Origin of the sequence: Acinetobacter sp. UBA6720 (genome assembly GCF_002454215.1) — a bacterium.
GTDB lineage: Bacteria > Pseudomonadota > Gammaproteobacteria > Pseudomonadales > Moraxellaceae > Acinetobacter.
In genome coordinates this window covers 99,973-151,913 of the sequence record NZ_DKIK01000089.1, presented here as the reverse complement: position 1 = coordinate 151,913, position 51,941 = coordinate 99,973, and the positions used below count along the sequence as shown (strand labels likewise).

47 protein-coding genes are annotated in these 51,941 nt (G+C 40.1%); 30 read left to right on the top strand and 17 right to left on the bottom strand.

Features of this window, described 5'->3' with window-relative positions:
• A partial coding sequence (gene catC / locus B4F08_RS08425; RefSeq protein WP_291374118.1) for a muconolactone Delta-isomerase occupies positions 1-233 on the bottom strand: 233 nt, incomplete at its 3' end.
• A gap of 29 nt (positions 234-262) precedes the next feature.
• On the bottom strand, positions 263-1,372 hold the full coding sequence (locus B4F08_RS08420) for a muconate/chloromuconate family cycloisomerase (protein ID WP_291374117.1): 1,110 nt from the start codon (positions 1,370-1,372) through the stop codon (positions 263-265).
• A 115-nt stretch (positions 1,373-1,487) separates the two neighbouring features.
• On the opposite strand from B4F08_RS08420, the gene B4F08_RS08415 reads away from it, so the two are divergent.
• From B4F08_RS08415 to B4F08_RS08405, 3 genes are all read left to right on the top strand, one after another.
• A complete protein-coding gene (locus B4F08_RS08415) occupies positions 1,488-2,402 on the top strand; it encodes a LysR family transcriptional regulator (RefSeq protein ID WP_086210932.1) in 915 nt (304 codons plus the stop codon).
• 281 nt (positions 2,403-2,683) lie between these two features.
• Positions 2,684-4,051 (top strand): MFS transporter, encoded by a 1,368-nt coding sequence (locus B4F08_RS08410; protein WP_291374116.1) that lies wholly within the window; start codon positions 2,684-2,686, stop codon positions 4,049-4,051.
• Positions 4,052-4,289: 238 nt separating this feature from the next.
• The gene (locus B4F08_RS08405) at positions 4,290-5,567 is read left to right on the top strand and encodes a DcaP family trimeric outer membrane transporter (RefSeq protein WP_291374115.1); all 1,278 of its coding nucleotides are present in this window, start codon (positions 4,290-4,292) and stop codon (positions 5,565-5,567) included.
• Positions 5,568-5,646: 79 nt separating this feature from the next.
• On the opposite strand, the gene B4F08_RS08400 is transcribed toward B4F08_RS08405, so the two are convergent.
• Entirely contained in the window at positions 5,647-6,999 is a 1,353-nt protein-coding gene (locus tag B4F08_RS08400; RefSeq protein ID WP_086210929.1) for an 8-oxoguanine deaminase, read from the bottom strand.
• 76 nt (positions 7,000-7,075) lie between these two features.
• Positions 7,076-7,999 (bottom strand): LysR family transcriptional regulator, encoded by a 924-nt coding sequence (locus B4F08_RS08395; protein ID WP_086210942.1) that lies wholly within the window; start codon positions 7,997-7,999, stop codon positions 7,076-7,078.
• 306 nt (positions 8,000-8,305) lie between these two features.
• On the opposite strand from B4F08_RS08395, the gene B4F08_RS08390 reads away from it, so the two are divergent.
• From B4F08_RS08390 to B4F08_RS08345, 10 genes are all read left to right on the top strand, one after another.
• Entirely contained in the window at positions 8,306-9,361 is a 1,056-nt protein-coding gene (locus tag B4F08_RS08390; protein WP_119063939.1) for an aromatic ring-hydroxylating oxygenase subunit alpha, read from the top strand.
• A gap of 24 nt (positions 9,362-9,385) precedes the next feature.
• A complete protein-coding gene (locus B4F08_RS08385) occupies positions 9,386-9,871 on the top strand; it encodes a nucleoside deaminase (protein WP_086210927.1) in 486 nt (161 codons plus the stop codon).
• Between the two features lie 138 nt (positions 9,872-10,009).
• Positions 10,010-11,059 (top strand): BMP family ABC transporter substrate-binding protein, encoded by a 1,050-nt coding sequence (locus tag B4F08_RS08380; RefSeq protein WP_228147033.1) that lies wholly within the window; start codon positions 10,010-10,012, stop codon positions 11,057-11,059.
• 76 nt (positions 11,060-11,135) lie between these two features.
• Entirely contained in the window at positions 11,136-12,116 is a 981-nt protein-coding gene (locus B4F08_RS08375) for an isopenicillin N synthase family dioxygenase (protein ID WP_086210925.1), read from the top strand.
• A 340-nt stretch (positions 12,117-12,456) separates the two neighbouring features.
• The gene (locus B4F08_RS08370) at positions 12,457-13,479 is read left to right on the top strand and encodes a BMP family ABC transporter substrate-binding protein (protein ID WP_291374128.1); all 1,023 of its coding nucleotides are present in this window, start codon (positions 12,457-12,459) and stop codon (positions 13,477-13,479) included.
• 124 nt (positions 13,480-13,603) lie between these two features.
• The gene (locus tag B4F08_RS08365) at positions 13,604-15,166 is read left to right on the top strand and encodes an ABC transporter ATP-binding protein (protein ID WP_291374127.1); all 1,563 of its coding nucleotides are present in this window, start codon (positions 13,604-13,606) and stop codon (positions 15,164-15,166) included.
• Between the two features lie 23 nt (positions 15,167-15,189).
• A complete protein-coding gene (locus B4F08_RS08360) occupies positions 15,190-16,290 on the top strand; it encodes an ABC transporter permease (RefSeq protein ID WP_119063943.1) in 1,101 nt (366 codons plus the stop codon).
• 21 nt (positions 16,291-16,311) lie between these two features.
• Positions 16,312-17,232: an ABC transporter permease gene (locus B4F08_RS08355; RefSeq protein WP_086210922.1), complete on the top strand. Its 921-nt coding sequence runs from the start codon at positions 16,312-16,314 to the stop codon at positions 17,230-17,232.
• Positions 17,233-17,253: 21 nt separating this feature from the next.
• On the top strand, positions 17,254-18,627 hold the full coding sequence (locus B4F08_RS08350) for an amidohydrolase family protein (RefSeq protein ID WP_086210921.1): 1,374 nt from the start codon (positions 17,254-17,256) through the stop codon (positions 18,625-18,627).
• A 107-nt stretch (positions 18,628-18,734) separates the two neighbouring features.
• Positions 18,735-19,622, top strand: a complete 888-nt coding sequence (locus B4F08_RS08345) for a DMT family transporter (RefSeq protein ID WP_291374114.1) — start codon at positions 18,735-18,737, stop codon at positions 19,620-19,622.
• 203 nt (positions 19,623-19,825) lie between these two features.
• Here the strand turns inward: B4F08_RS08345 and B4F08_RS08340 are convergent, their stop codons facing one another.
• Positions 19,826-19,984 (bottom strand): hypothetical protein, encoded by a 159-nt coding sequence (locus B4F08_RS08340; RefSeq protein ID WP_162900279.1) that lies wholly within the window; start codon positions 19,982-19,984, stop codon positions 19,826-19,828.
• 311 nt (positions 19,985-20,295) lie between these two features.
• Here B4F08_RS08340 and B4F08_RS08335 point away from each other — a divergent pair, with 311 nt between their 5' ends.
• From B4F08_RS08335 to B4F08_RS08305, 7 genes are all read left to right on the top strand, one after another.
• Positions 20,296-21,132 carry an SDR family NAD(P)-dependent oxidoreductase gene (locus B4F08_RS08335; protein WP_291374126.1) on the top strand — a complete coding sequence of 279 codons (837 nt, stop codon included), beginning with the start codon at positions 20,296-20,298 and terminating at the stop codon, positions 21,130-21,132.
• 131 nt (positions 21,133-21,263) lie between these two features.
• Positions 21,264-22,172, top strand: a complete 909-nt coding sequence (locus B4F08_RS08330) for a cation diffusion facilitator family transporter (RefSeq protein ID WP_119063947.1) — start codon at positions 21,264-21,266, stop codon at positions 22,170-22,172.
• Positions 22,173-22,237: 65 nt separating this feature from the next.
• On the top strand, positions 22,238-22,657 hold the full coding sequence (locus B4F08_RS08325) for a cation efflux protein, CzcI-like (protein ID WP_087527476.1): 420 nt from the start codon (positions 22,238-22,240) through the stop codon (positions 22,655-22,657).
• A 47-nt stretch (positions 22,658-22,704) separates the two neighbouring features.
• The gene (locus B4F08_RS08320) at positions 22,705-24,027 is read left to right on the top strand and encodes a TolC family protein (RefSeq protein ID WP_291374113.1); all 1,323 of its coding nucleotides are present in this window, start codon (positions 22,705-22,707) and stop codon (positions 24,025-24,027) included.
• 1 nt (position 24,028) lies between these two features.
• Positions 24,029-25,264 carry an efflux RND transporter periplasmic adaptor subunit gene (locus B4F08_RS08315; protein WP_291374112.1) on the top strand — a complete coding sequence of 412 codons (1,236 nt, stop codon included), beginning with the start codon at positions 24,029-24,031 and terminating at the stop codon, positions 25,262-25,264.
• Positions 25,254-28,400, top strand: a complete 3,147-nt coding sequence (locus B4F08_RS08310) for an efflux RND transporter permease subunit (RefSeq protein ID WP_291374111.1) — start codon at positions 25,254-25,256, stop codon at positions 28,398-28,400. Before B4F08_RS08315 ends, B4F08_RS08310 begins: the two co-directional genes overlap by 11 nt.
• A gap of 207 nt (positions 28,401-28,607) precedes the next feature.
• Positions 28,608-28,721 carry a hypothetical protein gene (locus B4F08_RS08305; protein ID WP_291374110.1) on the top strand — a complete coding sequence of 38 codons (114 nt, stop codon included), beginning with the start codon at positions 28,608-28,610 and terminating at the stop codon, positions 28,719-28,721.
• Between the two features lie 220 nt (positions 28,722-28,941).
• Here the strand turns inward: B4F08_RS08305 and B4F08_RS08300 are convergent, their stop codons facing one another.
• A complete protein-coding gene (locus B4F08_RS08300) occupies positions 28,942-30,195 on the bottom strand; it encodes a saccharopine dehydrogenase family protein (protein ID WP_414632467.1) in 1,254 nt (417 codons plus the stop codon).
• Positions 30,196-30,762: 567 nt separating this feature from the next.
• Between B4F08_RS08300 and B4F08_RS08295 the strand changes: the two genes are divergently transcribed.
• Both B4F08_RS08295 and B4F08_RS08290 read left to right on the top strand, forming a co-directional pair.
• Positions 30,763-32,004, top strand: coding sequence for an NADH:flavin oxidoreductase/NADH oxidase family protein (locus B4F08_RS08295; protein WP_291374125.1), 1,242 nt, complete (start codon positions 30,763-30,765; stop codon positions 32,002-32,004).
• 205 nt (positions 32,005-32,209) lie between these two features.
• Complete coding sequence (locus B4F08_RS08290) at positions 32,210-32,629, top strand: MerR family transcriptional regulator (RefSeq protein WP_151706873.1); 420 nt, start codon at positions 32,210-32,212, stop codon at positions 32,627-32,629.
• Positions 32,630-32,681: 52 nt separating this feature from the next.
• Here the strand turns inward: B4F08_RS08290 and B4F08_RS08285 are convergent, their stop codons facing one another.
• A complete protein-coding gene (locus B4F08_RS08285; RefSeq protein ID WP_291374108.1) occupies positions 32,682-33,581 on the bottom strand; it encodes a LysR family transcriptional regulator in 900 nt (299 codons plus the stop codon).
• A 182-nt stretch (positions 33,582-33,763) separates the two neighbouring features.
• Here B4F08_RS08285 and B4F08_RS08280 point away from each other — a divergent pair, with 182 nt between their 5' ends.
• The 3 genes from B4F08_RS08280 (at position 33,764) to B4F08_RS08270 (ending at position 35,458) form a co-directional block, all read left to right on the top strand.
• Positions 33,764-34,321 (top strand): NAD(P)H-dependent oxidoreductase, encoded by a 558-nt coding sequence (locus tag B4F08_RS08280; protein ID WP_291374107.1) that lies wholly within the window; start codon positions 33,764-33,766, stop codon positions 34,319-34,321.
• Positions 34,322-34,414: 93 nt separating this feature from the next.
• Positions 34,415-34,699 carry a YciI family protein gene (locus tag B4F08_RS08275; protein ID WP_291374106.1) on the top strand — a complete coding sequence of 95 codons (285 nt, stop codon included), beginning with the start codon at positions 34,415-34,417 and terminating at the stop codon, positions 34,697-34,699.
• 18 nt (positions 34,700-34,717) lie between these two features.
• Positions 34,718-35,458 (top strand): SDR family NAD(P)-dependent oxidoreductase, encoded by a 741-nt coding sequence (locus B4F08_RS08270; RefSeq protein WP_291374105.1) that lies wholly within the window; start codon positions 34,718-34,720, stop codon positions 35,456-35,458.
• Positions 35,459-35,543: 85 nt separating this feature from the next.
• Here the strand turns inward: B4F08_RS08270 and B4F08_RS08265 are convergent, their stop codons facing one another.
• Positions 35,544-37,637 (bottom strand): TonB-dependent siderophore receptor, encoded by a 2,094-nt coding sequence (locus tag B4F08_RS08265; protein ID WP_291374104.1) that lies wholly within the window; start codon positions 37,635-37,637, stop codon positions 35,544-35,546.
• 420 nt (positions 37,638-38,057) lie between these two features.
• Between B4F08_RS08265 and B4F08_RS08260 the strand changes: the two genes are divergently transcribed.
• Positions 38,058-40,187: a TonB-dependent siderophore receptor gene (locus B4F08_RS08260; RefSeq protein ID WP_291374103.1), complete on the top strand. Its 2,130-nt coding sequence runs from the start codon at positions 38,058-38,060 to the stop codon at positions 40,185-40,187.
• A gap of 117 nt (positions 40,188-40,304) precedes the next feature.
• Here B4F08_RS08260 and B4F08_RS08255 read toward each other — a convergent pair whose 3' ends face one another.
• The 3 genes from B4F08_RS08255 to B4F08_RS08245 are packed head-to-tail and all read right to left on the bottom strand — an operon-like array spanning position 40,305 to position 42,077.
• On the bottom strand, positions 40,305-41,024 hold the full coding sequence (locus B4F08_RS08255) for an alpha/beta fold hydrolase (RefSeq protein WP_291374102.1): 720 nt from the start codon (positions 41,022-41,024) through the stop codon (positions 40,305-40,307).
• Between the two features lie 34 nt (positions 41,025-41,058).
• Entirely contained in the window at positions 41,059-41,370 is a 312-nt protein-coding gene (locus B4F08_RS08250; RefSeq protein ID WP_110975074.1) for an AzlD family protein, read from the bottom strand.
• The gene (locus tag B4F08_RS08245; protein WP_086210497.1) at positions 41,367-42,077 is read right to left on the bottom strand and encodes an AzlC family ABC transporter permease; all 711 of its coding nucleotides are present in this window, start codon (positions 42,075-42,077) and stop codon (positions 41,367-41,369) included. The genes B4F08_RS08250 and B4F08_RS08245 overlap by 4 nt, the downstream gene beginning before the upstream one ends.
• A gap of 182 nt (positions 42,078-42,259) precedes the next feature.
• Here B4F08_RS08245 and B4F08_RS08240 point away from each other — a divergent pair, with 182 nt between their 5' ends.
• Both B4F08_RS08240 and B4F08_RS08235 read left to right on the top strand, forming a co-directional pair.
• Entirely contained in the window at positions 42,260-43,129 is an 870-nt protein-coding gene (locus B4F08_RS08240) for a LysR family transcriptional regulator (RefSeq protein ID WP_291374101.1), read from the top strand.
• 495 nt (positions 43,130-43,624) lie between these two features.
• Positions 43,625-44,113, top strand: coding sequence for a hypothetical protein (locus B4F08_RS08235; RefSeq protein ID WP_291374100.1), 489 nt, complete (start codon positions 43,625-43,627; stop codon positions 44,111-44,113).
• A 271-nt stretch (positions 44,114-44,384) separates the two neighbouring features.
• Here B4F08_RS08235 and B4F08_RS08230 read toward each other — a convergent pair whose 3' ends face one another.
• From B4F08_RS08230 to B4F08_RS08210, 5 genes are all read right to left on the bottom strand, one after another.
• Positions 44,385-44,819, bottom strand: coding sequence for a DUF2147 domain-containing protein (locus B4F08_RS08230; RefSeq protein ID WP_291374099.1), 435 nt, complete (start codon positions 44,817-44,819; stop codon positions 44,385-44,387).
• Between the two features lie 229 nt (positions 44,820-45,048).
• Positions 45,049-45,615, bottom strand: a complete 567-nt coding sequence (locus B4F08_RS08225; protein WP_291374098.1) for a carboxymuconolactone decarboxylase family protein — start codon at positions 45,613-45,615, stop codon at positions 45,049-45,051.
• A 10-nt stretch (positions 45,616-45,625) separates the two neighbouring features.
• Positions 45,626-46,816, bottom strand: a complete 1,191-nt coding sequence (locus B4F08_RS08220; RefSeq protein WP_291374097.1) for an OmpP1/FadL family transporter — start codon at positions 46,814-46,816, stop codon at positions 45,626-45,628.
• Positions 46,817-46,904: 88 nt separating this feature from the next.
• Positions 46,905-47,948: a helix-turn-helix transcriptional regulator gene (locus tag B4F08_RS08215; RefSeq protein WP_291374096.1), complete on the bottom strand. Its 1,044-nt coding sequence runs from the start codon at positions 47,946-47,948 to the stop codon at positions 46,905-46,907.
• A 2-nt stretch (positions 47,949-47,950) separates the two neighbouring features.
• A complete protein-coding gene (locus B4F08_RS08210; RefSeq protein WP_291374095.1) occupies positions 47,951-48,847 on the bottom strand; it encodes a bile acid:sodium symporter family protein in 897 nt (298 codons plus the stop codon).
• Between the two features lie 417 nt (positions 48,848-49,264).
• Between B4F08_RS08210 and B4F08_RS08205 the strand changes: the two genes are divergently transcribed.
• Positions 49,265-50,125 (top strand): patatin-like phospholipase family protein, encoded by an 861-nt coding sequence (locus B4F08_RS08205; protein WP_291374094.1) that lies wholly within the window; start codon positions 49,265-49,267, stop codon positions 50,123-50,125.
• A 100-nt stretch (positions 50,126-50,225) separates the two neighbouring features.
• Here B4F08_RS08205 and B4F08_RS08200 read toward each other — a convergent pair whose 3' ends face one another.
• A complete protein-coding gene (locus tag B4F08_RS08200) occupies positions 50,226-50,846 on the bottom strand; it encodes a TetR/AcrR family transcriptional regulator (protein ID WP_291374093.1) in 621 nt (206 codons plus the stop codon).
• 195 nt (positions 50,847-51,041) lie between these two features.
• On the opposite strand from B4F08_RS08200, the gene B4F08_RS08195 reads away from it, so the two are divergent.
• A partial coding sequence (locus tag B4F08_RS08195) for a M24 family metallopeptidase (protein WP_291374092.1) occupies positions 51,042-51,941 on the top strand: 900 nt, incomplete at its 3' end.

Genomic DNA, 51,941 nt, shown 5'->3' with positions numbered 1-51,941 from the left:
TTCATATACGGGTACAGGGGTAAACCTTGCAAAATGTTGTGTAGCTCTTCATTGCTATCTACATCAAAAATACTGATGTTTGAGTACTGACCTGTAATACGCCAAATATGTCGCCATTTGCCCTGAGCTTGTAGCTCTTGCGAATATGCTTTTTCGACTGCTTTAATTTCACTGGCAGTTTCAGCAGGCATATCCAGTGGAATGTTTACATCCATACGTACGTGAAAAAGCATGTGTAACTCCTAAACGGTTAAGACGTCGCTTAAGCGCGGCGCAGCTGATCAATCTTGTTTTCATCCAACTCAATACCGAGTCCTTTGCCTTGGGGTAGATGTAAGGCGAAGTCAGTGTATTGAAGTGGGATTTTTAAAATATCTTGGGTTAACAACAGTGGGCCGAATAACTCGGTGCCATAAGCTAAATTTTCAAAGGTCGAGAACAAATGTGCCGAAGCAATCGTGCCGACCGCACCTTCAAGCATGGTGCCGCCATATAGGTCAATTCCTGCTAAGTTGGCAATCTTCGCGACTTCATGACCTTCGATTAGTCCACCAGACTGCGCCACTTTGACTGCAAAAACAGAGGCCGCATTAGTTTTGGCTAAACGGTAGGCTGAGCTCGGCCCCATGAGCGATTCATCCGCCATGATGGCAAGATCAAAACGTCGTGTTAAACGCTGCATCGCATCAATGTTGTCGATTGCACAGGGCTGTTCAATCAGGTCAACACCACCATTTTGTAGCAGTTGAATGCCTTTAATCGCATCTAGCTCAGACCATGCACGGTTCACATCGACACGAATGGAAATGTCTGAACCCAGTGCTTGTTTAATCGCAAGAACATGTTCAACATCTTCTTCTACACGGCGTGAACCGATTTTAAGTTTGAAAATATTATGGCGTTTCGCCTCAATCATTTTTTGAGCTTCAGCAATATCTTTTTCAGTATCACCAGATGCCAACACCCAAAGTACAGGTAAGCTGTCACGCAAACGACCACCCAACACTTCAGAAAGGGGTAAATCTAAACGTTGTGCTTGGATGTCGAGTAGAGCCGTTTGAATTGCACATTTGGCAAAACGGTTACCATTAATATTCTTTTTCAAAGCACGCATGGTTTGTGCGATGTTTTGAGCTTTAAGGGACTTTAATAAAGGGGCAAAATAAGTTTCAATATTGGTCTTAATACTTTCAGGGCTTTCTTCACCGTAGCCCAGTCCGCCAATCGTTGTTGCTTCACCCCAGCCGACAAAGCCATCTTCAGTGCTGATTTTCACCAATACAAGCGTTTGCGTTTGCATAGTCGCTACCGCCATTTTGTGTGGGCGAATAGTGGGGATTTCGACGAGTAAGGTTTCTATAGATTTATACATCTTAACTCTGCGCAGCCTTGCGTTGTGTACCTGATGTGATATACCTTAAAAGAATAAATATGAACTGTCGAAGATCAAATTAGCATTTTAATATATCTTAAAGGTATCAAAGGTCATGGAATTGAGACACCTCCGCTACTACGTAGCTGTTGTAGAAGAGCAGAGTTTTACCAAAGCTGCTGAAAAATTATTCATTGCACAGCCTCCTTTAAGCCGCCAGATTCAAAATCTAGAGGCTGAATTGGGAGTGCAATTATTTGAACGTGGCAGCCGTCCACTCAAGACCACAGAAGCAGGGCAATTCTTCTATCAACATGCGGTTAAACTTTTGTCTAATGCCGAAGAAGTAAAAACCATGACTCAGCGGGTGGGTTTGGTGGAAAAAACGGTAACGATGGGCTTTGTGGGTTCTTTGTTATATGGGTTATTGCCTAAAATTGTGTATTTATTTCGCCAGCAACAGCCGCATTTAAAAATAGAATTGATTGAAATGAGTACCAAAGACCAAATTCAAGCCTTAAAAGAAGGGCGTATTGATGTTGGTTTTGGACGTTTACGCATTTCCGATCCTGCTGTGCGTCGGGTTTTACTGCGTGAAGAACCGTTAATGTTAGCGGCACATTCTAGTCACCCTTTAACGGCACACAAGCAGGGTGTGTACCTGTCTGACTTGGTTGATGAAAATTTATTTCTTTATCCAAGTCATCCCAAGCCAAATTTTTCGACTCAGGTACAAAGTCTATTTTCAGAATATGGGCTCGAACCGAAACATTTAAAAGAGGTTCGTGAAATACAGTTAGCACTGGGTTTGGTCGCCGCTGGAGAAGGGATTTGTGTAGTTCCAGAAAGTGCAAGAACCATTCAACTCCCGCATTTGAACTACATTCCAATCTTAGATGATGCGGCAAGAAGCCCAATTTTTCTTGCGATTCGCTCTATGGATGAAAGTGAAGATATTCGCTCGCTATTTGATTGTATTTATCAGGTTTATGACCTCGAAGCGATCAAATATGACCGTGCTTTTATTTAAAATTTGAGTTTCAAATTTAACTGTTAAAACTATGCATATATTTAAAAATATGTGATTTAAGCCATCTAAGAGGTGGCTTTTTTTATGGCATTTTGTCGGCCAAAGAAGATTATTTCTAACCGATTTCATGCTCAATCATTTATATATGTATTTAATTATAAACAATAAAATTAGTAACCGACCTTAAAGGTATAAATATAGAGTTATTCGGTTTTGGACAAGAAAGTCACTTTTACTGCAATGTGCACAGCAACAGAACATTCGCAAGCAGGAGGCTTAAAGTGAATACAAATCCAGTTAATATCAACACGGTGGTCGATGAAGCCAAATTTACGCCCTTTCATTGGAGTGTGCTCATTTGGTGTCTACTGATTATTATTTTTGATGGTTACGATTTAGTCATCTACGGTGTGGCATTGCCACTTCTGATGCAAGAGTGGGGACTCAGTGCAGTACAAGCAGGCTTACTTGCGAGTACAGCCTTGTTTGGCATGATGTTCGGTGCAATGAGCTTTGGTACGTTGTCTGACAAATTGGGCCGTAAAAAGACCATTATGATTTGTGTGGCTATTTTTAGTGGTTTCACTTTTCTAGGCGCATTTGCAAGCAATCCTATTGAGTTTGGTATCTTACGTTTTCTTGCAGGGCTCGGCATTGGGGGAGTGATGCCAAACGTGGTCGCACTCATGACTGAATATGCCCCAAAGCGCATTCGTAGCACACTTGTTGCGGTTATGTTCAGTGGTTATGCCATTGGCGGGATGACCTCAGCTTTATTGGGTGCATGGTTGGTAACAGACTATGGTTGGAAAATCATGTTCTATATCGCCATCATTCCATTTCTGGCTTTACCGATTCTTTGGAAGTTTTTACCTGAATCTTTAATGTTCCTGACTAAAAAAGGCGAAACTGAAAAAGTCCGTGAAATTGTGCGAAAGATTGCACCTGAACAAGACATTCAACCAGAGACCACTTTTAAATTGAATGATGCGGTTGCAGGTGATGATGCACCATTAAAAGCATTGTTCCAACAAGGTCGAACCTTTAGCACCATGATGTTTTGGGTGGCATTCTTTATGTGCCTGCTCATGGTCTATGCGCTTGGAAGCTGGTTACCAAAACTCATGATTCAAGCAGGCTATTCGCTTGGTGCAAGTATGATTTTCTTATTTGCTTTAAATATTGGCGGTATGGTTGGCGCGATTGGCGGTGGTGCTTTGGCAGACCGTTTCCACTTAAAACCAGTTTTAACGACGATGTTCACTGTAGGTGCTATTGCACTGATTCTACTTGGCTTCAATAGCCCGCAAATGGTGCTGTATACCTTGATTGCGATTGCAGGTGCAGCGACTATTGGCTCACAAATTTTACTCTATACCTTTGTTGCACAGTTCTACCCAACAGCAGTGCGTTCTACAGGTATGGGCTGGGCTTCAGGCATAGGACGGATTGGCGCAATTGTCGGACCTGTACTGACAGGTGCACTGTTAACTTTTGAATTGCCACATCAAATGAATTTTCTCGTGATTGCGATACCTGGTGTGATTGCGGCTTTAGCAGTATTTATGGTGAATTTAAAAGTATCTGTTGATGGTGAAAAAGCTAAATCAAAACAAGTGTTTGATGCAGTTAAATCCACGGCCAATTAAATAATATTGAACCCATGAGTCTAGTGCATTAGTAGTAGGCTCATGTTAAAAACTGAACGAACTGTTAGAATCAATATGCTTTTTTATAAGTTGTTTTTAACGCAGTTTTAATGCGATAAAAGATTAATTTTAAAGTATTAAAAAAATTGCATTGCGTTGAATAACAGCAGTGAAAAAGAGATCCAAAATATTAAGAGTAAAAGTCAGGACAGACTTATATACACAGGACCCGTGTTAAATGAAACAATTTAAGAAGAATGCTTTAGTTGTCACACTATCTATGTTCAGTAGCGCTGCATTACATGCGCAAAGCAATACTACGACAGAAGTTGAACAACTGAGAAATGAAGTAAATGCGTTAAGACAAATGCTTCAACAGTACACTCAGCAACAACAGCAGCAAGCTGTTCAACTGAGTGCTGTTGAGCGACAAGTGTCAACAGCGCCTAAGACGGTTGAAAAAACGGGTTTGGGTTTAACCAAAGGTGGGGCAGAGTTCAATTTATACGGTAATGTTCGTATGGACGCATCGTATCAGGCTGAAGGTGGTGCTCGTGATATGCCCTATAATCAGATCAATAGTGTGCCTTTAGAGGGTAATGCTGAAAATAGCGATCGTTTAAGATCAACACTTTCAGCAACACGATTAGGTTTGGATTTTAAGGCACCCATGGCCGATCAGAACTTAAACGCTAAAATTGAGGTTGACTTTTTAGGCGGTACAAACCTTGATAATTTACGTATTCGTCATGCGTATTTAAATTATGGGAACTGGTTAATTGGTCAAACCTGGTCAAACTTTGCAACCCCAGACTATATCCCTGAAACGATTGATGCTTTGGCTTATGTGGGTGCTTCAATTAAACGTACCCCTCAAGTGCGTTATACTCATAAATTCACGCCAAATACCAACTTAGTTGCAGCCGTGGAAGATCCGAAAGATAGTAGCATTAGCCAACGTATGCCTGCATTTACCGGACGACTGAACCATAAGTTTAATGATGCATTATCAGTCAGTGGACGTGCAATGGCGCATGAAAAACGCATTCAAAATGAAGAAAAGTGGGCGTATGGCGTAGGTGTTGGTGCCAAATTTGACATCTCTCCGGTCACTTCGGTAAAAGCCGATTATTATCATGTCAAAGGCGATAGCAGCTTTGTATCCTTTACCAACTCGGGTGTTGTTTCAACGGGTACAAGTATTGAACAAAGTGAGTTTGACTCAATTACTGTCGGTTTAACGCAGAAGTTTAATGACAAGTTACGCGGCACGTTAGCTTATGGTTATATGACTTTTGATAAAAATCAGGACTATCTTGATGCTGTCGCTGATGATACCAAAATCAATAAAAACTTATGGCAGGCATGGGGGAATTTATTCTATAGCCCTGTTCAGCCTGTTAGTCTTGGGATTGAGTATGTCTACGGTGAACGTGAGGCGTTTGCACCTACGGCAAATGGCAGTAAGAAAGGTGAAGACAACCGTGTGAACTTGGTTGCGATTTATAACTTTTAGTCTTTGACGTGAAACTTCGCGCATAAGAACTGAAGGAATAATCCTTCAGTTCTTATTTTTTTATTCAATGTTTCGGTTTTTAAGCGGCCAATAACTGTTTAGCTGCAATACGATGTTCAGCTTGTAAGCGTTCTAAATCTACCGAGACTAGGTTTTGATTTTTTACGATCCATTGACCTTTGATCATTACATGTTCTGCTCGATCAGCGCCACAAAGTAATAGTGCAGCAAGTGGATCATGTGCACCTGAAAAACGAAGTTCATCTAGACTATAAAAAGCAAGATCTGCCTGATAGCCAACAGCAATTTGCCCTAAATGCTGTTCACGCCCCAACAGTTGTGCTGACCCTTTTGTTGCCCAGCCAAGAGCTAGCTCAGGCGTGATGGTTTCGGCACCGTATTTTAAACGCTGTAAATACATAGCTTGACGCGTCTCAAGTATCAAATTAGAAGCATCGCCAGAAGCAGAACCATCCACACCAAGTCCAATAGGAACACCTGCTTGTATGAGATCAAAGGTTGGGCAAATACCTGAAGCTAGACGCATATTAGAATGCGGACAATGACAAATTCCGACATGGGCTTGTCCTAAGCGTGTAATTTCCTCGGCATTAAAATGGATACCGTGAGCCAGCCATGTTCTGCTATTGAGCCAGCCTACGCTTTCTAAATAATCAACGGTTCGCATACCAAACATATGCATGCAAAAGTTTTCTTCGTCAAGGGTTTCTGCTAAATGGGTATGTAGACGAACGTCGTAAAAATCCGCCAGTTTAGCGCTTTCGCGCATAATATCTTGTGTCACAGAAAAAGGAGAGCAAGGCGCAAGAGCAATATTCACCATGGCGTCTTCACTACGCTGATGATAGCGCTGAACCAGACGCTCAGAGTCTTTTAAAATAGTATCTATTTCTTGAACAGTATGTTGTGGTGGTAAACCACCTGCATCTGAACCTAAGCTCATTGAACCGCGAGTGAGCATAACTCGTAAACCAATTTGTTGTGCAGCTTGTACTTGAATATCAATCGCGTCAGTTAATTGTTCTGGAAATAAATAATGGTGGTCGGCTGCGAAGGTACAACCTGAAAGCACGAGTTCTGCCAAAGCTACTTGTGTCGCTAAATGCAGTTGCTCTGGATTAAGCTTGGCCCAAACTGGATAAAGGGTTTTCAGCCAAGGAAAAAGTGGCGCATTTACAACAGGAGCCCAAGCCCGAGTTAGAGTTTGATAAAAATGATGATGGCTATTAATAAGCCCTGGCGTAATGACAAGATTTTTGGCATCAAATATTTCTTCAAAGGGTTGAGTAGGGCTGGCTCCTAGAGCAATCAGCTCAGTGATTTTCCCATCTGAAATCAGTAGTCCCCCGCGCGCATCAAATGCATTTGCAGTATAAATAGCCATTGGGTTTTTAATCCATATTGAAGCCATAGATCAACCTAAATATTTTATTTGATAGAACTACAGCAACTTTTATACCAAGCTTATAATTTATCAACACAAAAAATTAGAGCAGCGTCATACTGTTTTTGACTTTCTCCATTTGCTCAACTAAATGCTTAATCATGACCTGAGAAATGCGTGAAATTTGTCTTTTAGGCGCAACACAAAGTGCAATAGTGAGAGGATATAGACCCTTTTCATGGATTGGGCTAAAAATTAGCTTTTCATTTTGGATGAGGGGATATGCATCAATATACGACAGTAAGCCAATGCCCAAATTACGTTTTAATAGTGATGTCAACATATGGATATCATTGCACTCTGTTTTCTGCGATGGCGTAAATTTATGGTGCTTATACAATGCGTTGGCATAGTCATGAATAATGAGTGGTGCGCACGGAATTAAATGCTTAAAGCTAACTGTATCTGAAAAATTGATTTTTGGGGCTTTAGCTAATGGATGTTGTTTGGACATGACAAATCCGAGTGGGATTTCGATAAATGCCAAAACATCTAGATGATGATGTTCTTTGGGATTCAGCAAAATACCAAAATCAATTTCAGCATTGGCAATCATTTTTGCAACTTGATCACTGTCTTGGATTTGAATATTAAAATTGATCCAAGGATATTGCTGGTAAATATACTCAATAGAGTCAAGCACAAAACCATCACTTAATGCTGAAATTAATCCTAACTCAATATTCCCTCGTGACAAGCCCTGAATTTCATCAAACCTGACTCGTGTCATTTGGAATTCTTTTTGCCACTTTAAAAGGTCAGCATATAACATTTCACCTGCAAGTGTGAGTTTTAGGCCATTGGGCAAACGTTCAAATAATGGTACTCCTAGCTCTTCTTCAGCAAGAGCAATTTGGCGATGGACTGCAGACACTGAAATATAAAGTTGATCTGCGGCTTTTCTTAGACTTCCTGTTCTGGCAACAGCAATGAAATAGTCTGAAAAACGTGAAAATGGAGTGCTAATCGTCAAATGGATATACCCCAAGTATGTTTAAAAGCAAGGTAGAAAATGATTGAGCATTTTCCTAGACCGGAACAATGATAAGAATTAAGCGATTTCCATGCCAAAAACTGCAAAATCTCAGAGTTATGCGCTATGTGCAAACAAAAGGTGTTCTTATTTTTAGAATGAAATGTACGAAACATTCTAATAGACAGAATGTTATAAAAATCTTTATTTTTTAATCAAATACAACGGTTTTATCAACGAGGAAAAAATAGCTTGTTGATAGATAAATTGATGAAATAAAGAACCTTTTGTGAGTTAAATATGAATGCAATTCCAGTGCTTAATCTCTTTAGTCAACCGCATGGCAGCGACTTTGATCCAACGGATTGGAATATTTTAGCGCAGCATTGGTATCCAGTAGCGCGCATTCAGGATGTTACAGATAAACCGCAACAAGTCATTCTTTTAGACGTCAAGATGGCGTTGTATAAAACGGAAAGTGGCAGTATTCATTTAGTTCGAGATATCTGTCCACATCGAGGTGTACCTTTGACTAAAGGCTGGGTTAAAGGCGAAGACTTGGTCTGTCCATATCATGGCTTACACTACAATACTGATGGCAAGTGCGTCAAAATTCCTGCGCAACCTGAATTAACCCAAATTTCAGACCGTTTTTCTCTAACTAAATTTCCTGTGGTTCTAAGGTATGGTCTGATCTGGACCAGTTTATTTGGTCGCAATGAAACAGATGCGAATTTCCCAAATTTAGATACATGGGATCATGGTGAACATCAAGCAATTTTACCGCCATATGTAGATATCGGTGGTTCAAGTGGACGTCAACTTGAAGGTTTTATTGATGTCGCTCATTTTGCTTGGGTACACAGTGCTTCCTTTGCTGATGCCGATAATCCTGTGGTGCAAAAGTATTCAACAGTAAGAACAGACTATGGTTTACATACGGAATATGTCAGTGATGTCAGCAATTACCCACATGGCATGCAGCATTTAGCACCTGAAGGATTTTTATGGAAGCGGGTATTTGATGTTTATCCACCATTTTCAGCGATCCTGACCATATATTTCCCAGAAAACGGGGTGTTGAAAATTTTAAACGCCTGTTGCCCAGTCTCGCACAATAAAACCCGTTTATTTGTACCACTGACCCGTAACTTTGATACCACTGGAGACTTAGAAGCTGTTTACGCCTTTAATGCACAAATTTTTGCTGAAGATCAAGACATGGTTGAAAGCCAAAAACCAGAAGAGCTACCACTTGATATTGGTATGGAGGCGCACTTTGAAGCAGACCGTTCTTCGACCACATATCGTCGTATTCTGGCGGAGTGGGGTTTAAGTAAGCGTTATATCGTTTAGTTTTTAGAAATGGAGTAGATCATTGTGAATCAGCCGAGCCATGAACAGATTATTCGATTTTTAAAGCTTTCAAATGATGTTGGAAGGCGTGCAATCAGTTTAGGGCACCACCCATTTGGTGCAGTATTGGTTGCACCTGACCATGAGACTGTCCTGTTAACTCAGTGCAATATTGACACTGTAAATCATGCAGAGTCGACCTTAGCACGTGTGGCTGCAACCAATTATCCACCAGAATATTTATGGAACTGCACACTATATACAGCTGTAGAGCCATGTTGCATGTGCTCAGGTACGATTTACTGGGCAAATATTGGACGCGTGGTTTATGCCATGACAGAGGAAAAACTTTTAGTGTGTACAGGTAATCATAATGAGAACCCAACCATGAATGTTTCTTCACAATATATATTTTCTCATGGGCAAAAAAATATTGATTTAATTGGTCCAATTCTTGAACTTGAAAAAGAAACAGTAGATCTGCAAATGAGTTTTTGGGCCAATAGATAATATTATTATTTATTTAAATTTGGTTTATTGTCGATTTTTTATAATGCAATCATTTGGAGTTGATAATAATTTTTACTTGGTTAAATAATCTATGGTGGAACAAAAATGCATTTAAAACGAAGATTATTAAAAAGTGTTATGTTGTTTTGTGTCAGTGCTGGGACATGGATGAGTCATACCGTGTATGCACAGGATAAAGCCGCTTTTGTTTATTTAGGGCCGACCAGTGATCATGGCTGGTCATATTCACATGACCAAGGACGGATCAAAGCAGAAAAAATATTGGCAGGTAAATTTAAGACGTCTTATATTGAAAATGTACCCGAAACAGCCGATGCAGAACGGGTGATTCGTAATCTTGCACAACAAGGAAATAAAGTCATATTCGGAACGTCTTTTGGTTATATGAATGCTATGGAGAAAGTTGCGAGGCAATTTCCTAATACTGTATTTATGCATGCAACTGGCTATAAGCAAGCTAAAAACTTAGGTGTGTATGAGCTTAGAACTTATGAAGGGGCCTATTTGTTGGGCGTGCTAGCGGGACAGAAAACCAAGACTAATATCATTGGAGTTGTTGCGTCATTTCCTATTCCAGAAGTTGTTAGAAACATCAATGCATACACACTGGGTGCACAAAGTGTAAACCCAAAGGTGAGCACCAAAGTGATTTGGGCAAATACATGGTTTAATCCAGGAAAAGAGCGTGATGCTGCAATGGCACTCATTGCACAAAAAGCAGATGTGCTCATGCAAAACACAGACTCTCCTGCTGTGGTGCAAGCTGCACAGCAAAAAGGGGTGTATGCATTTGGTTGGAACTCAGACATGAGCAAATTTGGACCAAAAGCTCATTTGGCAGCAGCTGTATTACACTGGGAAAAAATTTATGAGCCAGTGATGAAACAAGTTCAGAATAAAACTTGGAAATCAACTGTTTATAAGTATGGTGTGAAACAAAATGCAGTGAATATTGAAAATTTTGGAGTAGCAGTTTCTACCGCTGAAAAAAATAAAGCGCTAGCAGTTCGAGACTCACTCAAAACAGGGGCAATTCACCCATTTTCAGGACCGTTGTATAAACAGGATGGCAGTTTAATTATAGCCAAAGGCAAAACGCTGACAGATGTAGAACTCAGCAAGATGAACTATTACGTCAGGGGTGTAGACGGCTCACTACCTAAATAAATAGTCATGACTAAATCGAAAAATAACCGCCTAGAGCTGTATGGCACACTCTGGGCTTTACACATGAGGGTTAAATATGAGTATTCCTGTTATAGATCTTCACTATGCTTTCCACCCAAATGCCAATCAGTTAGATGACATTGTGCGATCAATCCGAACTGCTGCAATGAGCTCAGGCTTTTTCTATGTGAAAAATCACTCGATAGATTTGGCTTTGGTGCAACGGCAGTTTGAACTTGCAAAGGAGCTTTTTGATTTACCTCAAAGTGTCAAAAAAAAGTATGACCAGAATAATAGTCCAAGTCATAGAGGTTTTGAGGAAATTGCAGCGCAAAAGCTCGACTTTACTGCTAAGGCCGACATTAAAGAAGGATTTTATTGTGGTAAGAACTATGCTCCAGATCATCCTTTTGTGGTCGCAAAATATCAAAATTATGGCTTAAATCAATGGCCGCATACGGAAGTGCCTGAAACTGAGGCGTTCTGCCAAGCATATATTGATGCCATGATGGGGCTCTCTGAGAGAATTATGCAGCTTTTGGCTTTATCATTAAATTTGCCAGAGCATTATTTTGATGAATGCTGTATAGATCCAATGGTAACACTAAGAATGCTACGCTATCCCGCTCATCCGAAAGATGCCGCTGCTGATACTTTTGGTGCAGGTGCGCACACAGATTGGGGTTCAATCACCATTTTAGCGCAAGATGATTTGGGCGGCCTAGAGGTCTGTATGCCTGATGGCGTTTGGGTTTCTGCACCACCGATTGCTGATACCTTTGTGGTGAATTTGGGTGATTTAATTCCAAGATGGACCAATGGCTTATATAAGTCCAATCCACATCGAGTTCGAAACTTATATTCAAATGGAAAGTCACGTTATTCCATTCCATTTTTCTATGGTCCGAGTTATTTCACACAAATTGATGCACTTCCTGGAACAATTCAGCAGGGAGAGCGCTCCAGTTACACATCATGTACGGCAGGAGAACATATGGAGGAGATGTATCAACGTTCGTTTGATGTAAAACCACAAGAAATTCCTGTTTATGAATAAAACCCTCATGTTCACTTTTTATTATAAAATTTATTTTATATAAATAATAACTGATGTGTATTTAAAATAAAAAAACCACCATAAATAATGGTGGTTTTTTATTTTATTGAAAAATTATTAAAATAATAAATATATTTATAGTGGTGCAGTTCTATTTTTCTAAATAGTTGGAACGAATATTGCTATTTATTAGAAAGAGGGTATGAAAGATCCATTTATATCGAGTCAATATATTTTTAGGTTAAAACCTAAGGAGCCGATGATGTCAAAATGTTTAGAAAATAAATTTTCGATGAAAAAAACAGCTATAAAAATAGTACTCACAAGTCTATTGGGGTTGATGGGGACGACACAGGCATTTGCTGTAGATAAAGCTGCTTTTGTATATATTGGCCCGACCAGCGATCATGGTTGGACATATTCACATGATCAAGGACGAATCAAGGCGGAAAAAGCCTTGGCTGGAAAATATAAGACGTCTTATATCGAAAATGTACCCGAAACGGCTGATGCAGAACGTGTGATTCGTAATTTGGCACAACAAGGTAATAAAGTAATTTTTGCAACTTCTTTTGGCTATATGAATGCCATGGAAAAAGTGTCGAAACAGTTCCCTAATACTGTATTTATGCATGCAACTGGCTACAAACAGGGTAAAAACCTAGGGGTCTATGATGTGCGGACTTATGAAGGGGCGTATATGCTTGGAGTCGTCGCTGGTCAAAAAACCAAATCGAATGTGCTCGGTGTAGTTGCCTCGTTCCCAATCCCCGAAGTGGTGCGCAATATCAATGCTTACACATTGGGTGCACAAAGTGTTAATCCAAAAGTGAAAACGAAAGTCATTTGGGTGAACTCTTGGTTTAACCCAGGTAAAGAACGTGATGCTGCACTGGCCTTAATTTCACAAAAAGCAGATGTATTAATGCAAAACACTGACTCGCCAGCAGTTGTACAAGCAGCTCAACAAAAGGGTGTTTTTGCCTTTGGCTGGGACTCTGATATGAGTAAATTTGGCCCTAAAGCACACTTGGCTGCATCGGTTTTGCATTGGGAAAAAATTTATACTCCAACCATGACTCAAGTAGCAAATAAAACATGGAAACCAAGTGCAACTTGGTATGGCGTCAAACAAAGTGCAGTCAATATTGAAAATTTTGGACCTTCTGTTCCTGCCAATGTTAAAGCCTCAGCACTCAAAGTACGTGATGACATTCATTCAGGCAAACTTCACCCATTTTCAGGACCGATTTATAAACAAGATGGCAGTTTGGTGATTGCCAAAGGAAAAACTTTAGATGATGCGTCGCTGAGCAAAATGAACTATTACGTTAAAGGTGTAGAAGGTTCACTTCCGAAATAACGCATCGTTTGAGACGTCGCGGTTTTGTCCATTTAGTACGATACGAGCTGAATGGACATTCAATGCAGAGATTCGAAAGAGCATCACAATCATGAATACACCAGACAGTCATATCACTAAGGTCATGCATAGAGAACCTCAACAAGCAAGTACTCGCTTAGAGTTAATTAATATTTGCAAAAGTTATAATTCGCTACGTGCAAATGATCAAATTCATCTCAAAGTTCATGCGGGTCAAATCCATGCCATCTTAGGCGAAAATGGTGCTGGAAAAAGCACACTCATGAAAATTATTTATGGTGCGACCAAAGCCGATGAAGGCCAAATTCTTTGGAATGGTAAAGAAGTCAAAATAGATAGCCCTTCGACAGCGAGAAAATTGGGCATTGGCATGGTTTATCAGCATTTCTCTTTGTTTGAGACTTTAACTGTTGCAGAAAATATTCAACTTGGTCTTGATGAGAAAATTGACATAAAAACGCTCAATGAAAAAATCATTGCAGTATCTGAACAGTACGGTTTACCTGTTGATCCGCGCCGTGAAGTGTATTCACTCTCAGTGGGCGAACGGCAACGTGTGGAAATTATCCGCTGTCTATTACAAAGCCCCTCCCTCATTATTTTAGATGAACCAACCTCAGTACTTACTCCACAAGCGGTTCAACAATTATTTAAGACATTGAAATTACTCGCTTCACAAGGTGTCTCTATTTTATATATCAGTCATAAACTTCATGAAATTAAAGAGTTATGTGATGAAGCAACCATTTTACGAAATGGTAAAGTTACAGGCCATGTTAGACCAGAAGAAAATAGTACCAGTGATCTGGCGCGTTTAATGATTGGACGTGAGTTACCTACGTATATTCACGATGAATATCTAGGTGAGAAGCAAATATTGTTTGAGGTTTCGAGTTTAAATCAACCCACAGATGATCCTTTCGGTGTTGCGCTAGAAAATATCAGCCTGAACTTAAAAGCGGGAGAGATCCTCGGTATTGCAGGTATTTCGGGCAATGGGCAAGCAGAACTTTTGTCTTTAATCTCTGGAGAGAAAATAACCACAAATGGCAGCATTTATCTAGAGGGGCAAAATGTCAGTAAGATATCCGCAGGTGCACGTCGTGATTTGGGCTTAGGCTTTGTCCCCGAAGAACGTTTAGGGCGAGGTGCTGTACCCAATATGACACTGTCTGAAAATGCGCTATTGACTGCATTTAGGCAGGGTTTGACTAAATTTGGACTGATTAACTTTGAAAAAACCAAACTATTTGCAGAAAAATGTATTGAAAAATTTAGTGTAAAGGCTTCTGGTGCACAAGCAGAAGCACGCTCACTTTCAGGTGGTAACTTACAAAAATTCATTGTGGGTCGAGAAATTTTACAACAGCCCAAAGTTCTCATTATTTCTCAACCCACTTGGGGCGTTGACGTAGGAGCATCAATGTTTATTCGACAAACATTGATTGATTTATCTAGACAAGGCGTTGCGATTTTGGTGATTTCTGAAGAGCTCGAAGAATTGTTTGAAATTAGTGATTACATTTGTGTATTGGCTGCTGGAAAACTATCCGAACCTATGCAGACCCGTAGTACCAATGCAGAACAAATCGGGTTGTTGATGTCAGGGATTACCAGTGTTGCACACACTGTAGATTTAGCCCATTCACAACAAGTTCAAGCTTAACCATTTCATCTAAAGGTGGTCACATGTATTTATTAGAACCTAGAGAAAAGCCTTCTCAAGTCATGAAATGGTTATCACCTGTTATTGCACTAAGTGCAATGCTGGTGGTCAGTAGCTTACTGTTTCTGATGCTTGGGGTAGATCCTGCGCGCGCACTGTATATCTTTTTTGTTGAACCGCTAACTTCACTATATAACCTCAGTGAGCTCACCATTAAAGCCAGCCCATTAATTCTCATCGCACTTGGCTTAGCGATTGGCTTTCGCGCAAAACTATTCAATATCGGTGCCGAAGGTCAACTGACTATGGGGGCTATTTTTGGTGGCGGAATTGCTATTTTATTTCATGACCATACAGGTTGGTGGATCCTCCCTTTAATGGTGGTCATGGGGGCCATTGGTGGTGCATTTTGGGGACTGATTCCTGCATTTTTGAAAACACATTTTAATGCAGAAGAGACCCTTACTACCTTAATGATGAACTATGTTGCGCTTTTTGTTTTGTTGTATCTGGTGAATGGGCCGTGGCGAGACCCAGATGGTATGAACTTTCCACAATCGGTCATGTTCAATGAAAGTGCGACTTTGCCTTTTGTCATTGAAGGTACTCGTGTGAATGCTTCGATTTTTATTACCTTTCTTGCTGTGGTTATTTTTTGGGTATTTATTAAAAAAAGCATGAGTGCTTATAAGTTAGAAGTCAGTGGTCAAGCACCGATGGCTGCAAAATATGCTGGCTTTTCATCAAAAAAAGCGGTCTGGCTTAGTTTAGGGTTATCTGGTTTTATGGCGGGTATCGCAGGTCTTTGTGAGGTTGCAGGACCGATTGGACAGTTAAATCCAAATATTTCACCAGGCTATGGTTATGCAGCCATCATCGTGGCTTATTTAGGTCGTTTAAATCCTATTGGAATTGTACTCTCTGGTTTTTTAATGGCTTTACTTTATTTGGGCGGTGAAATGGCGCAAATGGAACTGCAATTATCTGTTGCTATTACAGGAATTTTCCAAGGTCTATTGCTGTTCTTTTTATTAGCTTCAGATGTGTTGATAGAAAAACGTTATCGGTTTGCAAAAAAGAAGCTCAAATCAAAGATGTCAGAAACTGACCCAACTGTCGCTTAAACTTAGAGAGGAAAGTTCATTATGAGTATAGAAGTAACCGCTATTTTGGCAGGTACGATTGCAGCTGCAACTCCTCTGGTTTTTGCTGGTTTGGGGGAGTTAGTTGCTGAACGTACTGGGGTAATTAACTTAGGTGTCGAAGGCATGATGTTGGTCGGAGCAATTGCGGGTTTTGCTTTTGCAGCCCAGTATGAGGCCAGCGTAGCCAGCGCATTGTTAGTCGGGGCTTTGGCTGGGATGTTGATGTCTTTGATTTTTGCATTTTTTACACTCTCACTCAGTACCAATCAATCTGCTTGTGGCTTAGCCCTTACTATTTTTGGTATCGGTATTTCTGCATTTATTGGACAGAACTATGTCAGTACGGCTTTACCCGGACTACAAAATTTAAATATACCTGTATTGTCAGATATTCCATTGATTGGCCCCATCTTATTTCAACAAAACTATGTGGTGTATTTATCCATTTTGGCCTTTGTATTTGTTTGGTGGGTCTTGGCAAAGACGCGTTTAGGGCTGTTACTTAAAGCAGTTGGGGAGTCACCTGAAAGCGCACATGCAATGGGTTATAACGTTCTAGGTATTCGTTACTGTGCTGTTTTATTTGGTGGGGCAATGGCAGGTATTGGGGGGGCATTTTTATCGACTGTTTATACCCCAATGTGGATTGAAAACATGGTTGCGGGGCGCGGGTGGATTGCAATTGCTTTAGTGGTTTTTGCTGCTTGGAAACCAGCACGTTTAATGTTGGGTGCTTATCTTTTTGGTGGAGTGACAATTTTACAGTTTCATGCTCAAGCATTGGGTTTAAGCATTCCCAATGAGCTTTTGTCCGCGCTGCCATATGTTGCAACGATAGTGGTTTTGGTGGTGATTTCTCGAGATAAAAAACTGTTGAAGCTGAATTTACCTGCATCACTTGGCAAAACATTTACCCCTTAAATTGGATCCATTGAGAAAGCTATGAAAATATTAAGTGCAGATTATGTACTCACCATGAATCAAAATTTGGATTGCATCAAAAATGGTGCCATTGTTGTAGAGGGTACTTTGATTCAGCAGGTTGGTAAACTGGAAGAGATCCGTGCTCAATTCCCTAATCTAGTGGTAGAACATTATGCAGATGCTGTGCTCATGCCAGGCCTTGTGAATACACACTGTCACTCAGGTTTACTGCGAGGTACTGCCGAAGGTTTACCTGTATGGGACTGGTTACAGCAGTTTATCGACCCAATGCACCGGGTTTTATTACCTGAAGATGCGAAAATGGCATCTTATCTGTGCTATGCGGAAGCGCTACTTTCTGGCACAACAACGATTGTGGATATGTGGCGGTTTATGGATGGCAGTGCTGAAGCTGCCAAGGAACTAGGTATTCGTGCAGTACTGGTGCCTTATGTCGCAGAGCATCCTGATCATAATTATTTTGAAACGTTGCATAGCAATGAAGTGTTGATTCAGCAGTGGCATCAAGGTGCAAATGGTCGTATCAATGTTTGGGTGGGTTTGGAGCATTTATTTTATGCAGAAGAGCAAGCATTAAAACGTATACAACACTTATGTCAGGACTACCAAACAGGCTTTCATACGCATAGTAATGAAAGTAAGTTTGATGTTGAAGAAAACCTTAAACGCTATAACAAACGCCCCATTCAAACCTTAGAACAACTTGGTTTACTCGATGCACCGCAATGCTTATTGGCGCATTGTGTATGGGCTAACTCCACAGAAATCGACATCTTAAAAAACTATCAGGTGGGAGTGGCACATAATCCAATATCGAATATGAAATTAGCATCAGGTGCAGCACCTATTCGAGAAATGTTAGCTAAAGGGGTAGCGGTTGGTTTGGGAACAGATGGTGAAAAAGAAAATAATAATTTAGATATGTTTGAAGAGATGAAAACTGCATCATTGTTGGCAAAATTTGCAAATTTAGATGCTTCCGCACTAGATGCATGGTCTGTATGTAAAATGGCGACAACTCTTGGGGCTAAAGCTTTAGGTATGCAAGAAAGCATCGGTTCTATTGAAACAGGGAAGCAGGCAGATATTATTGCAATAAAAACAGCAACGCCACGAATGACCCCTTTAATTGGTGAAGGGAAATTATTCAATTTACATCATAATTTAGTACATGCAGTTCAGGGTCAAGATGTTGTCATGACCATGGTGGCAGGTCAAACAGTCGTACAAAATGGTAAACTAATGAATGCTGACTTACAGCATTTAATTGATCAGGTGAATCGAGCAGCGCCATTACTGTTTAAAAGACGTGAAGATTGGCTTAGTCTTCGCGGGAATGCCGTCAATGAGTTACAACGTGAAATTGGATGAGAACTTAAGTTATTCATCACATAATAATAAGTCATGAAAATAAAGCACATGTGCTGCCATCAACGGGTTACATTATGTGAGGTAAGTAACTGTATATAGAGTACTTGATGACAATAACATGGATTCTTTTTACGCTTATGGCTGCTTTTATGCAGGCTTGGCGCAACGCTTTTCAAAAGCAACTCAGTACGACTGTCGATGTATATGGTGTAACACTCGCAAGGTTTATTTTTGCTTTACCTTTGGCATTTATATACATCGTGAGTCTTTATCATTTTCAACCTATTGTTGAAGTTGTTCATTTTAATCCACGTTTTGCCACTTATATCTTTATTGCTGCAATTAGCCAAATTGCAGCAACTGCATTAATGGTTCAGTTATTTAAACAAAAAAACTATGCAATTGGTGTTGGGCTTGCTAAAAGTGAGGCCATTTTGGCAGCAATTGTTGCAGTTATCTTTTTATCTGACCACCTGAGTATTTTAGGCTGGGTAGGAGTCGTGATTGGCGGTTTTGCGGTATTCCTCATGTCCAAAGGTCGCGGCTTTTCCGATTTTTCATTACAGACCTTATGTATAGGTATCGGTAGTGGCTTATGTTTTGCTATCACATCGCTTTTGGTACGTGAAGCCAGTTTAGAACTCACTAATTTACCGTTTATTCACCGTGCGGCGTGGGTTCTTATCTGTGTGATTGGTACACAGTGTTCATTGCTCTTAATTTACTTAGGTATATTTCGTCGTGTTACTTTATGGGCGATGTGGCAGCGAGTGGGACTTACATTTCGCGTCAGTTTATGTAGTTTCCTTGCTTCATTGGGCTGGTTTAGCGCGATGAGTATGCAGTCCGTTCCAATTGTTAAAACATTAGGGCAAGTTGAGATCATTTTTAGTATGTTGATCTCTGCCTTTTTCTTTAAGGAAAAATTGGCACGAGCTGAACATTTAGGCATTATTTTGGTGGTGATTGCTGCATTTCTAGTGATTTGGGCTTAATCAATAAAGCTTTGTCATTGATTTGTAATGACATTGGTTATACCAAATAAATGGAATACGGAATTAACCCATATTCTATCTGTGTGTGAAGAGCTTAAACGGATATGTAGCTTAAGCTCGTACCAGTATAGATAAAGTCAAAATGTAGATTTGAAACTCTCATCTTAGCCTACAGACATGTTTTCCAACTATATGGCTTTGCTTTAAGACAAATAGTTTTTATCTGCTCCAATAACAAAAATAACGCCCAAGCAAAATAGTCCACAATAAATAGCAAACCAGATAATCATGTTTTTAAATGCTTTGTCCGAAATAGAACTATCCGCATATTTTGCTGGTTTTTTAGGGTCTAGATCTTTCATGGTTACTGCACTCAACTGAGGTGATGTGTACATTATGCAAAGCACAGACAGCATGAAACAGATACAGAACATGATTAAAAAAATATAACAGCGTATTGGCAAATATATAGAACTGTTATGGTTTTCATTATTGCCTGTTAAGCAAAAGTGAAAGAATATTCACTATGAATTTTATACATACTGAACCATGAGAGAATTCCATTTCATTCATGATCTAAATTTTTGTACATTAAATGCAGTGGTACTTTGTATGTGTAGAGTTAGCCTAATTGACCTAAGCATAAAGTTTAAAATGATAGCTAGAGAGCATGATGAAAAATTTTGAGAATAAAGTTGCTGCGATCACGGGGGCAGGTTCTGGTATCGGACAGCAGTTGGCTATTCAATTAGCCAAACAAGGTGCGCATTTGGCACTCAGTGATGTCAATGAGCAAGGTTTGGCAGAAACATTAAAGCTTGTCAAAGATTATCCTGTTTCGGTCACACTTACAAAACTAGATGTTTCAGACCGCAAAGCTGTTGAGGACTGGGCCAAACAATGTGAACAAGACTTTGGCCAGATCAATTTAATTTTCAACAATGCAGGTGTTGCCTTAGCCAGTACTGTTGAAGGCTTGAGCTATGAAGATGTGGAATGGATCTTTAAAATCAATTTTTGGGGTGTGGTGTATGGAACCAAAGCTTTTTTACCCTACTTAAAGAAAAGTGGTGCTGGGCATATTGTGAATATTTCAAGCTTATTTGGACTCACTGCACAGCCTACCCAGAGTGCCTATAATGCGACAAAATTTGCTGTTCGTGGTTTTACCGAAGCACTACGTCAAGAACTAGACCTAGAAAACTGTGGTGTCAGTGCGACTTGTGTTCACCCAGGTGGTATACGAACCAATATCGCCAATAGTGCTCGAATGAGTGACAGTATTCGTACGCTAGGTATGAACCCTGAGCGTGCTAGCCGTTCTTTCAACAAAATGCTTAAAACTCCGCCAGATGTGGCAGCACAGTCCATTTTAAAGGCTGTGAAAAAAAATGAGCGCCGTGTCTTAATTGGAACAGATGCCAAAATTATGGATCTAGTACAACGCATTACACCGACAGGTTATACACAAGCCATGAACTTTTTGACTGGGAAAAAGCGTCAAAAATAAAGGCTGGCAAACTTGAAGGATGATTTTATTGTTTTAACCGAGTATGCTGAATCGAGTAATTTTTCAAATCAAAAAAAGCTTCGATTTCAATGTTAAAGCATTGCATCCATTAAAATGATAAGGAGTCCTACATGAGTGGTTCTCATAACCATGATCATAGCCATGTTGAAGTGACTGCAAAAAATGCCAAGAAATTAACGCTTGCACTTGCCTTGACCACGACATTTTTAATTGTTGAGGTTATTGCTGGATTTATCACACAAAGTTTAGCCTTACTGTCCGATGCGGCGCACATGTTTACTGATGCTGCTGCTTTGGCGATTGCCTTAGCCGCCATCAAAATTGGACAAAAACCTGCCGATGATAAACGTACCTTTGGCTATCAACGGTTTGAAATCTTGGCAGCTTTGTTTAATGCCATGATGTTGTTTGTGGTGGCCATTTACATTTTATATGAAGCTTATCAGCGCTTTAGTCAGCCCCCCGAAATCCAAAGTATAGGCATGTTGGTCGTTGCTGTTTTGGGTTTAATCATTAACCTAATTTCAATGAAAATTTTGGTGTCGAGCAGTCAAGACAGCTTAAATGTGAAAGGGGCTTATCTTGAGGTGCTGAGTGACGCCTTGGGCTCTGTGGGTGTGATCATAGGCGCATTGGTGATTTATTTCACGGGTTGGATGTGGGTAGATACCGTTATTGCGGTATTGATCGGCTTTTGGGTCTTACCTCGAACTTGGGTGCTACTGAAGCAAAGTATCAATATTTTGCTCGAAGGTGTACCAAGTGAAATTGATATCGAATCTCTACGCAATGACTTGTTGGCTTTAGACGGTGTACAAGGTATTCATCAACTTAAAGTTTGGGCCATTACCTCTAAAAATGTGCATTTAACCGCACATTTGATTGCACCTGATGTAGATCAGAGAGCTTTATATCACCAAGCTGTGGAGTTATTAGGACATGAGCACGGCATTACCCAAGTGACTTTGCAAATCGAAGATGATGAATGCCATCCACACCAACATGAACATAGTCATTAAAAAAGGCTTGACCTTAGACTTAGTCTAGGCTTTACAATAGCATCACTTTTTTTCAGTACGACATTATGCGTTCTACCACGTGGATTAGCGTCTTAGTTGCTTTATTCATGTTCCAAAGTCTTTGGAACGTGGCGGCAGCTTTTTGCGTCCATGAAGAACAAAAAACTCAAGTCGTGACGCAACAAAATTTTCATTTTGGGCATCATCAATCCACTTTGTGTGTATCGGATGCGAAAGCACATCAACAAAGTAGTATTGATGACCATACTCAAACGGCAAATGATCAGTTTGAATTAGGTGAAGACCATCAAGATCATTTGCCTTCAATGGCACATTTGATTATTCCGAAAGAAAAAAACTATCAACTGCCGCTCGCGCTTGAGATAAAAGAACCGCCACAATTTTTTTGGCATAATGCCTATCAAGCCCCTGATTTACTGGGGCAACATCCGCCCCCTGAACTTTCCCCGCTAATGGTGGGGTAGCCTAAAATATTTCCCACCACTTCTTCTAAAAATTAGTGGGAAAAAGCATGTCGAATCAATTCAAGGCGTTTATACGCCAAGCTCTTGCTGTGGGCATAACAACAGCTACGATGCAATGGAGCTTTGCTGAACCAGTCAAGACTTTGGATGAGGCTTTGGCAAAAGTAGAGCGTTATCAGAACCAAAGTGAAATTGGGCAACAGCGTCAAAGCATTTCAGAGCTGAACATCAAAAACAGTGGTTTATGGCAAAACCCTAGCTTAAATATCAATCAAGATGGTTTTGGTTCAAATACCGATCGTGAACTCAGTATTGCCATTAGCCAACCTTTAGATGTTTTTGGACAGCGTAAGCTCAATCAAAAACTCGCAGAAACAGCACACCAACAAGGCCAATTACAGCAACAACTGTGGACAGCACAAAGCCAATTGGTGGTGAAATTTGCATGGTCGCAGTTGGCTTTAGCACAAGTTGAAAAATCGCTATATGCCGCACAGCTCAAAGTGAGTCAACACAATTTAGACAGTGCCAAAAAGCGCTATCAGGCGGGCAGTATTGCTTTGGTTGACTATGAACGTGCGCAAATCGAAAGCTTAGATATGCAACGTTTATATCAACAAGCAATACTGGCTGAACAAGTAGCACAGCGTCAACTCTCAAACCTTTGGGGCGAAACTAAAGCCGATATTCAACTCAATGCGACCACCATGCCATGGCCAGATCAAAGTGAAGCCACAGTACAGCGTTATATTGCTGAAGGTTGGTTGGAAAAGCTATATGCCCTGAACATTCAACAGTCCAATTTAAACATTGAAAGTTTAAAAGTGCAGGCGCGTCCCAATCCGACCTTAAATGTCGGCATGAAACGGAGTCAAGCACCGAATGAAAATAGTGATACCACATTAGGTGTTGGCGTGGATATTCCGCTGAATATCTTTAACCGTCAGCAATACAGCATTCCGATGGCACAGCGTCAGCAAAGCTTGTTGAATCAGCAGCAGCAGCGTGAGTTAAAACAGCAAATTTTAGATATCGCCAATGCCATGCATGAGCTCAAAGGACTAAAACAGCAGTTCGGTGCGATCAGTCAACAAACAACTTTGGCAGAACAAGTACAAGTACGTACATTACAAGGTTTTAAAGCCGGAAAGCTGTCTATTACCGACATTCAACAAGCCAACTCGCAACTACAAAGCATACGTCTTGGGCAGTTACAGTTATTGCGTCAAGCCTGGCAGACCGCATTGACCGCAGAATCGCTTAGCCTCGGCACTAGTTATGAACAGATCAGTAGTTCAGATGCTTATAGCCAAATCAGTAAAAACTCAATCGCACAAATACAAGACCTCATCCTTGGCGGAGCACAATAATATGCAACTGAAGAACCAACTTGGAAAAATATCACAGCCATTGATGATTGGGCTTTTGCTTCTAGTAACGCTCCTGATTGCTATAGGAATTTGGTTTAGCTCGAAAGATAAAACCACCGATGAACATGAGCATGGGGAACATGAAGAATCTGAACATGCGGATGAGCCCGAGGCAGAAAAAGGACATGCTGAGGAAGGTGAAATTCAACTGACAGCGCAGCAACTGACAGAGCAAGGCATTCAAATCGCTTCGGCTCAACAAGGCGCGGTATCTCAAGTCACTGTTTTACCTGGAAAGCTTGTGGTGAATACCGATCAGCAAGCCCACATTTCGCCAAACTTTGGTGGGCATGTGGAACAAGTACATGTTGAACTTGGTCAAAACGTACAAAAAGGACAAACTTTAGCTGTACTGTCCGTACCTGAACTGATTGATCAACAAGCCAATTTACGGATGGCCCAAGCTAGCTTGGACTTGGCACGTCAGGATTATCAACGTGAACAGCAGTTATGGTCACAGGGCATTTCAGCTAAACAAGACTACCAACGGGCAGAAAATGCTTACCGACAGGCACAGATTACTGTGCAATCCGTGCAAAGTCGTTTAAATGCACTGGGGGCAACAGGTGGTATAAATGGTCGTTTTGCCATTAAAGCACCCATCTCAGGGGTGATTAGCCAAAAAGATATCGTGGTGGGTGAAAACGTACAATTGGCCGATCAACTGTTTGTGATTGAACAATTTAAAGAGTTATGGCTTGAGTTTAATCTGCCTGCACAGTTATCGAGTCAATTACAAACCAATCAAAGTGTAACGTTCAAACCGAATGCCTCTGAGCAAAAATATGAAGCCGTCATCCAAAGCTTAACCTCTCAGGCCGATGCCCAAACGGGGCGCTTAGTGGTACGCGCTAAATTAAAAAGCCAAGCGGCTGAATTACGTCCAAATGTTTTGGTGAATATCTTTTTAGACAATACCAGTTCCAAAACAGCGCTTCGTGTCCATAAAAGTGCTATTCAAAACATTGAAGGTCAAACGTCAGTATTTGTGGTCGACGCTGAACAAAAAGGGCAAGTGCATTTGAAAGCACAACCTGTTGTACTTGGACAAGCGTCAAATGATGGTCAATGGATTGAAGTCGTTTCAGGTATAAAAGCAGGACAACGCTATGTCAGTCAAGGCAGCTTTGTTCTTAAATCTGAACTCGAAAAAGGCGAGGCTGATCATGCACACTAATCATGATTTACCCAAGCCTGAGGGTTTGTTTGAACGAATTATTCAGTTCTCTATTCAAAATGCCATTTGGGTCATGCTCTTTGTCTGCACGTGGATTGCAGTTGGTGTATACAGCTATCAAAAGCTGCCAATTGATGCAGTGCCTGATATTACCAATACGCAAGTACAAATTAATACCCAAGCCAATGGTTTTACCGCACTGGAGGTTGAACAGCGGATTACTTATCCAATTGAAACGGCAATGGCGGGTATTCCAGATTTACAGTTGACTCGTTCTATTTCACGCTATGGTTTGTCCCAAGTCACCATCGTATTTAAGGATGGTACAGACATCTATTGGGCACGCCAGCAGATTAATCAGCGGGTACAAGAAGCCAAAGCGGATTTACCCAGTGATGTTTCTCCAACCATGTCGCCAGTTTCGACGGGTTTAGGTGAAATTTATCAATGGGTCATTAAAGCTGAACCGAATGCCAAAAAAGCCGATGGTACAGCTTATAGCGCGATGGACTTGCGGGAGATCCAAGATTGGATCGTTCGTCCACAATTGCAACGTGTTGCAGGGGTTGCAGAGGTCAACAGTATTGGCGGGTTTAATAAAACCTATGTGGTTGCTCCTGACTTAAACCGTATGCAGCAGTTAAATATTTCCTTGAGCCAACTGCAAACTGCTTTACAGGAAAATAATGAAAATCGTGGGGCAGGTTTTATTGAGGAAAATGGTCAGCAGCTCACAGTTCGTGTGCCTGGCACACTCAACAGTCTTGCAGACATTGAAAATACAACAGTTGCCAGCCCAAATGGTAGCCCGATCCGTGTTGCGGATATTGCGCAGGTTTCAATTGATCATGACCTCAGAACAGGAGGCGCAACCTATAACGGCGAAGAAACTGTACTCGGCATCGCTATGATGATGATGGGTGAAAACAGCCGAACGGTGTCTAAAGCTGTAGATGCCAAAATTCAAGAGGTGCAAAGCAGTTTACCGCAAGGCGTTAGAATCGAAACAGTTTATGACCGCACCACGTTGGTGGTAAAAGCCATTAAAACGGTGCAAAAGAACTTGGTTGAAGGCGCAATCTTGGTGATTGTGATCCTGTTTTTATTCTTGGGTAATATTCGTGCGGCGTTAATTACAGCCTGTGTGATTCCACTGTCTATGCTGTTTACTTTAACTGGTATGGCACAGCAGAACATCAGTGCCAACCTGATGAGTTTAGGGGCATTGGATTTCGGTATTATTGTTGATGGCGCAGTGGTAATTGTTGAAAACTGTATTCGCCGTTTAGCTCATGCACAACAACTGCTCAAACGACCGTTAACTCAGTCGGAACGCTTTAAAGAAGTATTTTTAGCAGCACGCCAAGCTCGTCGTCCACTTATTTTTGGTCAATTGATTATTTTGGTGGTGTATTTACCGATTTTTGCATTGACTGGTGTAGAAGCAAAAATGTTCCACCCAATGGCTTTGACTGTTGTTCTTGCACTGGTTGCGGCCATTATTTTGTCGATCAGCTTTGTGCCTGCTGCTGTTGCACTTTTTGTTAAAGGTGATATTAAAGAAACGGAAAGCCGTTGGATGTTGTGGTTAAAAGAGCGATATCAGCGAGTATTGGACTGTGCCTATCAATACAAAGCAGTGGTTTTAACCTTTGCACTGTGCTTATTGGTATTAACAGGTTTACTCGCAACGCGGATCGGCAGTGAGTTTGCACCGCAACTGAGTGAAGGCGACTTTGCTGTACAGCAACTGCGTTCCCCAAGCACAGGTTTAGAAGAATCACTTCGTATTCAGGAAAATACGGAAAAGCTACTTCTGAAAAAATTCCCTGAAATACACGCTATTTTTGCGCGTACAGGTACGGCGGAAGTGGCAACTGATGTGATGCCACCAAATATTTCAGATGGTTATGTCATGCTGAAACCCCGTGATGCATGGCCAAACCCGAAAGAAACATTGGATGAACTGCGTAGCCGTATGCAGGCGTATTTAGCGACATTGCCCGGTAACAACAGTGAGTTTTCTCAGCCAATTGAACTGCGTTTTAATGAGTTAATATCGGGTGTACGTAGTGATGTCGGTGTCAAAATCTTTGGTGATGACATGCAAGTATTAAATGCGGAAGCTGAAAAAATCAGTAAATTGATTCAACAAGTTTCAGGCAGTACCGCAGTCAAAGTTGAACAAACGTCGGGTTTACCTTTGCTTAATGTTGAAATTGATAAAAGCTTGGCAGCGCAATATGGCCTAAGTGTTAAAACCATACAAGATTATGTATCAGCAAGCATTGGTGGGCAAAATGTCGGTGAAATTTTACAGGGCGACCGCCGTTTTGACTTTGTGATTCGACTCAGTGAACAAGACCGTAGTGTCAGCGGGATTGGGCAACTGCCAATACAACTTCCAAATGGCGGCAGTATTTTACTCACCGATATTGCCACGGTAAAAATGATGGATGGCATCAACCAAGTCAGCCGTGAAAATGGCAAACGTCGTGTGATTGTCACTGCGAATGTGGAAGGGCGCGATTTGGGCTCTTTTGTCACAGAGGTACAAACTCAACTTAAGCAGTATCCACTACCAAGTGGCTATTGGATTGAATATGGTGGTCAGTTTGAAAATCTGGCTTCGGCACAGGCTCGAATGCAGATTGTGATTCCACTGGCATTATTGACGATCTTTATTTTGCTGATGGCTGTTTTCCATAACATTAAAGAAAGCCTACTGGTGTTCACGGGTGTTCCATTTGCCTTAACAGGTGGTGTGCTTTTCTTATGGTTAAGAGACATTCCCTTGTCGATGTCTGCGGGTATTGGTTTCATTGCCTTATCTGGCGTTGCCGTCTTAAATGGTTTAGTCATGCTGACCTTCATTAAAGAGTTAAGAGGGCAATATCACCTGCATGAAGCCGTTTGGCAGGGGGCGATTTTGCGCTTAAGGCCTGTTTTAATGACCGCCTGTGTGGCATCCTTAGGTTTTGTGCCGATGGCACTTGCTACGGGCACAGGGGCAGAGGTTCAGCGACCACTGGCGACCGTAGTGATTGGTGGAATTATTTCTTCGACGTTATTGACCTTGATACTATTGCCAGTGCTGTATCGTTGGATGAATGCTAAAAAAGAAACGGAAATTTAATCCTTTAATCAACTAAAGCATGGGGAGGCAAAATATAGCCCCCTCATGCTTTTTTATGATGCTTGATATCAGCCTGATCGCGTTTAGAAGTTAAAAATGGCAAATCTGTTATAGTCTGTTATATTTTTTTCACAAAGAACTGTATCTGTCCTTTCGTATAGGAAACCTTAGAATAATGAATATAGATAGAGTGTTGAGGTACTGGAAATGAACTTTTTACTGAAGAAAAATAGAGCTTGGTTTGTATTCTTTATCATTACTTTATATTCATTTCTTGGATTTTTTCTTGGATTTATCATTTGGGAATATGTTCTAAAGTAAAACTAAACATCACGATGCAAAGGCGCAACAAATAATACTTTGTATGATGTTCAAACCGATATTTTTAAGATTCAACAAAAAAGAATGAGGCCTGTGTTGCTTCATTCTTTTCTATTTTTAGTCTGCATTTCAATAATCATCAGCACTAAATACATAACACTGTGTATTTAAAATACATGATGCGCCTTACATCTTTTTCTATCAGTAGGTAGATAAAGACTTAAATCACTTCAAAGCCAATACCTGCATGTTGTTTTAAGCGTTCAATATAGCGCCCATCAAACATCGTTGCAGGGGTCCAAAAACCGCCATTTCGTCCTATTTTCTCGCCATTTTTATGATGATCCAAAACCAAACTTAACGCTGCTTGCCCCAACATTTTTCCTGTTGATCCATAACCTGGATCACGGTCGCCTGTGACTTTGATTCGAAGACTTTGTCCTGCATCTGACTTGCCAATAAATCGTAAATCAAAACGGCCAGAGCGTTGTTGCTCGGGTGTCGGGCCTTCACCAGGTTTTGGGAGCATATAGCGCTCCATCAATTTACTGACAGGCTTGGTGACCGCTGCAAGCATGAATGCACCTAATCCTGCGACCAAGCTATAAGCTTTGACACGACCATTCCAACCTTGGCCTGTCAGCATGGCTTCGTTATAGCTAAAGTTTGCTCCATAGGCATTGTTTGAAAGTGCATTTGAACGGTGCACAACCCGTTCATTAACAGCAGACATAACAAAGGGGGCAATCCATGCATCAAAATCGCTGTCAAACTCAGCCGATTTTACATAGTGTTGACGTGCACTGAGTGCATGATTTTGTGGCACAAGGAGGTACGGGTTCACTAAAGCTTTGCGTAGTGCAGGATCAGCTGCGGCTTCTTGTATGACATTAATTAAACTGGCCACCGTTCCGCCAGAAGCGCCGCCTTTTAAAACTTTCACTCGCATTTTGACGTTGGTCGCTGGGGCATGCCACAGTTGCTGTGCTTGCTGTTGTAAAAAATACACGCCCATATCAGAAGGGACAGAATCAAAACCGCAACAATGTACAATCCGTGCACCAGAATGTTCGGCTTGGCTTTGATACTTATCGATCATTTTTTTAATCCATTGTGTTTCGCCCGTAAGGTCACAATAGTCTGTACCTGTTTCAACACAGGCCTTGATCATCGGTTCACCGTAAAGTGCATAAGGACCTACGGTTGAAACAACCACACGGGTTTGTTCACACAGCGTGTGAATTGCGTCACTGTCATTGACATCTGCAATCATAATGTCCAAATTTTGTGCTTTTTCACCAAGCTTATTTTTTAACGCATTGAGTTTGCTTGATGAACGGCCAGCGATTGCCCACTGAATTTTTTCACCTGACTCACCTTGCACTGAGAGGTAGTCGCTTAGGTAAGTTGTTAAAATTTGTCCAACAAAGCTGGTTGCACCAAATACCACCAAATCATATTTTTTGTTTTTTATTGCCGTCATGGAGAAACTCCTTATGGAATCATGCTTAAGGTCAGTAGTACACCTGTGTTTGCTATAAACACTATAAGCTTTAAGTGAACTTGAATGTCAAGTCGGGAAAAGTGTAAATATTTACAGACATAAAATTGCTATTTATTCGCAATCTTTTACATGAATTACAGCATTAAAAAGATTTTCACGTGCTGACATTTCAATATAACCTTTCTTTAACAATAGATATGCTGGATCTTAAATGCTGCTTTAAGCAGAAGCCAATGATGTAAGTAAGATAGGTAGGCATTACATTCTTAGACATTCGTTACCCATAAAAATGAGAGATTAAACGTGTATTCAGGTATTTCAGGGAATGTTGACCGTGATCCTGAAATCTTTGACTTTGAATTATTGGTCATTATGCAAAGCTAATCTAAAAATTTAGCATCTAGATGCTAAATCCACTTTAACTATGAGTGGCCTAAAGATTGCTCATTTCTTATTTTGATCGCGTATAAAAAATCACTTGACATTAAAGTTAACTTTAATCTTAAAGTAGTCATCAGATCAAAAGAGGTGATCATGATGAACATATTTGATGCATTAACCCTACCCAATGGGACAACGATTCCAAACCGCCTTGCTAAAGCGGCAATGGAAGAGAACATGGCAACTTTAGAGCAAGCACCATCACAAGATTTATTTAATCTTTATCATACTTGGGCCGAGGGTGGTGTCGGTTTGATAATTACTGGAAATGTCATGATTGATAGCCGGGCAATGACAGGACCTGGCGGGGTAGTGCTTGAAGATACCGAACATCTTGATCTATTTAAAAAATGGGCAAATATTGGACGTGCCAAAGGTGCTCAATTTTGGTTGCAAATTAATCATCCAGGACGTCAGATGCAGTCGAATATGGGGCAAGACACTTGGGCTCCTTCTGCTGTAGCTTTAGATCTAGGCAAAATGTCGGATAAGTTTGCAACACCAGTTGAAATGACAGAAGTGATGATTGAAGAAGTCATTCAGCGTTTTGCACGTACAGCACAACTGGCTGAGCAGGCAGGTTTTACGGGTGTGGAAATTCATGCTGCACATGGCTATTTACTCAGTCAATTTCTATCACCACTCAGCAACCAACGCCAAGATCAGTGGGGCGGTTCACTGGAAAATCGTGCTCAAATTTTACTCGAAATTGTGAAAGCGGTACGTGCAGTTGTGTCTGATCAATTTGCAGTTGCTGTAAAACTTAACTCGGCCGACTTTCAGCGTGGTGGCTTTAGTGCAGACGATGCCAAACAAGTGGTTGAAATGTTGAATGAGCTTGCTGTGGATTTGGTTGAACTTTCAGGTGGTAGTTACGAGGCCCCTGCAATGCAAGGCCAAGCCCGTGATGGAAGAACGCTTGCACGTGAAGCTTACTTTTTAGAATTTGCTACAGAAATCCGTAAAATCGCTCGAATGCCGATTATGGTCACAGGGGGAATTCGTCGTCAGCCAGTGGCTGAGCAGGTCGTACAAAGTGGTGTAGAAATGGTGGGGATTGGGACTGCGCTTGCGTTAGAGCCAAATTTACCTAATGCGTGGAAAGCAGGTCAAAATCTTGCCCCTGAACTCAAACCAATAGAGTGGGAAAACAAAGCACTCGCTTCGGTTGCCAACTTGTCAACTGTAAAGTTTCAGCTACGCAAATTGAGTCAAGGTAAGAAACCAAACCCTAAAGTATCACCATTTTGGGCATTGATTTTACAGCAACTTGCAATGAGCAAACGTACTAAGCAATATCGTCATCGTATGCAGCGCCGTGCAAAAGCTTTGGTTTAAGTCTAAGGGAGCAAACTTCACATAGCATAAAATAGTTGCTTATGTCCTGACTAACAGAGAGTGTAAAAGTCATCATCGTGAGAAATATCAGTCCGTGAATAAACTCACTGGTATTTTTCTATGCTCTCTACCGCATGCTTAAATATGATTGATTTTTGTATATCACAGGCTTCAAGTTCACTTGAATATAAAGAGGGTATTTCGTATGAATATTAGTGAGTTGTCGAAACTGAGTGGGTTGAGTACACCTACAATTCGCTATTATGAACAAATTCAGTTATTGCCTAAACCTAAGCGTTTATCGAATGGTTACCGTCAATATTCAGAAGAAGATTTAAAACAATTGTATCTGATTAGGCAGGCACAACAAGTTGGCTTTTCCTTAGAAGAGATCAAATCGTTGATCCCTGCAAATATTGCTAACTGGAATCATGACAAATTGATTCAGACCTTGAATGACAAAGTACAAGAAATTGTGAAAATGCAAAAAATGTTGGCTGAAAATAAAAAGAACTTACTGATTCTGATTGATTCGATACAAAATAAGCCTCAAGACTTAAGCTGTGAAGAAAATGCACACCGACTACTTAATACATACTATGCTGAATCTGAAAGTGAAGCTTAGTTGCACACTTAAATAATGAAAAAGCGAAAGCACAGATAAGGAGAGCGGTTTTTTATACGGTATTTTTTTCCAGTAAAAAATCAATGAGCGTCCTTACACGTTTAGACTTTTGACTATTTTGTAAATAGTAGAGATAAACAGGAGGGAATGTTCTCCAATATGGCTTGAGCACAGGAATAAAATTTTCCTGATCAGGCTGTTGTTTTAAATTTATTAAAAAAATTCGACCGATACCGATACCTTGCCGAATTGCATCCATATTGACTTCTATATCATTAGCAACAAAAGAGACAGGCATTTCAACACTAATTTCTTTTCCATCTTCTTGTAAAAGCAATGGAGAAAGCGTATTCGCTGTTGTAAAGCGATAGCCGATTAACTGATGTTGTTTTAAATCTACAGGGTTTTGCGGAACTCCATGCTGTTCAAGATAATGTTTTGATGCGAATAATCCTTGAGTTTGTTTGGGTAAAATTTGACGTGCTACCACATGTTCTTCAATCTTATTACCAAAGCGAATACCCAGATCATAGCCCTCTTTTGAAACGTTGACAGTTCCATCGTTAATCGCAATTTCAAGTTGAATACGTGGGTATCGTTGATAGAACTCACCTAAATAGGGCTGTAAAACACTTAGATAGGCATAACGAGCTGTTGTGATTCGCACAATACCAGCAGGTTCACTCTTTAAGTCTTGAACACTTTCTAGCGCAATCGTTAATGCCTTAATTGGTTCTTGTGTGTTTTGAAACAAGTGTTGTCCCGCTTCTGTAAGCTCCAAATGACGTGTGGTGCGATTAAATAAGGGCAAGCCTATAGTTTGCTCAAGTAGTTTTAAGGACTTACTGACAGCAGGTGGGGCAGTTTCAAGTTGTCGCGCTGCTGCGGCTAAACTTCCCTCGTTGACGATAGCATGGAATACAACCAAATAATTATAAATTGAGCCATTCATATCAATACACAACTATTAACTTTTAGATACTAATGTAGTGCCAATTACCTACCTTATCAATCACAATTTTTCTGACTACCATTCATTCATGTTCAACCCCATGTGGGCTTAAGTGGCAATCTGGTTAAGACAAGCATTGTATGCGTCTCAACAGCGGGCTTAATTTTCTAAAGGTAAATATGATGAAAAAAATACTCGTAATTTCAGGACATCCCAATTTACAAGATTCGGTTGCGAATACCGCCATTCTCAATCACGTAACAACTGCACTCCCTCATGCAAAAATTCGTAAGTTAGATGAACTTTACCCAGATGAAGTTTTCGATATTGAGCTTGAACAACAAGCACTGTTAGCTGCGGACATCATTGTGTGGCAATTTCCATTTCATTGGTATGCATTACCAGCGCTGCTTAAAAAATGGCTAGATCAGGTTTTTCTACATGGTTTTTCTCATGGCTCAAATGCGAAATTGGGCGGTAAGCAATTGATCTTGTCCTTTACCACGGGAGCTCCCGAAGTTGCTTATGCGCCAAATGCAATCATGCAACACTCACTTGAAACGCTATTGGCACCCTTCGACAGTCTTGCTGCATTATGCAATTTAGACCTACAAGCACCAGTCTATACAACAGGTGTTAGCTATCTTGCACGTGGCGATGAAAAAGGTTTACAGCAACAGACTATGGCTGCACAGGAACATGCACAACGTTTAGTGCGCCAAATTGAAAACTTATATTGAGATGTAAATATTCAGTTATTCAGTCTTTACGGCGTGATTTTACTCAGCACTTTAAATTGATACTTATGCTTTAATTTTTTGGAAATGGTTCAAATGTATTTAATCCATGTTTCTGTTGATCTCGGTGAGATCAGCGAGCAATACCATGCTCAACACATTGAATTTTTAAATCAGCAATTTGACAATAAAGTCTTTTTGACTTTTGGTCGAAATCTCTCAAAAAACAGTGCTGGGGTTATTATTGCCCAAGCTGAAAATCAAGATGAATTAGAGCGGATTGTGGCACTAGACCCTTATGTTAAACATCGGTGTGCGATCTATGAAATAGAAGAGTTTTCTCCATTAAAAATTGCAAAAGATTTTCATCTTTTTAAATAATACCTATGGAACATAAAAATGAAGCTAATGAATAAAGTCGCTTTGGTCACGGGAGGAGGCTCTGGCATCGGTCGAAAAATTGCTGAACGTTTAGCCAATGAAGGGGCAAAAGTTTTGATTATGGGACGAACACGTGCGCCTTTAGTTGAAACAAGTCAACATCAAAATATTGACTATGTCGTTGGTGATATTGCATGTTTGGAAGACATTTCAAACACGATTGCTGAGCTTAAACACCGCTTTGGTCGCTTGGATATTTTAGTGAATAATGCAGGTGTTGCTCCCGTTGTAAGTATCGAAAACTTAGATATTTTATCTTTTGATGCTATTTTTCATATCAATGTTCGTGGTCCTGTGGAGTTTATTCGTCAAAGTTTAGATTTATTGCGGGAGTCTAAAGGAAGCGTCATCAATATTGGCTCTTCGGTCAGCCAACGACCACTTGCAAACATGGCTCTATATTCGGCCAGTAAGGCAGCACTTTCAGCAATCACAAAGTCTTTGGCAAGAGAGTTGGCTGTAGAAAAAATTCGAGTAAATGCTGTTTCAGTTGGCCCAATTGATAGCCCAATTTATGAAAAAGCGGATTTATCTTTTGAAGAATCTCAGGCCCATATTGATAAAGTCAGCCAAATGATTCCGTTGGGGTATTTTGGTCAACCTGATGATGTTGCTTCGGTCGTTGCATTTTTAGCATCAGATGAAGCCAGTTTTGTGACTGGCACTGAGTATGCTGTAGATGGTGGTTTTACAGCTTAGTGAATCAATTTATTTGGCCTCAAATCTATAAAAATGACTGAGAAACCAGACATGATCTAGCATAGTTCATGTCTGGTTTTGGCTCTTAAAACTTCCATTGCACCGAGAGCGATGCATTTAAAGGATCGCCTGGTTGAATCCACATATCGCTATAGCTTGCGACATAGTAAGTTTCATCTAAAAGATTATGTACATTGAGCTGATAACGTAGCTGATCTGATGGGGCATAGTAAGCGTTTAAGTTGAGTAACGTATATTCAGGTAAGTTGAAGCCATTATCTGTACTGTGTCCACTACGTTTACCAACATAGACTGCCGTTGCGCCAACTCCAACTTTGTCTGCATTGGCAAGATCCCATTCGTAGTTGCTACTCACAGAACCACTATGTTTTGGCACATTACTCAACCTCGAACCTTTAACAAGGCTCTGGTCTTTTTCCACTTGTGCATCTGTATAGCTATAATTTGCACGGACAGAGAGTCGATCACTCAGTTGGGTTTCAATATCGAACTCTAAGCCTTTACTAGAGACTTCTCCAGCGGTGATCTGATAACTACTATCTGTTGGATCGGTAGTCAGTACATTTTCTTTATCCATTTTAAACAGGGCTAAACTGATTAAACTTTGTGGGTTTATTTGATATTTCCCACCAATTTCATAGCTTTTGCCTTTTTCAGGATTAAAAACATTGCCATTTCTGTCCATTCCACTGTTGAGGGCAAAGGATTTTCCGTAGTTGGCGTACCATGACCAACGATCATTCAGTCGGTAATTCAACCCCAAGCGTGGACTGGTTTGTTGCAAGTCTTGTTGGTTGGATGTATGTGCAAGTTTATTTTGAAAATCTTGGCTAATGTGATCAAAACGCGCACCGAACAGCACACTCCATTGATCATTCAGAAAAATTTGATCTTGTAAATTCAGTGCAAAATAGCGTTGCTGTTCTTCGGTATTAATGAAAAGAGGAAGCTCTGGCGAATACTGCCCATAATTTGGATTATAGATATCAATGCTATTTTGCACGCTACTGCTGTGGTTTCGACGCAGTTGTAATTGACGGTACTTCATTTGCCCAAGTTCAGTGCTCAAAAGTACTTCATGGCGTGCCCAGCCTTGTTGGATTTTCCCAAGTAGCTCCGTTTGAAAGAGAACATCATCACTTTTATTGTCACGATAGCGACGTTGACGTTCTAATGTCCGTCCATCACTCTGAATACGACGAGGTTCACTGGAAAAGCCTTTGAGTTGAGTATCTTTTACGCTGAGGGCATTATGCATTTTCCAGTCATCATTAAACTGATGCGCAAGTCGAAGCTGATAAAAATGATCTTTTTGAATATGATCACCATCATCAGGTTCGCCTGTAAAGGTTTTTGGGTCCATCACAAATTGTTTTTGATAACTGCTCACACCACGATCAAAAGTTCCATCTTGTCGGGTAAATTCGCTATCAAAGTCCAATTGGGTCGAATCTGAAATTTTCCATGTGAGTTGAGGGGAGAAAAACCAACGCTCACTGTGCACATGATCACGAAAACTTTGATTATCTTCATGTGCTACCGCAATACGATAAGCCACAGCATCATTTATTGGGCTAGTATGTTCAAAACTGGCACGATATTTTTCTAAACTGTTAGCACGTAAATTAACTTCTGAAGAGCTTTCCCACTGCGGTTTTTTGGTGTTGATATTGAGTAAACCGCCAGCTTCCCCGCGACCATATAAAGCAGCCATAGGACCTTTTAAAAAGTCGAGTGATTCAATATTCACCATGTCTCGCGGCGCACTGAGCCCACGGTTGACACTCAGACCATTTCTTATAATTTGTGCCCCAATATTTGGGTCTGTACTAAAACCTCTGAATGAGAAGTTATCCCAAAATCCGCCACCATAATTGGTTTGATTATAAACACCACTTACTTGTGTTAATGCGTCATCAATACGCTGTACATCTTGTTGCTGAATTAGAGCTTTAGATAACAAACTTCGACTGAAAGGTACGTCTAAAATGTCATGAGAAAACTTAGTCATTGCGGTACTTTGTTGCAAGCTTTCATCTTCAGTTTCGGCTTGCAATTGGATGGTCTTGAGTACTTCTGTAGAGGTTTCAGCCCATGTAAAAGAACTTAATAGGCTTAAATATAAACTGGAAGAAAGAAGTGTAAATTTATTCATCATGATGGAGCGTAGTTTAGATGCTGTATTGTTATGTTATAACATTTTGTTGGGTTTGTGTTAGCAATATTGGTTTAATCTCTAAAAAAATGAAATAAATCAAAAAGTATAGAAATAAATATCCATCATGACACAATTAAAAAAATGGGTTTAATTTTTCATTTCATTCTTAGCCATTTATTTAATGTCTGAGCCAAAATTCAGGTTTACTCAGATTACAGATGACGTTGTCAAGTCGTATATTTCTTGTAGACCTTAAGGCCAGACTAAAAGCTGTATGAGATTTTTATTTTAAGGTTATTTCAAAATTATTTAAAAAGCTGAGATATGTTGAATAATGTGCTTGTTCATTCTAAGAAAATTGTGAATACTCAAGCCGCAAAACTTGGGCTGTAATATTATTTTTTGGGGTTAGCAACTACTGTGAAAACGTATCCATTTTCTCGTTTACAAAAAGCATTATTGGCGGTTGGTTCATTTTCATGTCTAGGGCTGAACTCGGTATGGGTACATGCGGCAGAAGACAGTGATGTGGCACAACTCGCAATCATCACAGCGACTGCTCAAGCTGAACCAGCTGCGTATTATCAACCCAAAGTTAATTTGTCTGGCTTTGCCCAGCAAAACCTTGCAGCCATTCCTGCATCTATTAACACCGTTACTGCTGAACTGATAGCAGATCAACATGCGAAAACACTCAGCGATGTAGTAAAAAACGATGCATCTGTTGGTGATGGCTATGCACCGATTGGCTACTATGCAAACTTTGTAATGCGGGGATTTAGCCTAAATGCCGGATCAAGTTATTTACTGAACGGTAATTTGCTTCGTGGTGAGCAAAATGTAGCGCTTGAAAATAAAGAGCAAGTCGAAATACTCAAAGGCATGAGCGCGATTCAAAGTGGGATGTCGACCCCAGGTGGAGTCGTGAATTATGTAAGTAAACGCCCCAAAGATGTCCAATCTTTAACTCTTGAAGCAGATAGTCATGGCGGTAGTCGTGTGGCAACAGACTTTGGTGGATGGCTTGGAGATAATCAACAGTTTGGTTATCGTGTGAATGCAGCGTATGAAGACATTCATCCCTATGTTGAACATGCTGACGGTATACGTTTGTTTGGTTCCTTGGCTTTAGACTGGAAAATTTCAGATCGTTCAAAACTCGAATTTGATCTTGAATCACAGCGTCAAAAACAGCGTTCGGTACCGGGCTATCAGCTATTGGGCGGTGAAACTATACCGACAGGAGTGGAATGGGATCGTTTGCTAGGCTATCAAAGCTGGAGTAAACCGATCACCAATGAAAGTCTAAATACGAGTCTGAAATATAGTTATCAAATTAATGATAACTGGAGTAGCAATCTGTCGGCTTCACAAAGCCGTGTGGTCGTAGATGATTACTCAGCTTTTGCCTATACCTTTGATACTGATGGTAACTATGACATTTATGATTTCCGCAGCCCAGATGACAGTTATCTCACCCATCAATTTAAAACAGGTTTGAACGGAAAATTCAGCACTGGAGCATGGCAACATAGCCTGAGTTTAGAGTTATCACATGCTTACAAACGTCATACTCAGTATGATGCAATCAATGAATGGATAGGTTCAGGAAATATTGATCATGATCCTATTACCTATACGCCTACGGACAAAGCCTTAGGTAATCATTACAAATCATTAGATAGTCAACAAACAGCCCTCAACGTGTTGGATCAAATCAAATTGAATGATGCTTGGTCAGTTTTGCTGGGTGGTAAGCTTTTGCATTTAAATGAAAGTGCTTATGCAGCAGATGGTAACAGTATTCGCGACACTGACTTCAATCGTTTCTTACCACAGCTTGCGTTGATGTATCAGCCTTGGCAGAACACTCATCTGTATGCTTCTTATGCCAAAGGATTAAGTGATGGTAGTCAAGCGCCTGCATATACCAATAATGCTTATGCCACCTTAGCACCAAGACATTCAGTCCAGTATGAGTTGGGCCTTAAACAGCAATGGCAAACGATGTTGTTCACAGCAGCATTATTCGATTTAAGACAAGACAATCAATATACCAATAGTGCTAGTAATTATGTCACCGATGGTGAACAACACAACTTAGGTTTGGAATTGGGATTGCAAGGTCGTGTTGCTGAGAATCTAGATATGACATCGACGTTGGCGCTGACCCGTTCACGTTTAGAAAATGTACAAGCAAATGAATATGCAGGGCATCAGACCCAAAATGTACCAAAGCTACGTTTTGCCAGTCATGTGTCTTACCAAATGCCTCAAGTCGAGGGCTTACGTTTACTTGCAGGTATGCAATACAGCAGCAGTAAATACGCCAATAAAACGGGTACGGTTAAAGTTTCAGGCTATAGTGTATTTGACGCAGGTGCAGCTTATAACTTCCGTGCTTATGGTTATGATAATATGCTGCGTCTGAACGTGGACAACTTGTTCAATAAAAAATACTGGTGCGATGCAGGAAGCTTCTTCGGGGATGATTATTTATTTCTGGGCACACCACGTACAGCGCAGTTTTCATGGACTGTGAATTTTTAAGAAATACGTTTAAGTAAATAAAAAAGGCATATTCCACAATATGCCTTTTTTATCTGATGATGAATTGTCTTAGACTTTACTAAAGGGCTCTTTTCAGTCTCTATATTGGTAGCTCAATTATTTTTCGAACTGACTTGAAAGGTAATCACGATTGAGCCATTTCAAAACAACCTGTGCCAATGCTTTGGGCTGTTCCAGAGGTATCATGTGCCCCGTATTTTCAATCACAGCCAAGTCGGAACCCTTTATTTGTTGATATAATTCGTTGGCTTCATCTGCTGAACGGATTTGGTCTTGCTCACTGTAAATAATCAAAGTGGGGCACAAAATTTTTGTTGTATCCTGCTCATTTCTATTCAGCAGAGACTGTCTCACAAAGGTGTCATAGCCTAAATGCTGTCCCATTTTCTGAATCTTATGTATCAGCCTATCATTGTGATTATTTGAAGGGTGCAAGGTTTTCCGAATAGCCGTTGAACTTAAACCTTTAAATGTTTCTTTTGAACACAGTTTAATCACCATCATTTTCTGCTGTCTTTGCTGTGCTGTATCAGAACGTAGTGAGGATGCAATGAGAATCAATGCAGAAACTTGCTCTGGAAACTGCTCCACTATAGACCTTGCAACATAGCCACCTAAAGAAAAACCGATCAAGATAAATTTTGGAGGTAAAGAGCGGATCATATATTGAGCAATTTCGGGGATGGAATTTCCATGCGATAAATTGGCTCGAATCAATTGCCATTCTGAGGGCAGCTCCTGCACAAAGTCATCCCATAAAGATTGATCTAACATAAAGCCTGAAATCAAAACTACAGCTAAAGATTGTTTTATCATTGGCTTATTCATTTCTGAGGATGTTTTAAAACCACTAGATATATTGACGAAATAACGCTGCGGCGATGATGCCAGAGGCAATTGCAAGCAATGGCTTTTTCACCACCAACATCACGACAAGTGTCGTTAATAAGGCCAATCGCGCGCCATTATCGCCCTCAACAGCAATCGGAGCTAAAAGTGCGACCAGTACAGAGCCTGACATTGCAGTAATAAACCGTTGAGCAGTATCAGTGATGGGGACATAAGACATAATAAATACGCCACCCCAACGTGTAACCAGTGTGACGAGGGCCATAATTGCGATGATGGTCAACGGATATGCTGTACTTAGCTCTATATTCATATTTTTTTCTCTTTCCAAAGCAAACCAATAACACCACCTGCAAGTGCGCCGATGACCACATGACTATTTTTCGGCAAATACCAATAAGCCAATAGTGAAATACAAGCAGATGCAGCCCAAATCAACACCATACGTAGATCTTTTTTTCCACCTACAACCATTGCCAATAAGAAGCAAGACATAACCATATCAAGCCCAAAAGCATTTGGATTTTGAATGCTATGCCCAAAATACAAGCCAAGCCATGTACCTATAATCCATGCGACCCAAAGTGCTAAACCTCCGCCAAATAACAATCCAAAACCAGATTGACCTCGGCTAAAGGCTTGTAAAGATAAAGCCCAGTTTGCATCCGAGATCACAAGCAGAACACCGTATCTTTTCATTGGAGAAAGATGGCGTAACCACGGGTAAAGAGAAGCCCCCATTAAAAGATGACGTGCATTAATAAAGAAAACGGTAATCATCAACGGAAACAATGATATTTGTTCGCCCCATAATTCCAAAGTTGCAAATTGGGAAGCGCCTGCAAAAACCAAGGCGCTCATTAACATACTGGAATCGTTACTTAAACCTGTATGTGTCGAGGCCAATCCAAAGGCTGCACCAAAAATCACAACGAAAAGTGAAATAGGCAATAAGCTTTTAAAGCCAGACCAAACATCTGAAGTGTTGAGGCTATATATCTCTTGGGTTGTATTAGACAAAGCTATTTCCTTTTCATTATCAGTCGTATGTCTCAAGTTAGGGCGTGAGTCGCAGAGTGGCATCAATACAACTTGATACTTTGTAAGACTTGATCTGTTGTAAATTATGCACTTAGAAAGAGAAAAAGAAAAACGCATAAAACTTAAGTATACTATTTGAAAATCGAATAGGTGGGGCGGTCTTGAACTTAAAAGATTTGCAGATTGACTGGTTAAAGTGCTTTGTCACAGTGGTTGATATGGGAACGTTGTCTCATGCCGCTCCTGAGCTTTATCGTTCACAGTCGGCGGTAAGTATGCAGCTCAAAAAACTAGAAGATGCGCTACAGTGTCAACTTCTCATCAGGTCCCATCGACAGATTGAATTGACCGCAGAAGGGCAGCTTCTTTTAGGTTATGCAAGACGGATTTTGGATTTACATTATGAAACGCAACAAGCTTTTCATAAAGATGAGTTAGTGGGGCGAATTCGACTGGGGGTCCCTGATGATTATGCTGCGCAATATCTCACACCTGTATTAAAGCGCTTTGCACCACGTTATGGAGGCGTTGAAATCGAACTCTATTGTGAACAATCCACTTCCTTGATTCCGCGTGTGGATAGTGGAGACTTGGATTTAGCCTTGATTTCTCGTGATGATCCTCGGCAGGGTACTTTGCTGTTCCACGAACCAATGGTCTGGGTCGGCTCACCACAATTTGATATTTGGAAAAATGACCCGCTACCTATAGCTGTTTATGAAAGTGCTAGTCTAGCTAAACACAGTGCAATTCATTCACTCGCTTTACAGGGACGTCGTTATAAGGTGGTTTATCACAGTTCTAGCTTAGTTGGGCAGATCGCTGCTGTTGAAAGTGGTTTGGCTGTCGCTGTCTTGACCAAATGTAGCGTGCCATCTCATTTAGATATTTTAGGTGCGGAACAGGGTTTAGGGCCTTTGGAGCCGATGGAAGTATCGGTCTATCGTAGTCGTATCTCACAGGGCTCTAAAGCCGTAGATCACCTTTATGAGCTGTTAATTAAAACCTTGCGACAATCAACGGCCTATTAAAAAGTCTGACATTATATTTGAAAGAAAAAAGTATATGAATAGGTTAAATGTCTATGTGTGTTTTCAATATTTTGAGTGTATACAGATCCCTATATATATTCATGATGTTGGGTTTTAGTATCCACTTGAGTTAAAAGCAATAACTGCAGGATATACAGGACTTATTCATCCGACATGGACATCAAATACTTTGGCTTCTCACTTATAGTCCCGATCTGAATCCTATTGGAAAATGTGGGAGTGGGTGAAGAAAAAAGAAGAGAATGGTTGGTTGATTCGATAGATATACTTTTCAAGTTGCTTTTTAGTATTTGTATGGAAAATTAAGCGGTTTCACTATAATATGATTATTATGCTAGTCTATAACTTTTTCTAATTATTAATCAATTAGTTGATACCTCTGTCTCTAAAGCAGAAGGATTATTTTTATGCTGTGTTTATTGGTCAAAAAACTCAGCCCAATCCGCCATCAAACTCTTACATTTTGGAGCTAACATGCAATTAGGCCTAAAAAGATTATGTACAACGGTTTTGATGACATTAATTATTTCTCAAGTTCAAGCGGGAGATAAGGTTACTGAAAATGTAACAAATAATATGTTTGCATTAAAACAACGCATAGAAAGCTATTTAAATAATGGGGTATATGTAACCAAGGCAGATGAAAAAAATATTAATTTATTCAAAGATAAAGTAGAGGAAATTCAAATTGATGGTTCTAGGCTTCGTTCAGAGAATGAAAATTTGGATACTAAACAGCTCATAAGAAAATTTAAAGATGAAACAAAATCTATAGTTTATTTAGATATTTATGTGATTAGTGATAAATTAACTAAATCTAATATTGGTTTATGTGGCAAATATAAAATTGTTCGATTGGATGGTAAAGAACTTATCTCGAAAGCCTTTGTTGAATATAAATATGAGTCAACTTTAGCAAATCAGATGTATGGCGGTGACAGTAAAATATGTAAGATAAATTAGAATTCTCTAATTTAACGTCGAAGTCATTGATGACTTTTATAAAGGTGTTGTTCAAAAATAAGTATTCAATGGAGGGAAATAAAAGCAAAAGTAATCTGATTCTTGCTTTTATTTTCTGATGTACGCTTTTGATAGCCATTTTAATGTGCAGTTTCATTGAATTAGAGTATGTGTATTCCTATAATTTTTATACTCAAAAATAAAAGTTTCTGTGATATTTGAAAAATTGAGTAAAATATCAGCAAAAGCCTTAATTTTTATACGCAACGTTCTATTCAGCACGAATCCATATTTGTGTGCCACCTAAAAGTGGGTTTAAAAGATAACCTCGTAATTTTAATTTTTGACCATCTGGCATTATCTCTACATTCAATTGATAAGTCCGCCCTGAATCAGGGTCAATCACAGAACCTCCTTCAAAGGTATTGTTTGAAATATGCTTTAGATTTTTGATCAAAGCCACACCTTGTAGTTTTTTCCCTTTGAGTTCACCGCCACAGGTTACACATGAATTCACATTTTGTGTTTGTAAAACTTCAGCAACTCGGCCTGAGTAAGTTCCATCTTTTCCTTTACTGAATTGGATAATATTCAGTGGCTTTCCTGTTTTATCATTGATCGCTTTCCACTTTGTCCCATTTAAATCAGCGGACCATGTAAATGTTGTAACTAACGTCGTAAAGGTAAAGATGAGCGCTTTTTTCATAAACTTATGCCTCGAAATTGAATCAGTCCGTGTAGCATATCCAATCCAATAACAAGGCCATTCATCCAAAAATGACAAGATATATTCGAAACACGCCAAATTCGGTTTTTCATATACACATAATATTTATAGACCTTTTACGAAAGCGAGCAGTTAAGGCGCTAAAATGCTGTTTTTGCAAGCAGTCAATTACTTACAAGAGTCTATATGTTCGCCAGAAAAACCAAGTTTACTCAGGCTGAACACCACAGGTATTAATGGTCATTGCTACCATGACGTAATGACCAACCAACATACAAAATTCAACAACTTGGTCATCATTAAAGTATTTTTTGAGCTGCTGAAATTGTGTGTTATTTAAAGTTTTATCCGTGAGTAAAGCATCTACACTGTTGATCATCGTAGCGAGTTTGTCATCCCATAATTTAGAATGATCTAGCGTAATAGACTCAACAATATGATTTTCAATACCGAGTTCTGCTGCAAAATGGGTATGGTGTTTCCATTCATAAGAACACTGTAGTTTCCAAGCAATTCTAAGGATAATTAGCTCTTTATCAACGCGACCAATATTTCCTTTAAATAAAATACTTTTCATAAAAAAAAGATAATTGGGAAATAGTTTATCTAAACGAGCCAATACGCCAAACACATTCAGTGGTACTTCAGACTTTGCGCCATATTGCGTGACTTTAAGAAAAACCTTCTGCGTGAGATTGGACTGAGAAAGGGATAATGGTGCAATTCGAACTTGCTCATTTTTCCATTTTGGTGGGGTAATGTTTAAAGCATTCATCGTTTACTCCTTAAAATTTATAGGCAATTTTTAATGCATAGGCCCATGCAGTGCTGTCTTTAAATTCAGCAATATAGTTGTCAGTACCTTTTTGGCTAGCAGATTGGATTTTGCCATCACCGAACATAAAGTAACGAACTCCTAAGCTGATGTCGTAATTGCTAGCAGGGCTGAATTTTGCACCGAGTCCGACATTCCAGTAACCATCCACAGGGCCAAGCATAGATACAGGTTCACCCGTACCACTGTCCCAGCCTAAAGAAACGCTACCTACAAATTTCTCATGCAGTTTTCGAGCAACCCCGACAGTTACAGAATATTGATCTTCTGGATATTCCAGCAGATTTAGACCATTACTCAGTTTTCCAAACCAATATGGTTGAATGGTAAAATCTTTCCAATTAACCCAGCGTAGTTGGGTAAATGCTAGGGTATTGTGTGCGATTCCTGTTTGAAGGTCTAAATTGACAGATTGAGGGGTTTCGATGGTTGTTTTGCCCGTATTGGGTAGGTCAGACAAAACGGCACTTGCACGAGTCTCTTTAATATCCAAATCATGTTCGATTTTAGAACGATAGGTTAGAGATGTTTTGAGGGCAATTTCTGGGATTTCATAACTCAAACCAGTCACCCAGCCAACACCATTACTGTCATTGACTTCAATGTTGTACAAACCAAATGCTGCGGGGCCACCATTGGCATAACCGCGTAGTTTTGCTGATGCCGAAACGGTCTGATACGCAGGGCCTGCATAGATTTGAAAGCGGTCATTGAGTTTATAACCAAGTAACATCGTGAGATTTTCTGTACTGACTTCTGCCTGTGTAGCTTCACCATTGAGGCTAAATACAGGTGCTTGCTGTACTGGATACTCTGAATCTGTTCCAAAAGGCTGATCATAAAGCAGACCAAATGCTAGATGATCTGTGAGTTGAAGTTTCAACCCAGCAAAGGGTGCATTGTAGCTTTTACCAATGTTTGAGATTTCCGCATTTGCACCAACAGGGAAGTTAGGGCTAACTTGACCTTCTGCTGTTGGTGATAAAACAGATATCCCTGCTTCAAAATAATTATTGGGTTGCAGAAAAGCGGCAACAGATTGTGTGGTTCGTTCCAATCCTGCTGCTGTGGCTAGACTAAAAGGTAAAATACTGAGGCCAGCACTTGCGAGAATATGATAAACGAGAGCAGTTTTTTTCATGTCGAATTCCTTAACTTCTTAGGTCTTGCTCCTCAAGACAAGTGATCAGTCTAAGGTGTTCTGATTTGAGAGAGGTGGTGCTAGCGTCTCAATGCAATAGTGCTATCGTCTCAAATTGGGTGCTTTGCCATTGTTTAGGGGGCATACCGAAGTAATCTTGAAAAGACTTAATAAAGTTAGAAGGATGACTAAAACCGAGGGTATAAGCCAAGTGGCTTACAGTCCCTTTGTTTTGTAGAAGATATTTACTGGCAAAGTCCATACGCACTTGCTGAATCAGATCTTCATAGTTGGTGTGATAGACATGCAACTTTCTAAAAAAAGTACTGCGTGAGGTAAATAACAATGCTGCGAGATCTTCAGCTTTTAACGGTTGATGAAGATGGCTATGAATCAAACTGAGCACTCTAAATATCCAATATTTTTTAACCCTAAAAAAATCTTTAAATTGTGATTCTGCCTGTTGTTTTAATTGCAAAAATTCAGATGAGCTATTAGAACTTACAGCTTGTCCAATGTTTGAGCTATGTTTAGGATCATGGATAATAAGTTGTGTTTCAGGTTGATTCCATGAAATTGAACAGGGTAGAAAATGGAGTTGTTTGGCATGGCTCGGTATTGAAAACTCAAAATGGAGCTGTAAGTTCTCAATATCAAACAATTGGCTAAGCAGTCGAATGAGTAAGATGCTGATGACTTCCTGACTATATTGATAAATGTCCCCTAGAGGGATCATTTTACGATAGCGAATCACAAAATAATCTTGATCCTTTTCAACCTTAAACCATAATGCAGGATCAATTAGCACGCTATATCTTTCCAATACATAGAGTGCATCCTTGAGTGTTGGACAGTGCTGTAATAGTTGACCAACGAGGCCTAAATCCTGTAATTGAATATGCTGTCCGACTTTGATGGACAATTGATTCAAATCAAGTGCTGAGAGGCAATTTCCCACCAAAATACTCATTTCTGAATAGGTCAATTTAAAATGAGGATCACGTAATTGCTGAATACACAGTTCTAATTGCGCAAAAATCACATCTTCAGAAATATGCTCTTGCAGACACAACTCTACGATCGCCCGAGGAATATAACTCGGTAAGAACGATTCATGAAAATCAATGTGCATCTTTAGACCTCTTCTGATTGAACTAAACGGTGTTCATGGCTGAGAGGTTCTAAGCGTTGAATGAGTAGACCAAAAATAAAAGAAAATACATACATAAACAGTGAATACACTGCCGCAGGCATTGCAATGGTGGTATTCATCAGCACAGTTAGCGCAATTGTCATTGCCAAAGTGCTGTTATGTAAGCCAATTTCAAAGGCGCAAGCACGGGCTTGGTAGCTATTAATCTTAAACAAACGAGGGACAAAATAACCCACAGCCAAACTAGAAAAACAAAATAAAGCACTGGCAATACCGACTTGTTCTAGATAATTAGCAAGGTTTTGACGCTCTAAGAAAATCGCACCAGAGATGATCAAGATCAGGAAAATCACTGAGAAAATTTTTACAGGTTTTTCTAATTTGTGCGCAATATTGGGAGAAAGGTGTCGAATGCACATACCAATGAGGACAGGCACAATAATAATCAGAAACACTTGGATGATTTTACTGAATTGTAAGCCCAGTACTTGATGATTCTCTGAAAAGAATGTAATCGCAAAATTGGCAATCAAAGGCAGTGTAAAGGCAGCCAAAACTGAGTTGATGGCTGTTAAAGAAATATTAAGTGCAACATCACCTTTGAATAAATGGCTATATAGATTCGCTGTTGGCCCACCAGGTGTCGCAGAAAGTAGCATTAAACCAATCGCTAGCAATGGGGGGAGTTTTAATACATGACAAATGGTAAAGGCGATGCCAACCAAGAGTACCAATTGACAAAATAAAGCCACTAAAATGGCTTTAGGATGTTTGCTGACACGTAAAAAGTCTTTAGGTGTTAATTCTAAGCCTAAGCCGACCATAATAATTGCCAATGCTGCTGGCAAAAGAACGGTAATAATACTGAGCTGTCCCATGCGTTTATCCTAACTGGGATACAGCAAACGCAATCCTTGTGAGTTGAACGGTCATGATCGACTGTTTTCGTGATTATTCGATTTTACTCATTTCGATGGTAAGTAATTGGACGAATAATAGATTGTACGCCTTGCTGAATCACTTCATGCTGAATAGTGCTTTGCAATCAAAATTAATGTTTAGGCAAAGCACCAAAAAAGAAGAAAAATAAATACGGTTTGTAAGTTTCTCGCTATTCATCTCAGTGAATGACTTATCCACAAATGTATTGAGCAGTACCCATTTTTCTTTCCAAATCTGTTGCTGAATTTTTGATTGTGAATTCAGTATTAAATACATTAACGCAAGTTTAATTGCGTTAGCAATAGGTTGTGCTATATTTAATGCAAGTTTTGTTGCTTTAAATGGTTGGAGATATGAGTAATGTCGACAAGGTGCCTACTGCACTGATCGTAGAAGGCGGTGGTTTACGTGGGATATTTTCAGCAGGTGTGCTAGATGCTTTTATTGAAAATAACTTCTATCCCTTTGAAATTTATATCGGTGTTTCTTCAGGATCGGGTGTTATTGCCAGTTATTTATCAGGAAAATTAGGACGAATGTCAGCAGTTTTTTCTGATTATGCACGGCGACCACAAAGTATATCTATTGTTCGCTTTCTAAGTGGTGGTCATCTGATGGATTTGGATTGGCTATGGGAGATTACACTCAAAGAGTTACCACTTGATTATGATACGATTTTTGAGCGAAAGTCACAGTTTTTCATTGGCTTAACCTCTGTTGCAACGGGGACTGCGGTATATATGCAACCAACCCCTGAAAATTTTATTGATTTGGTAAAAGCGTCCTGTGCTATTCCAATGGTTTATCGAAATTTTCCTTTGATTGATACTCAGCCGATGGTTGATGGGAGTATTGCGGATTCACTTCCAGTACAAGCAGCGATTGCACAAGGTGCTCAGCGAATTATGGTGATTCGATCTCGACATCAGCATTATCAGAAAACATGGAATCCCATCACACATCTCGTGGCTGCCTATGCTTTACGAAAAAGCCCAGCACTCAAAGCGACTTTCGCACAACGTACCACTCGCTATAATCAAACTCTTGCACTCATGCGAAATCCGCCATTGGGTGTGGAAATCCTAGAAATATGTCCACCAAAGGCATACAAAGCAAGTCTATTTGGGCGAAGTGCCGTACATTTGGAACATGGTTATGCGCTTGGATTAAAAGCAGGTCAGCAAGCAATGGCGCAATGGAAAAATCGTATGTAGGCAGACAGCATTACACGTCGCTTTCTCTATAACCTACTACTCATACTTAGGTTGAATTAGTATGATTAATATTAAATGCTTGTGGTGTTTGATTTAAATATTAATCTAGGATTTCAAATAAATCACGATCACGTAAAATCGACTGTACACGCTGCTGAATCATTTCATCACTGATTGGTCGCTGTAATAAAAAATAATGGGTCAGTAGAGGTCCAACGACCTCTGAAAAAACGCGATATTGATCATATTTTTTTGGCCATTCACCACGTTCTATCGCATGTTCAAAAATACTTTGACCAATGCGGATCCTATCTTCCCAAAGTTGAAGATTGAGTGCTTTAAACTCAGGAACAGTATGGGCTGTAAATCCAAGAAAAATCAGTGTACTTCCAATCGGTGTTTGAATGAGCTGCACGATGGAACGCATATTGTGTTCTAAATCTTTGACCAAACTTCCTGAGTCAATTGTTGTCAATTGTGAGTTTGCAAACTCGGAAATCGTATCCAAAATTAATTCTTCACGTGTCGGCCAGCGGCGATAAATCGTAGTTTCATGTACTTCAGCACGTTTTGCCACAGCAGCAATGCTAAACGCCAAATATCCATTTTCGCTGAGCTCTAATAACGCTTTTTCCAATACTGTATTTCTGACTCGGGCACTACGTCCTCCTGTACGGCGTTTCACTTCAGGTTGCTCAGTTTCTTTCTTTGATTCAGTCATTACAAATAATTTTCCAGCATGGTTTGCTCTATAAGTTCAATATCTTAAAGCAAAAATCCTCATTTTCCGTATTCATTATGAATCTGGTACGAAATAAATTAACGCAAGTGCACTTGCATTAACAAGATATTTTGTTATATTTAATGCAAGTTTTATTGCTTTAATGAGTTTCACAAGACATGAGGTAGGTGAAAAATGGCAATTGGATACAAACAAAAACCGCAAGGTGTATTAGAAAAACTCTATCGCTTTGTGTCAGAGCAAGGATCGAAGCTCACCCCAAATACCGATGATGTCTTGTTGAAAGATGCGCAAGACGGTTTTCGTAAAGCACAACGTATCGCATATGACTGTGTGACCGAAGTTGGGAAAAAACTGCATCATGGAATGACTGAAATCGAAGCAGCTGATTTGCTCGATCAGTATCTAAAAGCCGCTGGCTGTGACCGTTATATTCATCGACCTTTTGCTTGGTTTGGCGAGCATACTCGTTTTGATCCTTATCAAGGCTATGGTGAATATCATCCTAGTGATAAGCAGTTGAAGCAGGGCGATGTGGTGATTTTAGATGTTTCACCTGTGGTGAATGGTTACACCGCTGACGTCGGCTATACCACGAGCTTAGAACGGCATGAAGAATTAAAACAGGCACAAGATTTTCTATTGAATTTGCGAGCAGATTTGCCTCGTATGTTTGAATCTAGCATGACACCAAAAGAAATTTGGGCGGCAGTTGATCGCAAAATTGCAGATGAAGGCTATGACAATATCCATGCGAAATATCCATTCTGCGTATTAGGGCATCGTGTATTCAAGATAAAAAAACAAGCAGCTAAAGCCAAGCGTATTCAAGTCGGTTCTATGGGCTGGTTTTCAGTTGAAACCAATTTGAAATTTTTAAAAACTGGATTCAATGCTGCTTTATCCCCTGAAAATGTAGGCTCAAAAATCGGCTTATGGGCAATTGAGCCACATATCGGTTGGTCAGGTGCAGGCGCTAAGTTTGAAGAAATTTTAGTGGTCGATCATCAGGGTGCACGTTGGTTAGATGATGATGTACCGCATCTACACTCGAACAATCACGTCGTTAAGCAG

Coding starts and splice junctions, on each gene's coding strand:
- B4F08_RS08420 (WP_291374117.1), bottom strand. CDS start 1,372: ATGTATAAATCTATAGAAACCTTACTCGTCGAAATCCCCACTATTCGC.
- B4F08_RS08415 (WP_086210932.1), top strand. CDS start 1,488: ATGGAATTGAGACACCTCCGCTACTACGTAGCTGTTGTAGAAGAGCAG.
- B4F08_RS08405 (WP_291374115.1), top strand. CDS start 4,290: ATGAAACAATTTAAGAAGAATGCTTTAGTTGTCACACTATCTATGTTC.
- B4F08_RS08400 (WP_086210929.1), bottom strand. CDS start 6,999: ATGGCTTCAATATGGATTAAAAACCCAATGGCTATTTATACTGCAAAT.
- B4F08_RS08390 (WP_119063939.1), top strand. CDS start 8,306: ATGAATGCAATTCCAGTGCTTAATCTCTTTAGTCAACCGCATGGCAGC.
- B4F08_RS08380 (WP_228147033.1), top strand. CDS start 10,010: ATGTTGTTTTGTGTCAGTGCTGGGACATGGATGAGTCATACCGTGTAT.
- B4F08_RS08375 (WP_086210925.1), top strand. CDS start 11,136: ATGAGTATTCCTGTTATAGATCTTCACTATGCTTTCCACCCAAATGCC.
- B4F08_RS08370 (WP_291374128.1), top strand. CDS start 12,457: ATGGGGACGACACAGGCATTTGCTGTAGATAAAGCTGCTTTTGTATAT.
- B4F08_RS08365 (WP_291374127.1), top strand. CDS start 13,604: ATGCATAGAGAACCTCAACAAGCAAGTACTCGCTTAGAGTTAATTAAT.
- B4F08_RS08360 (WP_119063943.1), top strand. CDS start 15,190: ATGTATTTATTAGAACCTAGAGAAAAGCCTTCTCAAGTCATGAAATGG.
- B4F08_RS08355 (WP_086210922.1), top strand. CDS start 16,312: ATGAGTATAGAAGTAACCGCTATTTTGGCAGGTACGATTGCAGCTGCA.
- B4F08_RS08350 (WP_086210921.1), top strand. CDS start 17,254: ATGAAAATATTAAGTGCAGATTATGTACTCACCATGAATCAAAATTTG.
- B4F08_RS08345 (WP_291374114.1), top strand. CDS start 18,735: ATGACAATAACATGGATTCTTTTTACGCTTATGGCTGCTTTTATGCAG.
- B4F08_RS08340 (WP_162900279.1), bottom strand. CDS start 19,984: ATGAAAGATCTAGACCCTAAAAAACCAGCAAAATATGCGGATAGTTCT.
- B4F08_RS08335 (WP_291374126.1), top strand. CDS start 20,296: ATGAAAAATTTTGAGAATAAAGTTGCTGCGATCACGGGGGCAGGTTCT.
- B4F08_RS08330 (WP_119063947.1), top strand. CDS start 21,264: ATGAGTGGTTCTCATAACCATGATCATAGCCATGTTGAAGTGACTGCA.
- B4F08_RS08325 (WP_087527476.1), top strand. CDS start 22,238: ATGCGTTCTACCACGTGGATTAGCGTCTTAGTTGCTTTATTCATGTTC.
- B4F08_RS08320 (WP_291374113.1), top strand. CDS start 22,705: ATGTCGAATCAATTCAAGGCGTTTATACGCCAAGCTCTTGCTGTGGGC.
- B4F08_RS08315 (WP_291374112.1), top strand. CDS start 24,029: ATGCAACTGAAGAACCAACTTGGAAAAATATCACAGCCATTGATGATT.
- B4F08_RS08310 (WP_291374111.1), top strand. CDS start 25,254: ATGCACACTAATCATGATTTACCCAAGCCTGAGGGTTTGTTTGAACGA.
- B4F08_RS08305 (WP_291374110.1), top strand. CDS start 28,608: ATGAACTTTTTACTGAAGAAAAATAGAGCTTGGTTTGTATTCTTTATC.
- B4F08_RS08295 (WP_291374125.1), top strand. CDS start 30,763: ATGAACATATTTGATGCATTAACCCTACCCAATGGGACAACGATTCCA.
- B4F08_RS08290 (WP_151706873.1), top strand. CDS start 32,210: ATGAATATTAGTGAGTTGTCGAAACTGAGTGGGTTGAGTACACCTACA.
- B4F08_RS08285 (WP_291374108.1), bottom strand. CDS start 33,581: ATGAATGGCTCAATTTATAATTATTTGGTTGTATTCCATGCTATCGTC.
- B4F08_RS08280 (WP_291374107.1), top strand. CDS start 33,764: ATGAAAAAAATACTCGTAATTTCAGGACATCCCAATTTACAAGATTCG.
- B4F08_RS08275 (WP_291374106.1), top strand. CDS start 34,415: ATGTATTTAATCCATGTTTCTGTTGATCTCGGTGAGATCAGCGAGCAA.
- B4F08_RS08270 (WP_291374105.1), top strand. CDS start 34,718: ATGAAGCTAATGAATAAAGTCGCTTTGGTCACGGGAGGAGGCTCTGGC.
- B4F08_RS08265 (WP_291374104.1), bottom strand. CDS start 37,637: ATGATGAATAAATTTACACTTCTTTCTTCCAGTTTATATTTAAGCCTA.
- B4F08_RS08255 (WP_291374102.1), bottom strand. CDS start 41,024: ATGATAAAACAATCTTTAGCTGTAGTTTTGATTTCAGGCTTTATGTTA.
- B4F08_RS08250 (WP_110975074.1), bottom strand. CDS start 41,370: ATGAATATAGAGCTAAGTACAGCATATCCGTTGACCATCATCGCAATT.
- B4F08_RS08235 (WP_291374100.1), top strand. CDS start 43,625: ATGCAATTAGGCCTAAAAAGATTATGTACAACGGTTTTGATGACATTA.
- B4F08_RS08230 (WP_291374099.1), bottom strand. CDS start 44,819: ATGAAAAAAGCGCTCATCTTTACCTTTACGACGTTAGTTACAACATTT.
- B4F08_RS08225 (WP_291374098.1), bottom strand. CDS start 45,615: ATGAATGCTTTAAACATTACCCCACCAAAATGGAAAAATGAGCAAGTT.
- B4F08_RS08220 (WP_291374097.1), bottom strand. CDS start 46,816: ATGAAAAAAACTGCTCTCGTTTATCATATTCTCGCAAGTGCTGGCCTC.
- B4F08_RS08215 (WP_291374096.1), bottom strand. CDS start 47,948: ATGCACATTGATTTTCATGAATCGTTCTTACCGAGTTATATTCCTCGG.
- B4F08_RS08210 (WP_291374095.1), bottom strand. CDS start 48,847: ATGGGACAGCTCAGTATTATTACCGTTCTTTTGCCAGCAGCATTGGCA.
- B4F08_RS08205 (WP_291374094.1), top strand. CDS start 49,265: ATGAGTAATGTCGACAAGGTGCCTACTGCACTGATCGTAGAAGGCGGT.
- B4F08_RS08200 (WP_291374093.1), bottom strand. CDS start 50,846: ATGACTGAATCAAAGAAAGAAACTGAGCAACCTGAAGTGAAACGCCGT.